Annotated in this window: 54 protein-coding genes (2 of these 54 running past the window's edge); 14 read left to right on the top strand and 40 right to left on the bottom strand. The window is 60.2% G+C overall.

Going from position 1 to position 56,247, the window contains the following annotated elements; translation table 11 throughout:
* The 7 genes in view from ftsY to ABRP64_RS01350 are tightly spaced (at most 57 nt apart) and all read right to left on the bottom strand, a layout consistent with a single transcriptional unit that may run on beyond the window.
* A protein-coding gene (ftsY, locus tag ABRP64_RS01380; protein WP_349865147.1) for a signal recognition particle-docking protein FtsY crosses the window boundary here: on the bottom strand, window positions 1–1,168 show its 5' portion. It extends 800 nt beyond the left edge of the window; only the first 1,168 of its 1,968 coding nucleotides appear in the window; it begins with the start codon at window positions 1,166–1,168; the stop codon falls past the left edge of the window.
* 54 nt (window positions 1,169–1,222) lie between these two features.
* Window positions 1,223–4,735, bottom strand: coding sequence for a chromosome segregation protein SMC (gene smc / locus ABRP64_RS01375; protein ID WP_349865145.1), 3,513 nt, complete (start codon window positions 4,733–4,735; stop codon window positions 1,223–1,225).
* A gap of 57 nt (window positions 4,736–4,792) precedes the next feature.
* Window positions 4,793–5,071, bottom strand: coding sequence for an acylphosphatase (locus tag ABRP64_RS01370; protein ID WP_023022945.1), 279 nt, complete (start codon window positions 5,069–5,071; stop codon window positions 4,793–4,795).
* A gap of 30 nt (window positions 5,072–5,101) precedes the next feature.
* Window positions 5,102–6,604 (bottom strand): alanine/glycine:cation symporter family protein, encoded by a 1,503-nt coding sequence (locus tag ABRP64_RS01365; RefSeq protein WP_284864403.1) that lies wholly within the window; start codon window positions 6,602–6,604, stop codon window positions 5,102–5,104.
* A gap of 53 nt (window positions 6,605–6,657) precedes the next feature.
* Window positions 6,658–7,473: a bifunctional DNA-formamidopyrimidine glycosylase/DNA-(apurinic or apyrimidinic site) lyase gene (gene mutM / locus ABRP64_RS01360; protein WP_284850010.1), complete on the bottom strand. Its 816-nt coding sequence runs from the start codon at window positions 7,471–7,473 to the stop codon at window positions 6,658–6,660.
* Between the two features lie 3 nt (window positions 7,474–7,476).
* Window positions 7,477–8,247: a ribonuclease III gene (rnc, locus tag ABRP64_RS01355; protein WP_284769568.1), complete on the bottom strand. Its 771-nt coding sequence runs from the start codon at window positions 8,245–8,247 to the stop codon at window positions 7,477–7,479.
* Window positions 8,244–8,792 carry a YceD family protein gene (locus ABRP64_RS01350; protein ID WP_349857022.1) on the bottom strand — a complete coding sequence of 183 codons (549 nt, stop codon included), beginning with the start codon at window positions 8,790–8,792 and terminating at the stop codon, window positions 8,244–8,246. Before ABRP64_RS01350 ends, rnc begins: the two co-directional genes overlap by 4 nt.
* A 151-nt stretch (window positions 8,793–8,943) precedes the next feature.
* Here ABRP64_RS01350 and ABRP64_RS01345 point away from each other — a divergent pair, with 151 nt between their 5' ends.
* A complete protein-coding gene (locus tag ABRP64_RS01345; RefSeq protein WP_349865143.1) occupies window positions 8,944–9,558 on the top strand; it encodes a hypothetical protein in 615 nt (204 codons plus the stop codon).
* A 102-nt stretch (window positions 9,559–9,660) separates the two neighbouring features.
* Here ABRP64_RS01345 and ABRP64_RS01340 read toward each other — a convergent pair whose 3' ends face one another.
* A complete protein-coding gene (locus ABRP64_RS01340; RefSeq protein ID WP_349857020.1) occupies window positions 9,661–10,440 on the bottom strand; it encodes an SPFH domain-containing protein in 780 nt (259 codons plus the stop codon).
* Between the two features lie 239 nt (window positions 10,441–10,679).
* The gene (gene gdhA, locus ABRP64_RS01335) at window positions 10,680–12,026 is read right to left on the bottom strand and encodes an NADP-specific glutamate dehydrogenase (protein WP_349865141.1); all 1,347 of its coding nucleotides are present in this window, start codon (window positions 12,024–12,026) and stop codon (window positions 10,680–10,682) included.
* A gap of 201 nt (window positions 12,027–12,227) precedes the next feature.
* Between gdhA and ABRP64_RS01330 the strand changes: the two genes are divergently transcribed.
* A complete protein-coding gene (locus ABRP64_RS01330) occupies window positions 12,228–13,313 on the top strand; it encodes a glycerate kinase (protein ID WP_349865139.1) in 1,086 nt (361 codons plus the stop codon).
* On the opposite strand, the gene ABRP64_RS01325 is transcribed toward ABRP64_RS01330, so the two are convergent.
* Window positions 13,310–13,708 (bottom strand): hypothetical protein, encoded by a 399-nt coding sequence (locus ABRP64_RS01325; RefSeq protein WP_284769562.1) that lies wholly within the window; start codon window positions 13,706–13,708, stop codon window positions 13,310–13,312. The two genes, ABRP64_RS01330 and ABRP64_RS01325, sit on opposite strands and share 4 nt — an antisense overlap.
* A 27-nt stretch (window positions 13,709–13,735) precedes the next feature.
* Between ABRP64_RS01325 and ABRP64_RS01320 the strand changes: the two genes are divergently transcribed.
* Window positions 13,736–14,947 carry an amidohydrolase gene (locus ABRP64_RS01320; RefSeq protein WP_349865137.1) on the top strand — a complete coding sequence of 404 codons (1,212 nt, stop codon included), beginning with the start codon at window positions 13,736–13,738 and terminating at the stop codon, window positions 14,945–14,947.
* Window positions 14,948–15,017: 70 nt separating this feature from the next.
* Here ABRP64_RS01320 and pyk read toward each other — a convergent pair whose 3' ends face one another.
* The 14 genes from pyk to hisD all read right to left on the bottom strand — a co-directional run bounded on the left by pyk (window position 15,018) and on the right by hisD (window position 26,972).
* Window positions 15,018–16,436 carry a pyruvate kinase gene (gene pyk, locus ABRP64_RS01315; RefSeq protein ID WP_284769797.1) on the bottom strand — a complete coding sequence of 473 codons (1,419 nt, stop codon included), beginning with the start codon at window positions 16,434–16,436 and terminating at the stop codon, window positions 15,018–15,020.
* 124 nt (window positions 16,437–16,560) lie between these two features.
* Window positions 16,561–17,541 (bottom strand): prolipoprotein diacylglyceryl transferase, encoded by a 981-nt coding sequence (gene lgt / locus ABRP64_RS01310; RefSeq protein ID WP_284782196.1) that lies wholly within the window; start codon window positions 17,539–17,541, stop codon window positions 16,561–16,563.
* Window positions 17,542–17,594: 53 nt separating this feature from the next.
* Entirely contained in the window at window positions 17,595–18,425 is an 831-nt protein-coding gene (locus tag ABRP64_RS01305) for an indole-3-glycerol phosphate synthase TrpC (protein ID WP_284784483.1), read from the bottom strand.
* Window positions 18,426–18,511: 86 nt separating this feature from the next.
* Entirely contained in the window at window positions 18,512–19,147 is a 636-nt protein-coding gene (locus tag ABRP64_RS01300) for a TIGR02234 family membrane protein (protein WP_349865135.1), read from the bottom strand.
* Window positions 19,147–19,509 carry a phosphoribosyl-AMP cyclohydrolase gene (hisI, locus tag ABRP64_RS01295; protein ID WP_296087522.1) on the bottom strand — a complete coding sequence of 121 codons (363 nt, stop codon included), beginning with the start codon at window positions 19,507–19,509 and terminating at the stop codon, window positions 19,147–19,149. The genes ABRP64_RS01300 and hisI overlap by 1 nt, the downstream gene beginning before the upstream one ends.
* Window positions 19,506–20,276, bottom strand: a complete 771-nt coding sequence (hisF, locus tag ABRP64_RS01290) for an imidazole glycerol phosphate synthase subunit HisF (RefSeq protein WP_349865133.1) — start codon at window positions 20,274–20,276, stop codon at window positions 19,506–19,508. The genes hisI and hisF overlap by 4 nt, the downstream gene beginning before the upstream one ends.
* Window positions 20,277–20,312: 36 nt before the next feature.
* A complete protein-coding gene (locus tag ABRP64_RS01285; protein ID WP_296087518.1) occupies window positions 20,313–21,083 on the bottom strand; it encodes an inositol monophosphatase family protein in 771 nt (256 codons plus the stop codon).
* A 3-nt stretch (window positions 21,084–21,086) separates the two neighbouring features.
* Window positions 21,087–21,875, bottom strand: coding sequence for a bifunctional 1-(5-phosphoribosyl)-5-((5-phosphoribosylamino)methylideneamino)imidazole-4-carboxamide isomerase/phosphoribosylanthranilate isomerase PriA (gene priA / locus ABRP64_RS01280; protein ID WP_284769554.1), 789 nt, complete (start codon window positions 21,873–21,875; stop codon window positions 21,087–21,089).
* Window positions 21,876–21,888: 13 nt separating this feature from the next.
* The gene (gene hisH / locus ABRP64_RS01275) at window positions 21,889–22,521 is read right to left on the bottom strand and encodes an imidazole glycerol phosphate synthase subunit HisH (RefSeq protein WP_284849997.1); all 633 of its coding nucleotides are present in this window, start codon (window positions 22,519–22,521) and stop codon (window positions 21,889–21,891) included.
* Window positions 22,522–22,524: 3 nt separating this feature from the next.
* The gene (locus ABRP64_RS01270; RefSeq protein ID WP_284849996.1) at window positions 22,525–23,775 is read right to left on the bottom strand and encodes an MFS transporter; all 1,251 of its coding nucleotides are present in this window, start codon (window positions 23,773–23,775) and stop codon (window positions 22,525–22,527) included.
* Complete coding sequence (locus ABRP64_RS01265) at window positions 23,772–23,930, bottom strand: CG2302 family histidine operon protein (protein ID WP_034659193.1); 159 nt, start codon at window positions 23,928–23,930, stop codon at window positions 23,772–23,774. Before ABRP64_RS01265 ends, ABRP64_RS01270 begins: the two co-directional genes overlap by 4 nt.
* A 12-nt stretch (window positions 23,931–23,942) precedes the next feature.
* A complete protein-coding gene (gene hisB, locus ABRP64_RS01260) occupies window positions 23,943–24,545 on the bottom strand; it encodes an imidazoleglycerol-phosphate dehydratase HisB (protein WP_284769551.1) in 603 nt (200 codons plus the stop codon).
* Between the two features lie 3 nt (window positions 24,546–24,548).
* On the bottom strand, window positions 24,549–25,661 hold the full coding sequence (locus tag ABRP64_RS01255) for a histidinol-phosphate transaminase (RefSeq protein ID WP_284795999.1): 1,113 nt from the start codon (window positions 25,659–25,661) through the stop codon (window positions 24,549–24,551).
* On the bottom strand, window positions 25,662–26,972 hold the full coding sequence (gene hisD / locus ABRP64_RS01250; RefSeq protein WP_349865130.1) for a histidinol dehydrogenase: 1,311 nt from the start codon (window positions 26,970–26,972) through the stop codon (window positions 25,662–25,664).
* A gap of 137 nt (window positions 26,973–27,109) precedes the next feature.
* Here hisD and ABRP64_RS01245 point away from each other — a divergent pair, with 137 nt between their 5' ends.
* Window positions 27,110–28,009 (top strand): YbjN domain-containing protein, encoded by a 900-nt coding sequence (locus tag ABRP64_RS01245; RefSeq protein WP_349865128.1) that lies wholly within the window; start codon window positions 27,110–27,112, stop codon window positions 28,007–28,009.
* Here the strand turns inward: ABRP64_RS01245 and ABRP64_RS01240 are convergent.
* Complete coding sequence (locus tag ABRP64_RS01240) at window positions 27,996–28,427, bottom strand: hypothetical protein (protein WP_349838330.1); 432 nt, start codon at window positions 28,425–28,427, stop codon at window positions 27,996–27,998. The genes ABRP64_RS01245 and ABRP64_RS01240 overlap by 14 nt on opposite strands.
* Window positions 28,428–28,545: 118 nt before the next feature.
* Complete coding sequence (locus tag ABRP64_RS01235; protein ID WP_284769547.1) at window positions 28,546–29,307, bottom strand: hypothetical protein; 762 nt, start codon at window positions 29,305–29,307, stop codon at window positions 28,546–28,548.
* A gap of 161 nt (window positions 29,308–29,468) precedes the next feature.
* Here ABRP64_RS01235 and ABRP64_RS01230 point away from each other — a divergent pair, with 161 nt between their 5' ends.
* The 4 genes from ABRP64_RS01230 to ABRP64_RS01215 all read left to right on the top strand — a co-directional run bounded on the left by ABRP64_RS01230 (window position 29,469) and on the right by ABRP64_RS01215 (window position 33,182).
* On the top strand, window positions 29,469–30,002 hold the full coding sequence (locus tag ABRP64_RS01230) for a TetR family transcriptional regulator (protein WP_284795996.1): 534 nt from the start codon (window positions 29,469–29,471) through the stop codon (window positions 30,000–30,002).
* 101 nt (window positions 30,003–30,103) lie between these two features.
* On the top strand, window positions 30,104–31,483 hold the full coding sequence (locus ABRP64_RS01225) for an exonuclease domain-containing protein (RefSeq protein WP_349865126.1): 1,380 nt from the start codon (window positions 30,104–30,106) through the stop codon (window positions 31,481–31,483).
* A 72-nt stretch (window positions 31,484–31,555) separates the two neighbouring features.
* Complete coding sequence (locus tag ABRP64_RS01220) at window positions 31,556–32,173, top strand: hypothetical protein (protein WP_284782218.1); 618 nt, start codon at window positions 31,556–31,558, stop codon at window positions 32,171–32,173.
* A gap of 10 nt (window positions 32,174–32,183) precedes the next feature.
* A complete protein-coding gene (locus ABRP64_RS01215; protein ID WP_023017266.1) occupies window positions 32,184–33,182 on the top strand; it encodes a GTP pyrophosphokinase in 999 nt (332 codons plus the stop codon).
* Here the strand turns inward: ABRP64_RS01215 and ABRP64_RS01210 are convergent.
* Genes ABRP64_RS01210 through ilvA form a run of 4 tightly spaced genes read right to left on the bottom strand, consistent with a single transcriptional unit; the run spans window position 33,179 to window position 35,716 of the window.
* On the bottom strand, window positions 33,179–33,568 hold the full coding sequence (locus tag ABRP64_RS01210; RefSeq protein WP_284769542.1) for an RNA-binding S4 domain-containing protein: 390 nt from the start codon (window positions 33,566–33,568) through the stop codon (window positions 33,179–33,181). The two genes, ABRP64_RS01215 and ABRP64_RS01210, sit on opposite strands and share 4 nt — an antisense overlap.
* Window positions 33,568–33,807, bottom strand: coding sequence for a hypothetical protein (locus ABRP64_RS01205; RefSeq protein WP_284769541.1), 240 nt, complete (start codon window positions 33,805–33,807; stop codon window positions 33,568–33,570). Before ABRP64_RS01205 ends, ABRP64_RS01210 begins: the two co-directional genes overlap by 1 nt.
* Entirely contained in the window at window positions 33,804–34,448 is a 645-nt protein-coding gene (locus ABRP64_RS01200; RefSeq protein WP_284769540.1) for a YigZ family protein, read from the bottom strand. The genes ABRP64_RS01205 and ABRP64_RS01200 overlap by 4 nt, the downstream gene beginning before the upstream one ends.
* A complete protein-coding gene (gene ilvA / locus ABRP64_RS01195) occupies window positions 34,448–35,716 on the bottom strand; it encodes a threonine ammonia-lyase IlvA (protein ID WP_349865125.1) in 1,269 nt (422 codons plus the stop codon). Before ilvA ends, ABRP64_RS01200 begins: the two co-directional genes overlap by 1 nt.
* Window positions 35,717–35,838: 122 nt before the next feature.
* Here ilvA and ABRP64_RS01190 point away from each other — a divergent pair, with 122 nt between their 5' ends.
* Window positions 35,839–37,728 carry a choice-of-anchor I family protein gene (locus ABRP64_RS01190; RefSeq protein ID WP_349865123.1) on the top strand — a complete coding sequence of 630 codons (1,890 nt, stop codon included), beginning with the start codon at window positions 35,839–35,841 and terminating at the stop codon, window positions 37,726–37,728.
* 249 nt (window positions 37,729–37,977) lie between these two features.
* Here the strand turns inward: ABRP64_RS01190 and dnaE are convergent, their stop codons facing one another.
* Window positions 37,978–41,550: a DNA polymerase III subunit alpha gene (gene dnaE / locus ABRP64_RS01185; RefSeq protein WP_284771397.1), complete on the bottom strand. Its 3,573-nt coding sequence runs from the start codon at window positions 41,548–41,550 to the stop codon at window positions 37,978–37,980.
* 45 nt (window positions 41,551–41,595) lie between these two features.
* Between dnaE and rarD the strand changes: the two genes are divergently transcribed.
* A complete protein-coding gene (gene rarD, locus ABRP64_RS01180) occupies window positions 41,596–42,471 on the top strand; it encodes an EamA family transporter RarD (protein WP_284769536.1) in 876 nt (291 codons plus the stop codon).
* 258 nt (window positions 42,472–42,729) lie between these two features.
* On the opposite strand, the gene ABRP64_RS01175 is transcribed toward rarD, so the two are convergent.
* From ABRP64_RS01175 to lspA, 4 genes are read right to left on the bottom strand one after another with little or no spacing between them, the layout of a single operon-like run.
* Window positions 42,730–43,752, bottom strand: coding sequence for an HNH endonuclease signature motif containing protein (locus ABRP64_RS01175; RefSeq protein WP_349865120.1), 1,023 nt, complete (start codon window positions 43,750–43,752; stop codon window positions 42,730–42,732).
* A 60-nt stretch (window positions 43,753–43,812) separates the two neighbouring features.
* Entirely contained in the window at window positions 43,813–44,352 is a 540-nt protein-coding gene (locus tag ABRP64_RS01170; RefSeq protein ID WP_284795990.1) for a hypothetical protein, read from the bottom strand.
* Window positions 44,349–45,275, bottom strand: coding sequence for an RluA family pseudouridine synthase (locus ABRP64_RS01165; RefSeq protein ID WP_284769533.1), 927 nt, complete (start codon window positions 45,273–45,275; stop codon window positions 44,349–44,351). The genes ABRP64_RS01170 and ABRP64_RS01165 overlap by 4 nt, the downstream gene beginning before the upstream one ends.
* Window positions 45,268–45,768: a signal peptidase II gene (gene lspA / locus ABRP64_RS01160; RefSeq protein WP_349865119.1), complete on the bottom strand. Its 501-nt coding sequence runs from the start codon at window positions 45,766–45,768 to the stop codon at window positions 45,268–45,270. Before lspA ends, ABRP64_RS01165 begins: the two co-directional genes overlap by 8 nt.
* 32 nt (window positions 45,769–45,800) lie before the next feature.
* On the opposite strand from lspA, the gene ABRP64_RS01155 reads away from it, so the two are divergent.
* Window positions 45,801–46,745: a hypothetical protein gene (locus ABRP64_RS01155; RefSeq protein WP_284849991.1), complete on the top strand. Its 945-nt coding sequence runs from the start codon at window positions 45,801–45,803 to the stop codon at window positions 46,743–46,745.
* A gap of 6 nt (window positions 46,746–46,751) precedes the next feature.
* On the opposite strand, the gene ABRP64_RS01150 is transcribed toward ABRP64_RS01155, so the two are convergent.
* Window positions 46,752–47,387 (bottom strand): WKL family lipoprotein, encoded by a 636-nt coding sequence (locus tag ABRP64_RS01150; RefSeq protein ID WP_284769530.1) that lies wholly within the window; start codon window positions 47,385–47,387, stop codon window positions 46,752–46,754.
* 107 nt (window positions 47,388–47,494) lie between these two features.
* Here ABRP64_RS01150 and ABRP64_RS01145 point away from each other — a divergent pair, with 107 nt between their 5' ends.
* Window positions 47,495–48,409, top strand: a complete 915-nt coding sequence (locus ABRP64_RS01145) for an asparaginase (protein WP_284851959.1) — start codon at window positions 47,495–47,497, stop codon at window positions 48,407–48,409.
* On the opposite strand, the gene ABRP64_RS01140 is transcribed toward ABRP64_RS01145, so the two are convergent.
* Window positions 48,406–49,791: a DNA polymerase IV gene (locus ABRP64_RS01140; protein WP_284769528.1), complete on the bottom strand. Its 1,386-nt coding sequence runs from the start codon at window positions 49,789–49,791 to the stop codon at window positions 48,406–48,408. The genes ABRP64_RS01145 and ABRP64_RS01140 overlap by 4 nt on opposite strands.
* Window positions 49,792–49,870: 79 nt before the next feature.
* On the opposite strand from ABRP64_RS01140, the gene ABRP64_RS01135 reads away from it, so the two are divergent.
* Window positions 49,871–50,515: a GntR family transcriptional regulator gene (locus ABRP64_RS01135; protein WP_349865118.1), complete on the top strand. Its 645-nt coding sequence runs from the start codon at window positions 49,871–49,873 to the stop codon at window positions 50,513–50,515.
* Window positions 50,512–51,744: an MFS transporter gene (locus tag ABRP64_RS01130; RefSeq protein ID WP_284769526.1), complete on the top strand. Its 1,233-nt coding sequence runs from the start codon at window positions 50,512–50,514 to the stop codon at window positions 51,742–51,744. The genes ABRP64_RS01135 and ABRP64_RS01130 overlap by 4 nt, the downstream gene beginning before the upstream one ends.
* A 139-nt stretch (window positions 51,745–51,883) precedes the next feature.
* On the opposite strand, the gene ABRP64_RS01125 is transcribed toward ABRP64_RS01130, so the two are convergent.
* The 3 genes from ABRP64_RS01125 to ileS all read right to left on the bottom strand — a co-directional run.
* Entirely contained in the window at window positions 51,884–53,245 is a 1,362-nt protein-coding gene (locus ABRP64_RS01125; protein ID WP_284769525.1) for a hypothetical protein, read from the bottom strand.
* A gap of 513 nt (window positions 53,246–53,758) precedes the next feature.
* Window positions 53,759–54,664: a hypothetical protein gene (locus ABRP64_RS01120; RefSeq protein WP_284769524.1), complete on the bottom strand. Its 906-nt coding sequence runs from the start codon at window positions 54,662–54,664 to the stop codon at window positions 53,759–53,761.
* 444 nt (window positions 54,665–55,108) lie between these two features.
* On the bottom strand, window positions 55,109–56,247 hold the 3' end of the coding sequence (ileS, locus tag ABRP64_RS01115; RefSeq protein ID WP_349865117.1) for an isoleucine--tRNA ligase. It continues 2,026 nt past the right edge of the window; the window shows 1,139 of its 3,165 coding nt (coding positions 2,027–3,165); its start codon lies off the right edge, out of view; the stop codon is at window positions 55,109–55,111.

The following is a 56,247-nucleotide window of genomic DNA, read 5'->3' as shown; positions in this document are numbered from 1 at the left end:
CGATTTCCTCCCAGGCGTCTTCATCCAGATCACCGGCGGAAAGGATCCCCATCAGTCCTTGGCCGATGGCGTTCTGGGAACGAGAGAGGCGGCCGCGCAGTCGGCCGAGGCGGCCTCCCGCCGGAGCAATGTCCTCGGTGGGCTGGCCCGTCGCGGCAGGCTCGCCATCTGGTACAGGCGTTTGTTCCTTGGCCGCTTCCGCCGCATCCGTTTGTGCATCGGCTGCAGCTGCGGCTTCTTCGGCTTCCTCGTGGCTATCGACGCGTTCTTCGATGTGGTCTGCGTCTTTATCATCTACCACCGCGTCAAAGACTGGCGATTCATCTTCTACCTCGGCGGCCTCGACGGATACAACGTCTTCTGGGGCTTTTTCTTCATGGTCCGGCTCGCCGCGTTCGCCTGCGCTCGCTGCCGCAGGTTTCTCGGCAGCAGCTGGGGCGGATTGCTCGCTGCCCTTTGCTTCTTTTTCTTCTGCTTCCTTCTCACCAGAAGCAGGTGTGGAAGCCTGCGCGGAAGCCGGTTTATCAGATTGATCCTCTGCCTGATCTGCAGGTTCCTTATCTGCATCATCTGAGGCGGATTCCTGGCGGTCACCAGAGGCTGCAGCAGCAGCGGCGCCGACTCCCCCAGCTGCGGCCGTACCGGCAGCACCCTTACCTTCGGTCTTATCGGCGGCAGGCTTGGACTTGGCTTCCGGAGTGGAAGCAGACTCGGAATCGGCCTTAGCTTCATCGCCAGCGCCGTTGTCTTTTCCTGTGTCCTTATCCTGCTTGGCTGCCTTTTCGGGTGCAGTGCTTTTATCCTTAGCCGGTGCAGATCGCTTGGCCGTCGGCGGCTCTTCATCGTTGAGCTGGGCGTTTGCGATATCGGTGGCGGTGGGCTCCGACTGCTCCGAAGTTTCCGGCTGCTGCTCCTGCTTAGCCTGCTGTGGCTTCTCCTGCGCTACCTTCTCGGGTTCTTTCGCGCCCGCTGGGGCAAAGTTGAAGCCAGACTTCGCCTGGTAATTGCCGGACTTTTGCTCTTGGGTTAACTGCTTGGGCTCTTCTTCCTTGGGTTTCTCGAAAGAAACCTTCTTGGATTCACCGCGCTTTTTGCCAATTGCAATAAAGACGACAATCAGCACAATGACAACGATTGCTATGCCGATCCATAACCATAAAGAATTCATGCCTCTATAGTGCCAGCCTTTCGGGCTTGCGGCACATAAGGGAGGCGAAATCTTTTATTCCGTTGATTGCGGCGCATCAACTCCAAGCCGCGTTGCATCCTGGCTTGCTTGCTCGGCTCCCGGCGCGAGTCCGGCTGGATTCATGCGCTGGGAAATGACCCGGGTGATGCCATCACCGCGCATGGTCACGCCATAAAGGACGTTGGCCACATCCATGGTGGGTTTTTGGTGCGTGATGACAATAAGCTGGGAATCCTTCCGCAACTCCTCGAATAAGGCGATGAGCCGGCGCAGATTGACATCATCAAGCGCTGCCTCGACCTCATCCATGACGTAGAACGGGCTGGGGCGTGCGCGGAAGATAGCCACGAGCATGGCCAGTGCGGTAAGGGATTTCTCACCGCCGGAAAGCAGCGACAGGCGCTTGACCTTCTTACCGGGCGGGCGGGCTTCTACCTCGATGCCGGTGGTGAGCATGTCTTCTGGCTCGGTAAGGATCAACCGGCCCTCTCCACCTGGAAAGAGGGTATTGAATACCTTGGGAAACTCTGCTTCCACATCCCGCCAGGCATCGGTAAATAGCTGCAGGATCTGCTTATCCACGTCCGAAATCACCCCGGCGAGATCCTTCCGGGCTTGGATGACGTCATCGAGCTGCGTAGACAGGTAGCTGTATCGCTCTTCCAGCGCCTTAAATTCTTCCAAGGCCAAGGGATTAACCTTGCCCAGCGAATTCAGATCCTTTTCCGCCTGCTGCAGCCGCGACTTTTCCGCGCTGCGGTCAAAGTCTTCGCCCGGGGTGAAATCGCGCAGCAGGTCAGCGATGGCGATGCCCAGCTGTTCGCCAATCTTTTTCTCCGCTTCATCCAGACGCACCTGCGCCTGCGAGCGCGCCAGTTCTGCTTCATGCGCCCGCGCGGTTAGCCGGTCGCTATTTTGGCGTGCAGCCGAGACCGCCTGCTTGGCCTGCTGCAATTGGGAATTTAAGGAGTTGCGCTCGTGCAAAAACTCATCGCGCTCAGAGGTGGCGCGGGTTAAGAGTTGGTTCGCCCGCGCAGCCAAGTCCTGTGCGTGTCGTGCCACTGTAGCGGCCAATTGGCCCTGTGCCTTGCGGCGGGCCATGGCTTGTTCATGGCGAGCCTTCGCTTGGCGTTCGTGCTGGGCCTGGCGCCGCAGATTATCGGCCTTGCCGGCAACTTGGCCCACGCGCTCTTGCGCCGAGCGGGCGGCAACTTGGGCCTCCATTTCCATGGACTTTACTTCTTCCAGCGCGGCCGAGGCGGCATCCCTATCTGCGGACGAGGGCTCGTCTGGTTGATCCTCGGCGTCGACGCGGGCGAGCCTATCGCGGGCATCGGCAAGCTCTTTATTGGCTTTCTGCAGCCGCACCTCAATCTCGGTGGCGCGCTGGGCGGACTTTTCCAGCTCCGCTTTATTGGCCTCGTACTGCTTTTCCAAGCGGTGGTGATCGCGCTTCCAAGCATCAACCTCGGTATCGTGCTCCCGCAAAGCTGCCTTCGCGGACGCGGCCGTCACGCGGGCATCTTCGGCAGCAATCCTTGCTCCCTCCAGGGTGCCGGAGAGCTCGTCCAGGGCCTGATTGGCTTGCTCTAGCTCCTCTTCGGCCTCCGCGATGCGAGCGGAAACCTCCACGGTAGACGAGGATCCGGTACCGACCTCGACCCACCCTTCGCCAATGACGACGCCCGAAGCGGTCACGGCGCGCAGGCGCGGATCATCGGAGACGAGGCGCCGGCCGTGGGCAATATCGGGGACGAGGACGACATCGGCAAGCAGCCGGTGCAATGCCGTCGAAACCGCAGGTTGGACCGTTATGTGATCCAGCAGCCAGGAGGTCTGCGGCGGAAGATCGGCATCGACGCGCCACGAGCTTGCAGGCGCGGTCGCTGCCGCATCCAGCAGCGCCGAGCGCGGGCCCTTCTCCAAATCCGCAATCAACCCTTCGGTCAGCTGACCCGCCTGTGCTTCAGCGAAGGTGCCCAAGGCGGCCGCAACCGCTGACTCGTAGGTCGTAGAAATGTATGCGGCCAATGGCTGGAATTCCTCACCTACCTCGACCGGCTCAGGGATAGTCTGGGATAGCGTATCGATGCGGGACCGCAGCGTATAGACACTGCGCTCGCGCTCGCGCTGGGCATCGCGGAGCTGGTCCAAGCGCTTATCGGCAGCGCCCGACTCGCTGGCAGCCCGCGTATGCGCTTCCTCCAAAGGCTGGCGCTCCGCAGCATAATTATCCAGCTTCTGCGCTACCTCAGCGGCTTCTGCCTGCGCGTTCTGAGTGCGTTGCTGCAGCGAGGCCACGGCCTCTTCTTGCCGCGCCAATTCCTCTTCCGCGCTGGCCACCTGCCCCGCGGCCTTTTCCTCGGCGGCAAAAAGGCGCACGACGCCCTCGCGGCGGTCCGCAATAGCGCGCACCTGCGCCATATGTTCGTGCTCTGCGGCCTCGAATGCTTGCCGACGCTCCGCTACTTCCTCCCGGATGCTTTCCAACCGCTCCGCAGCTTCTTCTGCCGCTTCCAAGAGCTCCTCGTGCTCCTCGTCCGCACGCGTCGCCTTGGCCTCAAGATCATCCGGATCCTGGCCGGCATAGGCGACCTGGGACCCGGCATTATCCGCCCTCTCCTCTGCGATGCGCTGGGTCGCCGCAATGCGCTCGGACAGGGTGGAGAGATCAAACCACAGTTTTTGGGCGGCTTCTGCCTGCGGGTTGACCTCCTCTAGTTGGGTTTCCAGCTCCATTTGGTGCTCGGTCGCCTCTTCGAGCTGTGCCGTGGTCTCTTCTACCTGGGTGGATAGGGCCGTCGCGGTGCGTTCGGCATCGGAAAGCTTTTGCCGCAAGCCGACGATGCGGTCTCCGGCCAAGCGCAGGCGCGCATCGCGTACATCTGCCTGCACCGTCGCCGCGCGCTGGGCGGCTTCTGCCTGCCGCGCCAACGGCTTGAGCTGTTTTCCCAGCTCATCGGTCAAATCTTGCAGGCGATCCAAATTGGCCTGCATGCCCGTAAGTTTGCGCTGGGCTTTTTCTTTGCGGCGGCGGTGTTTGAGGACGCCGGCGGCTTCCTCGATATAGGAGCGGCGATCCTCGGGGCGCGATTCCAGGATTTCAGAAAGCTTGCCCTGCCCCACGATGATGTGCATTTCCCGGCCAATGCCGGAATCAGAAAGCAGTTCCTGGATATCCATCAACCGGGCCTTTGCCCCGTTGATTTCGTATTCGCTCGCGCCGTCGCGGAACATGCGGCGGGTTACAGAGACCTCGGAGTACTCGATGGGCAGTGCACCATCGGCATTATCGATGGTGAGCGTGACCTCGGCCCGGCCCAATTGCTTGCGGTCGCCTGCCCCGGCAAAAATGACGTCTTGCATCTTGCCGCCGCGTAGGGTCTTTGCGCTGGCTTCTCCCATGACCCACGCAAGGGCATCGACCACGTTGGACTTTCCGGAACCATTCGGGCCGACGACGGCGCAGATGCCCGGCTCAAATTTGAGAGACGTCGCCGACGCGAATGACTTAAAGCCTTTGAGCGTCAGCGATTTCAGGTGCATTTGGGATAGTCTAGCAAGCCGTTAAGACACGAGTTATAGCAAGCATTGGGTTGGCTATTAGCGCTCGACAAAGCCGCTTTCACCCTTCGCAGCCGCCCACTGCTCAACCACGAGATCGACGCTTCCCGGACGGCGGGTGGTGCTCGGTTCCTCTTGCAACAGTTCCAAGAGCTTCTCACACTCGGTGCGCGGGCCCTCAGCAACAACCTGCACGCGGCCATCTGCCAGGTTGGTCGCATGCCCAGCAAGGCCTAGTTCCAGGGCGCGCGAGCGCGTCCACCAACGAAAGCCCACTCCTTGCACGTTGCCGTGCACAAAGGCGGTCATTCTTTCCATGTCACTGCACCTTCCTCATTAATAGCGATATTAATAGCGATCGGTCTCGCCGCGATCGCGCAAGATTTTGCGATCAGCATCGCTGCGGCGGGTCACGGGATCAGAGCCGTCCCAGCACTCCACGCCGGGCACATCCGGAAGCATATCGCGGTGGAAGACCGGATCGATTCCCTTACTGCGCTGCTCGTTGAAGTTCTTTAGCAATTGAATGGCCACGCCGGATAGCGGGACAATGGCGATGATATTCAGGATCACCATCGTCGCCGCACCGGTATCCGCCAAGGCGAAGACCAAGGGCAAAGAACCGACGGCGCCGAACCAAACGAAGAACAGCACCACGAGGCGGAAGATTTGCAGCACCGTTTTATTGGTGGTGAGGTATTCCAGGTTGGCTTCAGCCAAGTAGTAGTTGCCCAAGATGGAAGAAAAGGCCAAGAAGAACAAGATGAAGCTGACGAAGTGAATTCCCCAGTGGCCAACCTCGGCGGACAAAGCCGCCTGCGTCAGCGATACGCCCTCTGCCTCTTCGCCGTAGGCAACTTCCGGGCCAAGCAGGATCAGGAAGGCGGTAATGGTACAGACCACGATGGTGTCGAAGTACACGCCCAGGGTCTGCACCAAGCCCTGCTTTACCGGGTGGGAGACGGTGGCGGTAGCCGCCGCGTTAGGGGCAGAACCCTCGCCGGCCTCATTAGAAAACAGGCCGCGCTGGATACCCTTCATCATCGCGATACCGATACCCGCGCCGGCGATTTCTTTAAAGCCGAGCGCATGGCCGATGATATCTCCCAGCATGCCCGGGACCTTGTCAAAGTTCGTAATGACCACAAAGCCACCGATGAGCAGGTACGCCAGGGCCATAAACGGAACGACTACCTGAGTAATGTTCGCAATGCGCTTCACGCCGCCGAAAATGATGAGGCCCGCGGCAATCGCGATGATGATGCCAACGATAGATCCAAAGGTGGCATCGTCTTCGCGGCCGAAGGAAAAGGCCACGGCCTCAGCGATCGCGTTGGTCTGGAAAGAGTTATAGACCAAGCCAAAGGTAAAGACGATGGCAATAGAGAAAAGAACGCCGAGCGGGCCCCAGCCCAGGCCGCGCTTCATGTAGTAGGCCGGCCCGCCGCGGTACGTATCGCCATTGCGGACCTTCCACAGCTGCGCCAGGGTGGATTCCACAAAGGCGGTCGCGCCACCGAGCAGGGCGATGATCCACATCCAAAAGACGGCGCCAGGCCCACCTACGGAGATGGCCACCGCGACGCCGGCCACATTGCCGGTACCCACCCGCGATGCCGCAGAAATGGTAAATGCCTTAAACGCGGAGATTCCCCCACTTCCTGCGCCCTCATCCTCATCGTCGCCTTTGGGGCGCTCGACGACGGCGCGCAGCATATCGGGTACCTTGCGAATCTGCACCACCGCGGTGCGAGCGCCAAATAACAGGCCTGCGCCGATGAGCAGCCAGGGCAGGATGTATGTCCACACGCCATCGTTAAATGTCGTGACGACATTTTCGAGAAATTCCATGCGAATTAATTTACTGCCTAAAGGTGCACAACGTGAATCTCACGGGTGCAGGCTTATTGACAGTGGGGGCAATAATGGCTCGAGCGTCCCCCGATTACACACCGCTCAATAGGTGTGCCGCAGCGGGAACATGGCTGGCCAGCGCGGCCATAGGCGGCAAGCGAGCGCGCGAAATAGCCAGATTCACCATTGACGTTAACGTACAAAGAATCAAAGCTGGTTCCCCCCGCTTTGAGGGCGGCCGACATCACGGTCTGCGCCGCGCTTAATAGCGCCACCGCGTCTTTCTGACGCAGCACAGAAGCCTTCTTGCGCGGTGAAATACGTGCTGCCCACAGCGCTTCATCTGCGTAGATATTGCCAATGCCAGATACCAGCGTTTGATCCAATAGCGCCGTTTTTGCCGCGGTTTTCTTCTGCCGCAGGCGGCGCGCGGCGCTGGCGATATCAAAATCGGGTTCCAATGGATCCAAGCCGATATGCGAAATCTTGGACCACGGCGCATACAGCCAGTATCCAAAGGTGCGCTGATCCACGAAGTGCAGCTCGGTGCCATCGCTGAGCTCTACCGTGATGCGGCGATGCGGGGAGTCGGTGTGGCCGATGCGCAGCTGCCCCGACATGCCTAGGTGAATAAAAAGCACGTCGCGGTGGCTATCCATCGGGTCCTCCCCCACGAATTCCAGCCACATGAATTTGCCACGGCGGGCGACCGCGGCGATTTCCTTGCCCACTATAAGGCCCGCGAGCGGCTCATCTTGGCCGCGGTTCGCCCGCGGGTGCGCAATGTCTACCGCCGTAATCTCTTGGCCCACGACGTAGGTTTCCACCCCGCGGCGCACCGATTCTACTTCGGGCAACTCTGGCATTATTTAGCCTTCTTTATGAGCGGTCCCTTGCACCAGCAACGGGGTTTCGCGCAGGGTTTGGCATGCCTCTTGCGCGGCCTGCTGTTCCGCTAATTTCTTATTGTGGCCCTGCCCGTGCCCCACGGTCAGCCCGGCGACGGTGGCAACCGCGCTGAAGGTTTGATCGTGTTCTGGGCCGGTAGCGGTTGCCGAATACACCGGCATGGGTGCCTTCAGCTCGGCACACAGCTCCTGCAAGGTGGTCTTCCAGTCCAAGTGGCGGCCACTGACGGAGGCATTATCGATCTTTTCCGCGAAGAGGCGCAGGATCACATCGCGGGCGGTTTCAAAGCCGTGCTCGCGATAAATGGCGCCGAAAATCGCCTCGGTGGTATCCGCAAGGATGGAATCCTTATCGCGCCCACCGGTGGACTGTTCACCCTTGCCCAGTAGGATATGCGGGCCTAGGTTGATTTCACGCGCGACATCGGAAAGACCATAGCGCGAGACGATGGACGCGCGCATCTTAGAGATATCGGATTCGGGGCGCGATGGATACGTCACGTATAGTTTCGCGGCCACCGATAGCCCTAAGACGGCATCGCCCAAAAACTCAAGGCGCTCGTTATTAGGCAGGTGCCCGTTTTCATTGGCAAAAGAACGGTGCGTGAGCGCCAAGCGCAGATTGTCCGGTTCCAGGGCAACGTCGAGCGATTCCAAGAGCGGGGTGTGATCGACCGCCGCAAAGGTAGCTTCCCACGCCTCTTGCCCCGTTAGCTTCTTCTTGCGGCTCATAGGAATTTCTCCAGACCTGCCCAGCGCGGGTCTATCTTCTCCTCTTCCTCTTCTTCCCCGGAGATTCCGGTGGTCACACCCTCTGGGGTCTGGATATCGCAGCCGTCTTCGCAGACGGGGGCGAAGGGAAGATTCAGGCCTGCTTCATCAATAACCGCCTGGAGTAGATCCAGCTCATCGTCTTGTATTTCGGGGATTTCATCGCCCGATCCGGCATCGTCAGAATCGGCGTCATCGCCGCTGACAAAGGACTCATCGGCGGCAAAGACCTGGGTCACATGCAAATCCAGCTGCGGGTGGAGCTCTTTTAAGCAGCGCGCACACTCGCCCGTGAGAACGCCCGAGATATCCGCATCAACCAGAACGCCTGAACCCAGCGGGGTCAGGGTCGCGGCAACGGTGAGATCTTCGCCCTTAGGAATGGCGATCATTTCCACGCCAATCCTTTCCGGTGCAGGCCCCGTCTGGGTGCGTTGTTCCGGCATTGCGTCAGCGCCTTGGGCGTTTAATAATTCGCCCACATCGAACTTCAATGGAGATGTCATAACAGTTGGTAGTCTACCCTGCCTCGCAAACTCCGCGTAGTTGCTGGCACCGCCGCATTTTCTGGCAAGAAACTGAAGGTTTGGGCATAAAGCGCTATGGCTTGCCGGTTTTCCCTTATCCTGCAGGCCGCAGCCGCCTTAGCCTGAAAGCATGACTTACAACTTGGCCGCGGCCTCAGGAGATTTGAGCGCCATCGCTCCTAGATTCGGAGTGTTGTGCTGCCTTCCCGCCACCTTCTTGGTCATCTCTGGGGCAGTCCTCCATCGCCTGCCCAAGGCCGACCACTCTGGCATCTACGGCGACAGGGGCCTGCGCCTTTCCTCCGCCCTCATCCTCAGCATGTGCGCGGGACTGATTGCCGGCGCGATTTTGGTCATCCCTTCCGGACTCGACCTCACGGTGCTTACCGGTGCCCTAGTGTTTTCGGCCAGCGCCGCCGCCATCACGTGGCTTTCGCGCGAAGCCCTTGCCTGCGCACTGGTTAGCGTCGGCGCCATGTTCCTGACCGCGGGCGCGGTCATTAGCCTCAGCGCGATGTTTTTCCCCCAAGACTTTATGAGCGGCTCGATGACCTCGCTCACCTCCTACTTCACCACGGCCTTGGTCACCTTCCTCTTCCCCGGCCTGGTCAGCGCGGGAATCGTGGCCTTCGTGGCGGTCCAGAGCCAGCGCCCTCACCCCACTACACATGCTGTTGATGCCTCGCTTGCCGATGCCCCCTCCTCCCCCACGCCGCACCACTCCAACTCGCGCAGCTCGGTCTAGACTCCCACAGGCACAATAAGTCCTGCTACACGGTGACGCGATTTGAACAAATCACCCGTGCAGCAGGACTTTCTTAAGCGTCGTGCCTTGTAATTTAAGCCTTTAGCGCTCGGTATAACGGCGCTCGTAACCGTCGTCGCCGCCATAGCGTGCAGCACCGGTACCACCGGTAGCACCACCGCGGGGTGCGCCAGCGTTTGTGGACGGCAGGTAGTCGCCGCCGCGAGAGCGCACGCCGGCCCCACCGCGCAGCGCGGAACGATCAGAGTTTACGGTGCGCAGGAGGCCGCTGAGGGAGCTTTCAAATTCGCTGAGCTTGCTATCTACAAAGTCATCGCACTCCGTGCGCAGCCGGTTGGATTCGGTGTATGCGGTTTCCACGATCCGGTTGGCTTCTTCGTTGGCGCGGCGAACGACTTCAGATTCGGAAACCAAACGCTCTTGTTCTTGGCGGCCCTCCGCCACCGAGCGCTCGTATTCCTCGTTTGCCTGCGCAATGGTGCGGTCTGCATCTGCGCGGGCTTGCTCAACCGTGGCCTGGGCGCGCGCCTCGGCATCGGCCACCAGCCGTTGGGCATGTTCTTCTGCCTGCGCGACCGTGGTATCTGCCTCTTGGCGCGCCTGGTTCACCATGTCAGTGGCCTCCGCAGACGCCTCATTAATGGTGTTATCTGCGCGCTCTTCGGCGCCGCGGATAATCTCGTCTTGCTTGTCTAAAACGTCCTGCGCGTCGTCGATTTCTACGGGCAGCGCGTTGCGCAGGTCATCGAGAAGCGCCAGCATCTCATGGCGGGGGACCAAGCAATTGGAGGTCATGGGAAAGCCAGAAGCCTGCTCCAAATGCTGAACTAATTCATCAAGGGATTCAAAGACACGGTACATGCTGGGAATTCTACAACGCAGCACCCTGCATTGTGTGGAGGGCGCGCCTTGGATCCTCAGGCCGGTGCAACGAAGGCCAAAGCCCTCTGAGTTCGATCCGTTTCCCGTGGGCGATTAACCCATTTTCCCTCCACATACCCGCGGCACAGGCGCATACGGCCGCCGAGTCCTCGCAGCAATGCAGAAACTCCCCACCTCCTCGCGGATGCGGAGAAATGGGGAGCGTGGGTTAAGGGAGTTTAGATAACGCCCTGTGCCAGCATGGCGTCAGCCACCTTCTTGAAGCCGGCGATATTGGAGCCAGCCACGTAGTCGCCTTCACGGTCGTATTCCTTGGCCGTGTTGTCGATGTTTTTGAAGATGTTGCTCATGATGCCGCGCAGGCGGTCATCGGTGTACTCGAAGGACCAAGAGTCGCGGGATGCGTTCTGCTGCATCTCCAGTGCGGAGGTTGCCACACCACCGGCGTTGGCAGCCTTGCCGGGTGCGAAGTTGATCTTGGAGTCCTGGAATACGTGTACTGCATCCGGCGTAGACGGCATGTTAGCGCCCTCTGCAACGTAGCGGACGCCGCCCTCGACGAGCTTCTTAGCGGATTCGCCGTCGAGCTCGTTCTGGGTTGCACACGGAAGTGCAACGCCTGCCTGGACATCCCAGATGTTGCCACCTTCGTGGAACTCCACGCCGTTGCCAGCTTCCTTGGCGTAGGTGGAGATGCGCTCGCGGCGAACTTCCTTGACATCACGAAGCAGTTCAACGTCCACGCCATTCGGGGTGGAGATGTAGCCGGAGGAGTCAGACATCGCTACGACGGTAGCGCCCAATTCCTGCGCCTTTGCGGCGGCGTAGATGGCAACGTTACCGGAGCCAGACACGATGACCTTGGCGCCGTCGAAGGACTCGCCGTGGGTCTTCATCATTTCTTCGGTGATGTAGACGGCACCGAAACCGGTCGCCTCGGTACGTACCAAGGAACCGCCCCAGGTCAGGCCCTTGCCGGTCAGGACGCCGGACTCGTGCTGCGTGGTCAGGCGGCGAAATTGGCCGAAGAGGAAGCCGATTTCGCGGCCGCCGACGCCGATGTCTCCGGCAGGAACGTCGCGGTACTCGCCGATGTGACGGTGCAGCTCGGTCATAAAGGACTGGCAAAAGCGCATAACTTCCTGCTCAGACTTGCCCTTCGGGTCAAAGTCGGAGCCACCCTTGCCGCCACCGATGGGCAGGCCGGTCAGGGAGTTCTTAAAGATCTGCTCAAAGCCCAAGAACTTAATAATGCCCAGGTTTACCGAGGGGTGGAAACGCAGGCCACCCTTGTACGGGCCGAGCGCGGAGTTGAACTGCACACGGAAACCGCGGTTGACCTGCACCTCGCCGTTGTCATCAACCCATGGGACGCGGAAGATGAGCTGGCGCTCCGGCTCGCACAGACGCTCAACCAGACCGTAGTCTGCGTAGTGTGGGTCCTTATCCAGGACGATCTTGAGCGAATCCAGCACCTCGGACACCGCCTGGTGGAATTCCGGTTCACCGGCGTTGCGCTTGAGTAGCTTGTCGTAGTACTCAGAAATCTGGCTATCAACAGACATAGTGTATAAATCCCATTCTCGTGGAGTTTGACTAGCAGGAACTAGTTTCCTATCAATCTACCGATAATGCAAGTACAATTATTTCTCACTCCCCCACTTACCCGCTTTTACCTGCGACAATAAAGTTAAATATTTTCTGTAGAACGTTCGGATTCCTAGCAAAAAGCCGCCGCGCGGGTCGCGGGCTTTATAATCGCGGGCATGCATATTGTTGTCGCGCCTGACTCTTTTAAAGGTACCGCTTCTGCCACGGAAGCCGCAGCCGGAATCGCCAATGGAATCCGCCAGCACTACCCCAACGCCACTGTCACCACCTTGCCGATGGCCGATGGCGGGGAAGGCACCGCCCAAGTGCTGGCCCAGGCCGCCGCGGCGGGCGGGCAGGAAACCCAGACCATTACCCTGCCCACAACGGATGCGGTGGGGCGCTTGACCGAGGCGCAGTATTTCCTCGCTGGGCACACGGCTTTCATCGATGTCGCCGCAGCCACTGGGCTGCCCGCGGTCCGCGACGCGCTCGATCCCCTCCACGCGGATTCTTATGGCACGGGCGTGCTGCTTGCCGATGCCCAATCCCGCGGCGCCACCTCCATCGTGCTCGGCCTTGGCGGCACGGCCAGCATTGACGGCGGTATGGGCATCCTTGCAGCCCTTGGCGCCGCCGCCCACGACGCACGCGGCTATGCCCTACCCAAGGGCGGTGCCCCGCTGGTGCAGCTCGATTCCATCGATACCGCGCAATTAAATATCAAAGCGGGCATGGTTGATTTCACGCTCTTGGCCGATACCCGGGCTAAGGCCATGCAGGCTGCCACCATGTACGGGCCACAAAAAGGCGCAGAGGGCGAACAAATAGCTCTGCTTGCCGGGGCACTGCTCCAATTGTGCAAGGTCACCGGCACAGATCCAGAGACGGAATTTACCGGTGCGGCAGGCGGCATTCCCATCGGGCTTACCTGGCTTTCTCGCACCCTATGGGGCACCGATGAGCACGCCCACGTCGTTTCTGGCGGGGCCCACGTGGCGAAGGCCCTCGGCCTCGCGGATGCCATTTCTCAAGCAGACCTCGTCATCACCGGGGAAGGCGCCTTTGATGAGCAATCCTTAACTGGCAAGGTCGTCGGCACCGTCGCGGACTTGGCGGCGGAGTCCTCTACCCCGGTCGGCATCATTGCCGGGGCCATCAATCAGGACACCGAGCACTTCACCGCGGAGCTAGACCAAGAAGGTGGGATGCCGGAGCAGCTGGCTAGGGCTGCCCGGGACATCGTCAAGCAGCTGGGCTAAGGGCGAATCTCGACCGTCCACGGAAAGATGGCCGGGCGCTCATGTGCCAATTCATCTTCCAGCAGCACGTGGTCCTTGGGCAATACAGCGTGCGGCGTGAGCAAGCGCGACAGCACCATAGCCAGCTGGTTCACAGATCCGGTCGCCCCCTCCACCGCAATGTTGTAACGGTGGGCGTGCGCGCCTTCTAAATCGCGCTCTTCATGTTCATCGCGATAATTTTGCTGCAGCTGTTCCTCCAAGCCCTCAGGGAATTGGGGATCTGCTGGGCGAGTAACCTCGGCGGAGGCAAGCGATCCGCCCGCTACCAGCTTATCGGTGGCAGTGGTAAAAATTTCCTCCACGCGGTCCGCTTGCTCATCTGGAACCAATACATCGAATTGAATAGTCGGCATATAGCTGACCCTACCCTAACCAAAGGGATGAAAACTATGTCTTATTGCACAAACATCGCTTCCGTGGTCCACTCTGCGGATACTGACCTGGCGTGGCAACGGGATTTTTACGAAGATCTGCACCGCCACCCCGAGCTCTCCCACGAGGAGGAACGCACCGCGGCGCGCATCCGCGCAAAGTTGGCGGCGTTTGATTGCGAAGTAGAAGAAAACATCGGCGGGCACGGCATGGTTGCCATTTTCCGCAACGACGATGGCCCCACCGCGCTTATGCGCGCCGATTTCGATGCCTTGCCGGTCAAGGAAGCCACCGGCGTGGAGTATTCCTCGACTAATGACTACATGCACGCCTGCGGGCACGACATGCACACCACCGCCCTGCTCGGTGCCTGCGCGCTTCTCGATGCCTCCCGCGACACTTGGGCCGGCACCTTCCTTGCCCTGTTCCAGCCGGCGGAGGAATCATCCATGGGCGCGAAATACATGATCGCCGATAACCTCACCGAGCGCGTGCCACGCCCCGATATTTGCTTAGGCCAGCACATCATGCCTGGCCGCGCCGGCACCGTCCGCCACACCGCCGGCCCCATCATGGCCGGCTGCGATTCCCTGCGCATCCGCATCTTTGGCAAATCCGCCCACGCCTCCATGCCGCATAATTCCATCGACCCGACCTATACCGCGGCGATGATCGTCACTCGGCTCCAGGCCATCGTCGGCCGCGAGGTAGCCCCGCACGAGTTCTTCGTCATTTCTGTAGGCGAGCTGCATTCCGGCGATAAAAATAACATCATCCCGGATTCCGCCGAGCTCGTGCTCAATACCCGCTTCTATGATCCAGCCCTGGCAGAAAAGGTCTATGCCTCCTTAGAGCGCATGGTAAAAGCCGAGTGCATGGCCTCCGGCTGCGAAAAAGACCCCACCTTCGAGTACTACGCGCACGGCGAGGTCACCGATAATGATGCCGCCGCATATTCGCCCATCGACGAGGCCTTTACGGCCACCTTCGGAGAATCATCCGCTACCGCCTCGCCCTCGACCGCTTCTGAAGACTTCTGTTACCTCCCGCAGGCATGGGGCGTGCCGTACGTCTTTTGGCACGTAGGGTGCACCCCAGATGCCGAATTGGCCGATCCCCCGGTCAACCACCAGGCCAACTTCCTGCCGGATTACGAGCCCACGGTCAAGGCCTCCACCCAGGCCGCCCATGCAGCGGTGCTGGCGTACCTGGGCGCTTAACTCAACATAAAAAATCCGCCGCGTCCCCCTTTTCACTGGAGTGTGGGGGCGCGGCGGATTTTTCAGTGCGCTAGTCCTTGATAGTTTCTCCCAAAATGTGGCACTGAATCATGTTGGTATTGCCGGAGATTCCCGGAGGGGTACCTGCAACGACGACAACCAAGTCATTCTCGTCGTACTCGTCCAAGTCCAGCAAGTACTTATCGATGGCCTCCATCATCTCATCCGTGGACTTGACGTCAGGGCTCAAGAAGGTCTCTGCACCCCAAGTCAGCGCCAGCTGGGAGCGCACATCTTCATTCGGGGTAAATACCAGCAGTGGCAGGTCAGAGTGCAGGCGGGCAACACGCTTTGCGGTATCGCCGGAAGAGGTAAAGGCAACGATGGCCTTGGCGTTCAGGCGCTCTGCAATATCGCGGGCGGAATAGGACATCACGCCGCGCTTGGTGCGCGGGACGTGCGCCAGCGGCGGGACCTGGCCATCGGTCTCGGAGCGCTTGACGATGCGCGACATGGTCCGCACGACGTTGTGCGGATCCGCGCCCACGGAGGTCTCGCCGGACAGCATTACCGCATCGGCGCCGTCGAGCACAGCGTTGGCCACGTCGGAAGCCTCCGCGCGGGTCGGGCGGGAGTTCTCAATCATGGAATCCAGCATCTGGGTGGCCACGATGACCGGCTTCGCGTTCTCGCGGGAAATCTGGATAGCTCGCTTCTGGAAGAGTGGCACCTCTTCCAGCGGAACCTCGACGCCCAAGTCACCACGGGCAATCATCACGGCGTCGAAGGCCAAGATGATGGATTCGAGGGCATCGACGGCCTCCGGCTTTTCCAGCTTGGCGATGACCGGCACGCGGCGGCCTTCCTCGTCCATGATCTCGTGGACCTTGTCGACATCGGCAGGCGAACGCACGAAAGACAGCGCAATGTAGTCCACACCGAGTTGCAGGGCAAAGCGCAGGTCCTCAATGTCCTTCTCAGACAGCGCCGGCACCGAAATGCTCATGCCGGGCAGGGACACGCCCTTGTTATTGGATACGGGGCCACCCTCGGTGACCTCGCACACCACGTCATTGCCGTCTACTTCCTTGCAGACGACAGCGACCTTGCCGTCATCAATAAGCAAGCGATCGCCAGGCTTTGCGTCTTCTGCCAAGCCCTTGTAGGTGGTGGATACGCGGTCGTGGGTGCCTTCTACATCGTCTACAGTGATGCGGACGATTTCACCGTTATCCCATTGCTCTTCGCCGTTCTTAAAGCGGCCGAGGCGAATCTTAGGGCCCTGGAGATCGGCCAAGATACCTACGTTCCGGCCGGTCTTTTCGGTGGCTTCGCGGACCCACTTGTAATTGGCTTCGTGGTCCGCATGCTCGCCGTGCGACATGTTAAGGCGCGCGACGTTCATGCCGTCTTCTACAAGGCGCAAAATTCCGTCCCCGCTAGCTACCGCGGGGCCGAGAGTACAGACAATTTTGGTTCTTCTATCCAACATTATTGGCCTATTCCATCGGGGAAATTGAACAACCCCCAACCTACTCCCTCGCGCGCCGACAGGCCACAATTTTTTGGCGCCTTAACTAGGGCAATCGGACACGATCACACATAACCGGTCATTAGCGGCCGCTTGCTGTACCCGAGGTGCCTTGAGCACGCGCTGTTCCCACGCGTTTCTCGTCTTCCTCGACGCCGTTTTCCGCAGCACTCTCGGCCTGCTCGCGGTAGTAACGCGGGTCGACTTCTGCTGGGGTTTCGGGGCCCTTGCGCTGCCTGTCCAGCAAGAAGAAGACGATGAGACCGGCGATAAAGACAACGGCGGAGACGATGAGGTTCACACGGACGCCAAAAATTTCGGTGGCTTCGTCAGATCGCATGCCTTCGATGAAAAAGCGGCCCAGCGTGTAGCCCACGACGTAGAGGGCGAATACCCGTCCGCGGCCCAGCTTCCATGCTTTGTGCGCCCACAACAGGAACAGGCACACCAGCACGTTCCAGATGAGCTCATACAAAAACGTTGGGTGCACTGAAGCGATCACCTCACCGGTAGAGTGCCCGGAAACCGGTGCGTATTCCCCCGCTTCATCGACGCGGTAGTAAATATCCAGCGCCCACGGAACGTCGGTCGGCCGGCCGTAGAGTTCCTGATTAAACCAGTTACCCAGCCGGCCAATGCCCTGGGCAAGGATGAGGCCAGGCGCCACCGCGTCCGCAAACGGTGCCAGGGGGATCTTCTTAATCCGAAACATTACCCACAGCGCTACGGCGCTTAAGGCGACCGCGCCCCAGATGCCGAGACCACCATTGGTGACCTTGAGGGCATCGACGGGATTGCAGGTATCGCAGAAGTACTTCTGGTTATCCGTGATGACGTGATAGATCCGCCCGCCCACGATGCCCGCGGGGATAACGACGATGGTTGCATCCCACACGGTATCGGGATTGCCGCCCCGGGCTGTGTACCTCTTCAACGTCATCCACATACCCACGAGGATGCCGGCGATGATGCACAGCGCATACGCATGGATTGGAATGGAGCCAAGATGCCACACCACGCCCTGCGGCGGAGAGGGAATATTTGCAAGATTCTGAGTATGCACGTAGATAGTGTGCCTTATCAGCGTGCCCTTGAGCTAGTTTGGGGTGATTTTTCCTAGGGACTTTTACGCGAGGGGCAGGCTGGGTGTTGGCCCGCAGCCACCAAAGAGCGTGCCAAGGCGGTGGGATCCTGGGCCGCCATGACGGATTCGCCGACCAGTACCGCATCCGCTCCGCGGGAGGCATAGTGGAAAAGGTTGCGGGCATTATTCACCCCGCCCACGGCGATGCGCAGGAGCGATTCCGGCAGCCCCGGGGCAATATCATTGAAGGCCTCCCGGTTGATCTCATCCGAGGCAAGGGACCACGCATTGATCGCGATGACACTGCTGCCGGCCTTGATGGCGCGGTTGACCTCCCCGCAGGTTCGCACCTCCACGATGGCGGTCATCCCCAGCGATTCCGCGCGGTCCAAGAGGGCTTCCAATCGAGCTTGTTCTAAAAGCTCGACCTGCAGCGGGATCGCATCGGCACCAAAGCAGCGGGCCTCGTGAATCTGGTACGGATCCACGATGAGATCGCGCGCCATCATCGGGATATCGATAGCAGCGCGCGCGGCCGCCATATCCTCAAGCGATCCGTTAAACCGCCGCGTATCCGTCTGGCAGGCCATCAAATGCACGCCGCAGTCCTCAAAGGTGCGAGCCCATTCGGCCATCTGCTCGGCCGAGCCCACGTGGGCGATTTCTCCGGTATAAGGAACGGCACGTTTAAGCTCAGTAATGACTGAACAACCGGGTTTTAAAAGGGCCGCGCGGGCATCGCGGGGAGGCTCCATGTCCCGTGAGCGCGCCTTAATATCTTGGAAAGAAACGCGGGCTTCGCGCGCGGCGACATCCTCTAACACCCCAGCGACCAGGTGATCGACGGCAATGGGTGTGGGCATGAGCACCTCCCTCCAAGCGCGATTAAAATCACACTTAGATTAACGCTATTCGGGGCGTTTCCGGAAATTGTGCTGCGCGAACGGGGCTATTTACGGCTCACATCAGTCGGGTCGATATCGCTATCGAGCGCGTCCCACATCACACGGCCGGAATCGGATGAGGTCTCCAAATCTTCCGCCAGTTTTTCTTGGCGGGCGGCAGGGGTTTCGTATTTGCTCGACGCCTTGACCTTGTCCTTGCCTGGGTTCTGGGCCAAGAGTACGGCGCCGAAAAATGCCAGTGCGGCCCCGATAATGGCGACGATGGGGCCGAGCTTGGTGATCTCCGTGGAAATGACGGTCGCCCAATCAGAAATTGCGGCAGAATCCACCGCGTTTTCATTTGCAGACGCGCCTTGCAATATTTTTTGCGCGCGCTCGGCATCGGCGCCGCTGGTCAGCAGGCTAATAGGACTCCACGCGGCGCCTGCGGCGGCGAGGGCGCACACGATGGCCACGATGCGGCGCCCCGTTCGGCGCAACGCTAGGCCCGCGAGTACACCGGCGAGGAGGACCAGCGTCAAGGCCATAAGCTCTAGGGACCAGGCGGACCCTACGATCTCATTGGTTGCTGAGCCTGATTTATCGTCCTCGCTTACCGCTTTTACCCAGGTGCTGTGGGAAGAAAACCACAGCACTGCCGTGCCCACCGCGATAAGGAGTGGGCCAAGTCGCCTCGTCATTAGGAATCATCCCCTAAAAGAACTGTCGCATCGAAGCAGGTCCGGTCGCCGGTGTGGCACGCGGCACCGCGCTGACGCACGGTCAGCAAGATGGTATCGCCATCGCAATCAAGGCGCACACCAAGCACCTCCTGCGTATGTCCTGAGGTCTCGCCCTTAATCCAATACTCGCCGCGCGAGCGCGAGAAGTACGTGCCCTTGCGTGTGGCCAGCGTGTGGGCCAGCGCGTGGTCATCCATCCAGGCAAGCATCAGCACTTCGCCGGAATCGGCCTGGGCAATGGCTGGCACGAGCCCTTGCTCATTGCGCTTGAGCAGCGCAGCTATCTGTGGGTCTAGTTCAAAGTCTGCGGGATTGCTCATCGGCGCACCTCGTAGCCAGACTCCGCCAGGGCCTTTTTGACCTCGCCAATTTCTACCTCCCCAAAGTGGAAAATGCTGGCGGCCAGGACGGCATCGGCACCGGCTTCAACGGCGGGTGGAAAGTCCGCTGCCGCGCCCGCTCCACCGGAGGCAATGACGGGAATATTCACCGTTTCCCGCACCACGCGCAAGAGTTCGAGGTCGAATCCGGCCTTCGTGCCATCTGCATCCATGGAGTTTAAAAGGATCTCCCCTACGCCCAGCTCGGCGCCGGTCCGGGCCCATTCCACTGCATCGATGCCAGCCGATGTCGTCCCGCCGTGCGTCGTGACTTCAAACCCCGACGGTGCATGCGGCGCGTCGGTGCGCCGTGCGTCCACGGATAAAACGATGCACTGCGAGCCAAAGACTTCTGCCAATTCGCGCAGCAGGTCGGGATTGCCTATCGCGGCGGTATTGACCGATACCTTATCCGCGCCAGTGCGCAAGAGCTCGCGGACATCGTCAACGCTGCGCACTCCCCCACCCACGGTGAGGGGGATAAAGACTTGATCGGCGGTGCGGCGTACCACATCGAGCATGGTGGACCGGCCGTGCTTGGATGCGGAGACATCAAGAAAAGTCAGTTCGTCTGCGCCCAATTCTTCATAGCGTGCGGCTAATTCCACGGGGTCTCCTGCATCGCGCAGGTGAGCAAAAATCACGCCCTTGACTACGCGGCCTTGATCCACATCAAGGCACGGGATTATGCGAACGGCTACAGCCATGCGGGGCTTACTCCTTCACAGGTCGGTGGGGTGGGATTAATTTGTGTGGTGAGATAGGATTTCCAGGATTGTCTCGTGCACCTGCGGGGTACCAGAGACCATACCCCGCGACTTCACGGTCCACGGATTGCCCTCCGGATCCGTGACGATGCCTCCGGCTACCTTGATAAGGAGCGCTCCCGCCGCGTTATCCCACGGGTGTGGCGAGAAATTGACGGCACCGTCAAAAACTCCCTGGGCAACGAAGGCATTATCTAGCCCCACTGAGCCCGTGATGCGTGGGCGCAAGCCGGTTTCGCGCAGCTCGTGGAATGCCGCGGTGGGCAGGTTGGAAAAACACCCCACGTGCCCACGGGCATCATCGAATTCTGGGGACTCCTCCCCTCCACCGAATCCGCCGGATGGTCCACCCGCAGAGCGCAGCGGCGATCCATCGCTGGCAACCAAGCGCCTGCCTAAAAGAGGAAAATCTGAGATGGCCGCAACCGGCTGGCCTTCGTGAACTAAGGCAACCAAGATACCGGCCATGGGATTGCCCGCGGAATAATTTGCGGTGCCATCGATTGGATCGACCACCCACACGGTGTCATGGATGCTTCCGCCGGATTCCTCCCCATAGACCGGGATACCGGTCATCTGCTGCAAGATTTCGCGCAGCTGCTTTTCGATGGCCAAGTCCACCTCTGTGGCGAAATCGCCCCGGCTCTTAAAGTGAGCCGGTGGCGCCCCGATGCCGGATCGAAAGATGGGTTCGACTTGGTCAACGGCCGCCTCCGCGAAGGCCACCAACTCGCGCGGATCCATCATCGTTTACTCTTCCTCGGGGTCATAAGGATCGATGGGCACCTCTGCGGGAAGCGGCTCTACCTCTGCCACCGCCGCTAGCGCCTCATTCAGGCTGAAGTTTCCCTCATATAACGCCTTGCCAATGATGGCCGAATCGATGCCCTCATTTTCATACCGGGCCAGCTCGCTAAGATCTGCCAGGGAGGAAATGCCGCCGGAGGCGGTCACCTTGGCATCGGTTGCCATAGCTACCTCGCGCAGTAATTCCACATTGGGCCCAGTCAGCGTCCCGTCCTTGGACACGTCCGTAACCACAAAGCGTTGACACCCAGCGGCATCGAGGCGCTCGAGTACCTCCCAAAGATCCCCGCCATCGGAGACCCAGCCATTGCCCTTTGTGCGCCACTCGCCATCTTCTAAGCGCACCGCCAAGTCCACGGCAACTTTCTCGCCATACTTACCAAGGATCTTTTCTATCCACTCTGGGTTTTCTAAGGCGGCGGTGCCAATATTGATGCGGTTCGCGCCAGTGGCCAGCGCGCGCTCTACCCCGGCATCATCGCGGATGCCGCCGGTTAGCTCGACATTAATGCCGAGTTCTTGGGTAATCCCCGCCATCTGCTCGTGGTTGGAACCGCGATTAAAGGCAGCATCGAGGTCAACAAAGTGCAGCCACTGGGCGCCTTGGCGCTGCCACTCGAGTGCGGCGTCCCGCGGGGCGCCGTAGACCTTTTCGGTGCCGGCTTCTCCCTGATCCAAGCGCACGGCTTTTCCGCCGGCGACATCGACTGCGGGCAAAAGCGTAAAAGTCATGGTTTCATCCTACCTAGAGAGTCTGCATCCAGTTTTCCAATAGCTGCGCGCCCGCATCTCCGGATTTTTCGGGGTGGAATTGCGTAGCCCAGAGAGCGCCATTTTCCACCGCCGCCACGAAAGAATCCCCGGCGTGCGTGGACCAGCTCACCAGCGGCGGGCGGGTAATGACGGTTTCTAATTCCCAGCGGCGAACGCCGTAGGTATGCACGAAATAAAATCGCTCGTCGGCATTAAGTCCAGCAAACATAGCGCTGTCATCCGGCATCTCGACGGTATTCCAGCCCATATGCGGCAAAACGTCGGACTGCAGGCGCTCGACCGTCCCTGGCCATTCGCCGCAGCCTGTGGAGTGGATGCCGTGCTCGACGCCGGCATCGAAAAGCACCTGCATGCCCACACAAATGCCCATGACCGGCCGCTCCCCTGCTAGGCGCTGGCCGATGACCCTTGGCCCATTCACTGCCCTAAGCCCTTTCATGCAGGCATCGAACGCGCCCACGCCGGGAACCAGCAGACCATCCGCCTCGAGGGCCTGATAAGGATCCGCCGTGACGGTTACCTCCGCCCCGACACGCTCGAGGGCACGCTGGGCGGAGCGAATATTGCCCGCGCCGTAGTCCAATAACACCACTGATTTTGTCATGGGCTATACCTTACGCATTCGACGCAATCGGGTGCGGATATCGTTGGTCTCGCTGATGCGAGTCCGGCCCAGGATGAAGTCCACCGTGGTCAAGAGCAACCCGGCGATAAGGATCGCAACCCCCGCTCCGAAAGCACCGTCGTATCCGTAGCCTGCCACCATGGCACCGAGCAGGGTCGAGCCCAAGCCGGTGCCACTATCGTAGAAAATATTCCAAATGGCCGAAGCCTCTGAAACCCGCTCGCGGGGCAGCCGGTCAAACATGGATAGCAAGGCCTCGTTTTGCGCGATACCGAATGCGCCACCAAAAAGAACGGCGCCGAGCACCAGCCACCAGATGGAGCTTTCCATAAATAGGGTCAGGGAAATCGTCCCGACGCCGATGATCGCCATGATCTGGCTTGGAATGTACAAGCTACCTGGGGCCCCCGTGCGGTCTGCGACCACGCCGGCGAAATACCGAAAGATCATGGCCGCGCCGCCCACGATGGAAAGCATGACACCGGCTAGGCTGGCGCCCTTTGCGGCATCGAGCTCCTGCATTGCGGGGGACAAGAAAGAGGAAATGGCGCCGTAGCTCATGGAGAAAGTGGTCAAGGCCAGGGCCGGGACCAATACCAGCTTCCAGGTGGGAACGCGGATGATATTGACTTCCTCGTCATTATCCTCGGCCAAGGTGACCTTGATCTTGGGAATGCGCAGGCACATAGCAAAGCCCAAGAAGCCGATGAGACCGGCGGTGATATAGGTAGAGGCGTACCCTAGCGAATCCGCCATGAACAAGCCGAGCGGCAAGAAGATCATCTGCCCCAAGCCTGTAAATACACCAATCATGCCGGTGGCCTTGCCCAGCAGACGCACCGGGGAGAGCTCTGCAATCAGCGCGGATTCGGACACGGTGAGGGCACCGAAGCCCACCCCGCGCATGGCGGAAAATAGCAAAACGATCCAGGCGTCGGTGCCCAGCAGGTGGCCAAAGGCCGGGACGCCTAGGGTAAAAGCGGATAGCGCCATCACGCGCCGGTAACCCCAGCGGCGCAAAAGCCACGGGGACATGATCTGCGTGGCTACGGTAAAAGCCATGAAGATACCGGTGGATCCACCCGCCAAGGTCGCGGAACCGCCAGAATCAATGACGGCCAGCGGCACCACGGGAAGCAGGATGGACCAGGCGCCAAAGGCGGCTGCGATGGCTACCATCGTCGGCGTATAGCCGGGCACCTTCCAAATATTGGTCTCTTGGGACTCGCTCATTTACTAAAGCCTCCAACCATCCAGGCGATGGCCGCGGCCACGGTAATAACGGCTAAAAGCGCGGCGACGACCGTAAAAAACTTCGAGTCCTGCTGATACGCGGACCAAGCCCCTCCTACCAAGAGGCCTGCCACCAAAAACAGGATGAGGATCATAAACTGCACGGGCTACAGGGCTCCCTTCGTCGAAGGGATGCCAGTCTGGCGCGGATCTTGGTCCACGGCAGCGCGCAGCGCGCGGGCTACAGCCTTGTATTCCGCCTCGGTCACGTGGTGCGGATCGCGGCCGTAGCGCACGTTGACGTGCAGGGTAATGGCTGCGTGCGTGGCCAGGGATTCGAAGAAGTGGCGGTTAATCACCGTGGCATAGTGCCCGCCGATGATCTGCCACTGCAGGTGTTCCGGCTCGCCATTCATCACGAAGTATGCACGGCCCGAAAAGTCCACTACCGCCTCTACCAGCGCTTCATCCATGGGTAGTAATTGGGAGCCGAAGCGGCGAATCCCGGCCTTGTCCCCCACGGCTTCCCGCAGGGCCTGGCCTAGCACGATGGCGGTATCTTCCACGGTGTGGTGGGCGTCAACCTCCACATCACCGGTGGCCTTTACCTGCAGGTCAAATAGACCGTGTGTGGCAAATGCGGTAAGCATATGGTCAAAGAACGGCAGCCCAGTGGAAATATCGCTTTTCCCGGTGCCGTCTAGGTCGATGGAAACGGTGATATCCGATTCCGATGTTGCTCTTTGGGCACGCCCCACACGGTTTGTCATATCTCACTCCTTTGAAGTATCCGCTCCCACTGTAGTCGCTAGCTTTTCCGCCGCAGCCAGAAAGGCCGCATTTTCTTCTGGCAGGCCGATGGTCACACGCAAGTACCCGTCGATCCCTACATCGCGGATGAGCACCTCTTCGTCCAAGAACTGTTCCCACACGCGGTGTTGGTCTGCAAAATTGCCAAAGAAAAGGAAATTCGATTCGCTCGGCATGACGGTATAGCCCATCTCGTGCAGGCGCCCTGCCACCGTGTCGCGTTCGGCGGCGATGGTCGCCACGGTGGCGAGGGTATCTGCGCTGTGACGCAGGGCCACAGTGGCCGCTGCCTGGGATAAGACGGACAGGTGATACGGCAGGCGCACCAGCATGATGGCCTCCACAAAGGCCGGGTCCGCCACGAAGTACCCCAAGCGACCGCCGGCAAAGTCGAAGGCCTTCGACATCGTGCGCGAGACCACGAGCTTGGTGGGGTATTTTTCTAACAGGCTCGTCGCGGACGGCGAGGAAGAAAACTCGGCGTAGGCTTCGTCGACGATGACGATGCCGGGGGCGGCATCGATAAGCGCGGCAATATCCTCCAGGCTGGTTACCCCGCCGGTGGGGTTATTTGGGGTAGTAACAAAGATGACGTCGGGCTGGTGCTCGGCCACCGCCGCCAAGGCACGGTCCATGTCGATGGTGAAGTTCTCATCGCGCGGGCACTCGATAAAACGCGTGTGGGTACCAGCAGAAAGGATCGGGTGCATGGAATATGACGGCGTAAATCCCAGCACGCTGCGCCCGGGCCCGCCGAAGGCCTGCAAAAGCTGTTGCAGGATCTCATTGGAACCGTTGGCTGCCCAGACCTGCTCGTAGGTGACATCCACTCCGGTTTGCTGCGAAACATAGCGGGCTAACTCGGTGCGCAGTTCGACCGCATCGCGCTCTGGGTAGCGGTTGAGCGAGCTGGCGCAGCGGCGGACCTCGTCCACGAGGGCATCGACAAGCGCGGGCGAAGGCGGGAAAGGATTCTCGTTAGTATTGAGTTGGTAGGCCACCCGCAGCTGCGGGGCACCGTAAGCGGTCTCGCCGCGCAATTCCTCACGCAGCGGTAGGTCATGTAGCTGGGCCATTTATTTCTCCTCGAATCGGGCTCGAATGGCCTCCCCGTGGGCGGGAAGGCGCTCGGCATTAGCAAAGGCAATGACGTTGGGGGCGATTTCTTCCAGGGCGCCGCGGTCATAATCGATGAGATTGACCGGCCGGAGGAAGGTGTGGGTAGAAAGCCCAGCCGAAAACCGCGCCGTGCCCGAGGTAGGCAGCACGTGGTTGGAACCGGCCGAATAGTCCCCTAAAGGCACCGGGGAATACGCCCCGACGAAAATGGCGCCGGCGTGGTTGATGCGCTCTGCCACCGCGTGCGGCTCCGCGGTGTGGATTTCTAGGTGTTCGGCGGCATAAGCATTCGCCACGGCGATGCCCGCGTCCACGGAATCCACCAGCACGATGCCGGATTGCTCGCCGGTTAAAGCCTCGGCGGCGCGGGCGGAGTTCTCCGTTGCCGTATAGCGGCGCTCAACCTCCTGATTTACCTGCTGGGCCACGCTTTCCGATGCCGTAATTAACACGCTTGCCGCCATCGGATCATGCTCCGCCTGAGAGATGAGGTCATAGGCAACGTAGACGGGATTTGCGGTCTCATCCGCCAAAATGGCGATTTCGGTCGGGCCAGCCTCCGCATCGGTGCCGACCACCCCGCGCACCGCCCTTTTCGCCGCCGCGACAAAGATATTGCCCGGCCCGGTAATCATGTCCACGGGCTCTACGTCTTCTTCCGCATCGCCGTAGGCCAAAAGCGCTATCGCCTGGCCGCCACCAACGGCCCAAACTTCCTCCACGCCCAGCATGTGGCACGTGGCCAAGACCGTAGGGTGTGGCAATCCTCCGTGATCTTTTTGCGGCGGGGAGGCGACCACCAAGCTGGAGGCACCGGCCTCTTGCGCTGGCACGGTATTCATGATGACTGAAGACGGGTAGACCGCCTTGCCGCCGGGAACATAGAGGCCAACGCGCTCGATGGGGCGGAAAACCTCGGTCACGGTGGCGCCGGGTGCCAGCTGCGTCGTGTGCGGATCCGGCTTTTGGTCAGCATGCACGCGGCGCACTCGCGCAATGGAGGCCTCGATGGCCGAGCGCACCTGGGGATCAAGTTCTTCGGCGGCCCGCTCCAGTTCCGCCTGGGGCACGCGCAGGGACGACGGGCGCACCCCATCGAATTGCTCCCCATAATCCAACGCCGCTTGAACGCCTTCGTCGCGCACCTTATTCACCATCGGCACGACGGTGCCCATAACGGAATTGACATCGGTGCCACCGCGCGGAAGGACGCGGCGCAGCGTGGCGGGGCGGAGCTGTTGACCGCGGAGATCGATGGTTCGAAGCATTCCTGGCTCACTTTCTGGTTGATCACCGTGGGCTATATCTGTAGACAAACCAATATACTATCGCCCAAAGCGCCGCGGGGACACCCTCTTGAGCGATAGACTCAAATCAACTTCCAGCGAAGGCGAGTGTGCGGTGCATGATGATCGAATTTGAATCCACCAGTCTTGAGCGGCACCTGCGCGCCATCGTCCGCGAGCTTGATTATTCCTATTGGGCGCTACCTACTGGGGAACTCGTCATTTCCCATGGGCAGGAGGGGTCCACTCTGGTATTTGTATCGCAGGCCGACGATGTGGTTGTCCACCTGCACACCACTCTGCGCGGCGCGGTTGACTTGGGCGAGGCCGCCGCGCTGTCCCGATTTATCACCGCGTGGAATGCCGATTGCCTCTACCCCACCGCCGTGCTGGACTATGACGAGGCAGGTTTGCTAGTGCTGAGTGGGCAGAGCCACTTCAGTACTGGAACTGCACCAATGCACGATCAATTGGCCGCTTTTGTGCCCGCCGCACTCAACGGCGCAGAGGTACTCATCAGCGTGGCGACGCGCGAGTTTCCCACCCTGGCCCAAGAACCAGAACTTGTGCTCGCTCCAGACGATGCCGCTACACCGCCCGCGTTCACCCTGGATCTCCTCGCCGCCGCTCTGCCGCAAATAGGCATCGACCGCTTCCATAGCGATGGGGAAATCTGCCTATTTGCCCTAGTCAATTCCATCGCTTGCACCTTTACCCTCGACTCTGGGCCAAGCCTTATCATCACGGGCCGGTGGGATCTGAATGCGGATGAGGACGATTTCACCCGTTTGTTTTTGATCTGCAATGACTGGAACCGAGCGGACCACAGCGCCACGGCCTACTGCCGCTCCACCGACGACGGCCTCCATATCCATGTCGATGTGCCGACCCTGACCGGGGCGGGCCTTAACCAAGGCCAACTGCTGCGGGTTTTAAGCCACAGCCTCGATGCGATCCTGCACGCAATCGATGACATCGCGCGAGAATTCTGTGGCAGCTCCCCGGTTAAGTGGGCGTAACTACTTCACGTTGCGCACTGGCCTCTTGAGCGGACTCATTGCCGGCAGCTTCCCAGTCCGCGTCGGAGCTAATAAACGCGGTACACCAGTAGGAAAACATGGCCAAAAATGGGGCTACCGCCCAGGCCACGGCCGGCGAAAAATTCGGCGCAAATTCCACGACGTCCCCTGGGTTCTCCGGCGGGTGCGTTGCGGTGATGCCACCAAAGACGTAGAAGGAAGCCGCACCGGTAAGCGCGCATAGCCCTACCCACAGCAGCATCGTGAGACCGCGCCCGCGGCGCTGGGAAAATGCAGCCAGTCCGAGGCACAGCCCCAAGAAACCCGTGACGAGTGCAAAGGTCATAAACGCGACGAATTGTGCGTTGCCCACCGCTTCAATGGCGTAGCCGCCACCGTCAACAGCATGCCCGGTCATCGTAGGTCGCAAAACCCCCCAAAGCGCGCCACAGATGCCGAAAACGAACAGGGAACACGCCAGGAGCCCCGCACCGAAACCGAGAGTGCGGGGCAAGCGAGCTTGGCGGAAAGACAATTTAGTTACAGAAGGTCCAGTTACCGTCCTCGCGGCGGAAACGAACGGTGGAGGTATCGGTACCTTCCGGGTTCGACACGCTCACGGTAGCGGAGGCATCATCGCCATTGACCACAACGTCATTGATCGATTCCAGCTTGGTGGAGGTAGGGATGGCCTCTAGCTGGTTGGCAAACTCGTTAATCTTGGCATTGCCCTGGCTTTGCTGGCGCATGGAGTTTGCGTATTCCGCAAAGGACTGGTTGGGCAGGCTATCGACGTAGTTGAGGTACTGCTGAAAATCCCCGGACTCGCCTTCGCGCACGGCCTTGCAGGCATGTGCTGGCATGTAGCCAAAGTAGTCCTTGACATTGTCAATCTCATGCTGTCCGCGCACCAACTGCTCAATGGCCTGCTTATCGCCATCGCTTGCTTCGTGCCCACCTTCAATGGGCTTGATGTCCTGGGCGTTGGCGAAGGGATCGTCCCCATTCTCAATGGGGTTTGCGTTGGCGCCCGCATTGCCGCCTTCTTCACCCTTCTCCTTAGGGTCCTCGGCGGCCTTTTTCTTGTCCTTTTCTTCCTTCTTGTCCTTATCGGCGTCTTTGTCCTCAGACTTTTTCGCCGATTCCTTCGCGGAGGTCTCAGAGGACGTGGTAGCAGGCGAAGACGACGTGGTCTTCGTCGAATCGTCCTCATCGTCCGAGCTACATGCAGCTAAGGCAAGCGGGGCAACCATAGCGACCGCGAAAAGGGACTTCTTTGCAGGGGTCAAAAAGGACAAGGGAGAGCTCCTGAATCAATCTTTCGAATGCGAAGCCGCCTCACGACGGGTTCTGTTGTCCCCGCAATCCTAACAATGCAAGTTTGCAAGAGACATTATTGCAGTCTTAAAAGTACCTGTGAGCTATTCCTTGCCGCGCTGAAACACGTACAATTTCCACTGTGCAACTACATCGCGAGAGCATCATCGAGGCCGCCACGACCCTATTGAATACTTATGGGCTTGCCGATGTCACCATGCGCCGCGTCGCTTCCTCCCTCGGCGTTGCTCCAGGCGCATTGTATTGGCACATCGCCAATAAGCAGGCGCTCATTGCCGCTCTTGCCGAAGATACTATCGCCCCCGTCGCCGGCTCCACGCTGGAAGAGATTAGCCTGCACCTGCGCGAATTGCTCCTGGCCCGCCGCGATGGAGCGGAGGTTGCCATAGCTGGGCTCTCCCAGCCTGATTCCCCGGCATGGGATCACCTCGTCGCGCAGTTTAGCTCCGCCACCTGCCCTGATTTCGATGATACTGCTCGCAAGGCCGCTGCCCTTTCTGCAGTTCACCTCGTCCTAGGCGCCACGCTGCTCGAGCAATCTCAGCGCCAACTGCTAGAAACCACCGGCGGGACCACCGCGGCCGACTATCGCGCCGATTTGGTGCATGGCGTGCAGATTATCAATGCCGGTTTGCAGCACAGCGGGGCGGATTAAAACTCTTCACCCCCGCGGCGGATTTCCCATCAGCACAAGCGAGTACGATCTCTGTGCAGCAGCCCTCTTTAGATTGTCACCTCAGAAGAAAGGCCATTTTCGTGTCGTATCCCGCGCATGGCGTATTCATCGATGTCACTGCGGAAAAAATCGTGCTTCACCGCAGCCTGCTCTCCCGCAGCTTGGGCGCGCCTGTCACCGCAGAAATCGCGCTCGATGCCATCGATGACCTGCGCGTCCACGAACCCACCGCCACCGGTTTTGGTTCGCTGTCCCTAGGCAGTGCCGGCAGCATTGCCTTCGCGCCGCACCAGGATCCCCACCGCGTGGCGCGCGCCATTGAGGCGGCACAAAAGGGCTACGCACCGCCGGAAGCAGCAGCCGCTCCCGAACCCGCAGCAGCTACAACCCCAACCGCTAGCGAAGAAAACCCAGGGCTTGATTTCGTTGCGGTAGATGTAGAAACCGCCAATGATAATTGGGGATCCATCTGCCAGATCGGCGCCGTGCGTTACCGCGATGGCCAAGAAACCGCGTCCCAGTCGTGGCTGTGCACCCCTCCCCCAGGTTTGGAGCACTTTGCCGAAATCAATATCTCCATCCACGGGATTACTGCCGCCGATGTCGAAGGTGCCATGCCCTTTGCCACAGCGGCCGCAGAGCTCTTTGACTTCATCGGCAGCGATGTCATCGTCGCGCACAATGTCCAATTCGACTCATCCGCGCTGCGCTCCGGGTTGCTGGCAGCCGGCGCCGATGTCCCCACCATCCCGCTGGCCTGTTCGCTCGCTTTGTCCCGCGACGCTTCCACGCAAGGTGTTATCTCGGTGGCCAACCACAAGCTTCCCACCGTGGTGAAACACCTAGGCGGTGCCTCTTTTACCCACCACGATGCCACCGAGGACGCCCGCGCAGCCGGCACCATCATCACGGCGCTGGCCCAACGCTTCGGGCATACCGGAAGCATCACCGATCTCTTTACCAGCCGCGAGTTTCGCCTCGGCTGCCTCGGATCCTCGGCCATCCTGCCGGTCCTGCGCGCGCATACTGCGCCCACCTCCGGCGACGATCTGGGCGCCGGCACCGATTTCCGCGATTCCACCCGGTCCGCGGGAACCAGCAAGAAGTCGGCTTCCTCCAGCCGGGCACCGTGGCAGGCCGTTGCCACCCCGGATACCATCCCGGATCCCAATCCCGACGCCGATCCTCAAGGCGCACTCTACGGCCAGCACGTCACCCTGACCGGCGATTTCGATCCATACGATAAGGGGCTGCTGTGGCAGGGCATCGCCAAGCGCGGTGGGCAAGTGGGCAAAAACGTCACCAAGAAGACTACGCTGCTCGTCGTCGGCGAATGGGCGAAGAAGACCTCCAAGGAAAAGCGCGCCGAAGAGCTGCAAGAAAAGGGCCAGGACATCACCATGTGGACCGGCGCCCAGCTCTTTTCCGAGCTGGAGCTCGACGCCGAGCCGCCTTTTTAAACCCGCAGGGAACCACCCGGCCATTTCTCCAGTCCTATAAGGGCGGATACGCACTACCTTGGAGAAATCGCCATGACCCTTACGCTCGACGCACCCCGCCCCACCACCACTAATTTGCTGCCGGCGCTATTCGCGCGGTCGTGGATTAAGCACCAGCGGCTTTCCGATGACGGCTTTTGCGACTCCCTCGCCACCATCCAGCTCTCCCCCAACCTGTCGATGGCGCTGGTCTTTCCCGGGCAGCGCACTTTTCGCCGGCTCAGCCACCGCGGCCTCGCGGACCTGGATGTCTCGACCCGCCAGGCGTGGAATTGTGCCTCGCTGAATCTGCAGCGCGCCGCGCTCGACTCGCAGGGCCTGCGCTTTTGGACTCGCCCTGCCCACTGCGCCCTGCCTGCCGCAGCGCCCTATGGCGGCCTGCAAGTCCGCTCCCACGGCGCCCCGATTTCTTCGTGGTTAGCGCACCCAGAAACCTTCACCGTGCTGGATAAACACATGCGTCGCCTCATGCGTTCGCATTCTTTGACCTACCTGGTGCCGGATTCCGCGACGGTTTTTGTCTTCGCCCACCTACCCGATGAATATGCCCGCGACCTCGCCCACACCGCCGCCGAACAACTTCCCCGCCATCGCACCGTTTTACATTCGCGCCCGCTAGTATGGTCTAACGGATTTCCCCGCGAATTATGAGAGGAGCACCATGGCGGAAAGCAGGATGTCGCGGCTGAGCAATCAGTACCATGCCTGGACCCGCAGCCACCCCACGGCGGCGGAGGATTTTCGCACCGCCATCGAGGATCTGCTCAATGACGCCGGCATCATCTTTGACCGGGTATCCACCCGCGTCAAGGCGTGGTCCTCACTCAAGCGCAAGGCCAAGAAGCGGGGCGAGGGCGGCGATTTTATCTACCCCACCCCGTGGGATGATATCCACGATGTCATGGGCGTGCGCGTCACCTTGTACCACTCCACCACCATTCCCAATGCGCTAGACGTGCTGGGCGAGTCCTTCAAGGTCGTGCGCTCTGTGGATAAGGCGGCCGAGACCCGCATTTCCGGCGGCTTTGGGTACGGCTCCCACCACCTGGTGCTCACCGTGACCGACGATAGTGCGGCGGCCATGGAGGAGCTCGCCGATTTCGTGGGCTGGACCTTTGAGGTACAAATTCGCACCGTGCTGCAGCACGCATGGGCGGAATTCGAGCACGATATCCGCTATAAGCAAGGCCCTACCCCGCCCTCGCCTGAGGTGGACCGCCTATTTACACTGGCCGCCGGCCTCATCGAATTAGCCGATCAGCAATTCGATGAGATCGCCGCGCTCAAAGCCCCGCGCACGGAGGCGGATACGGACGTGGAGCTTACCCCGGAAACCTTACCTGGCGTCCTGGCCATCATTTTGGGCAATCGCTTCCCGCTTTCACGCTCGGAGCACTACCGCTTCCTCGCGGAAATCTTGGAGGAAAACGATATCCGATCCTTAGACCAGCTCGAGCAGCTGCTTGACGATGACGCCATTGCCCACGTCCACGACACCATGCGCTATCGCTTTCGGCCCGGCCAAGTGCGCCTTATCGATGATCTGCTGCTCAATAAGTTTGGCAAGCAGCACATCGAAGCCACCGCTGAATCTGGCGACCGCGCCGGCCGGCGGCGCCGCCTGAACGCGCGCCTTAAGGCGCTGCGCGCAAACTCTTAGCGGAATCCGCCGCGGAATTTTTCCATATCGCGGCGTTCCTTCTTCGTCGGCCTACCCGCGCCGCGGGGGCGAACCGGCACCGCGGGCTGGAATTCCTTGGGCGGTGGTGGCGGCGCGTGATCGGTATAGCAGGTGCGCGCCACCGGCGCGCCCACGCGCTTAGCGACGGTAGCCAGCACCTCCAAATCGTGCTCGTGGTGGTTGCGCCACACGCGCACCCTATCGCCCGGCACGACTTGTTGGGCGGGTTTTACCGCTTCACCGTTTATTTTCACGTGCCCGGCGCGCACCGCGGTGGCTGCGGCGGATCGGGTTTTGAACATGCGCACCGCCCATACCCAAGCATCAATGCGGACGGGGCGGCCGCTTGGCTGCGGGGTAGGCATTAATAATTATTGTGGTTCTCGTTGACGATTTTGCGGATCTTCAACCAGTTATATCCGCCGCCCACCACGGCGATGATAAGGCCCAAAATCATCCAAGCGGCAAAATTAGCAGAAAGCACACCTAAAACGACTCCTGCGCCGACACCACCGGCAACGGAAATAACGGCGTTGCGGGAGTGCTTGCGCACCTGCTGTTTACGCTGCGCAATGGGGTTATTCGGTCGCTGCTGCATAGTCATGACCCAGATCCTACCTCAACCCAGGCAGAACCTGCTTCGCGCGCGCTGATTTCACCTTGGGAAAGCGCGGCGAGCATCGCCTGGAGCTCATCGAGCCCACCCGGGCGCACGGCGACCGTAAAAGTCACGGCTGCGCCGTATTCGGTGTCGGTAATATCGATGCCGCGCCCGCGCAAATCCGCCTCGAGACGCCCAGCCGTGGCGTGCGGGCATTCCACCGTATAAAGCTCCCGGCGCGCCCGGGTGACCGCCTCGACCTTCTCCATGGCCTCGCTAACCGCCCCGCCATAGGCATGCACGAGGCCGCCCGCGCCCAGCTTGATACCGCCGAAGTAGCGCACGACCACCGCACAAATATCAAGCATTCCAGAGCCCTTTACCACATCCAGCATGGGCTTTCCGGCCGTCCCGGAAGGCTCGCCATCATCGGAGGAACGCTCCACGGGGTTCGCATCGTCGACGTGGTAGACATATGCGGAGCAGTGGTGGCGGGCATCGGGAAAGCGCTGTCGGGCGGCATCGATAAACGCCCGTGCTTCTTCCTCATTCGTCACTCGGCCGATCAAGGTGATAAATCGCGAGCGTTTGATCTCAATTTCGTGCTCCACCTGGCCGGTGGGACGCCGATACGAATCGCGCATTAGGCAACCAAGAAATCGTACTCGGGGGTATTCGGCTGCAGGTGCTGCACCGAAATCTTGGACTCGGCCATCCGCTCCTTCAGCCCTGCTAAGTTTTCGGCGCGGCTAAGCTGAATGCCCACCAGCGCGGCACCGGTCTCGCGGTTATTGCGCTTGAGGTACTCGAAGAGCGTGATGTCATCGCTGGGCCCCAGGATTTCAGACAAGAAGTGGCGCAGCTGGCCCGGTTCCTGCGGGAAATTGACCAAGAAGTAGTGCTTTAGGCCGCGGTGCACCAGCGAGCGCTCCATGATTTCGGCGTAGCGCAACACGTCATTATTGCCTCCAGAAATCACGCAGACCACCGTCGAACCTGGCTCCAGCGGCACCCGCTGCAGCCCAGCCACGGACAGTGCACCCGCGGGCTCGGCGATAATCCCCTCATTTTGGTACAGGTTGAGCAGGTCCGTGCACACCGCCCCCTCAGAGACCGTGTCCCAGTGCAGGCGCTCTTGGTTGGCCTCCAAAATCTCATAAGGCAGCGAGCCCAGGCGCTTGACTGCCGCGCCATCGACAAACGGATCCACGCTGTCTAGTGCCACCGGCCCGCCGTTGCGGAAGGCTGCTCTTAGCGATGCCGCCCCTTCCGGCTCCACTCCTACCACCTTGGCGTGCGGTGCCATATCCGCCATATAGGAGGTGATGCCAGAAATCAGCCCGCCGCCGCCGACGGGCACGACGATGGTGTCGACCGAGGCGCCCTTTGCCGAAAGCTGCGCCAAGACTTCCGCCGCGACAGTGCCTTGGCCGATGATGGTATCGCGGGCATCGAAGGGCTCGATGAAGGTGGCGTGGCGCTCGGCGGCATCGGCATGCGCGGCGGCCGCGGCCTCGTCAAAGTTGGCACCCACGACTACGAGTTCCACCTGGTCTCCGCCGTGCACGTGGATGCGGTCGCGCTTTTGCATGGGTGTGGGCTCTGGGACGAAAATCTTACCCGGAATCCCCATGGTGCGGCAGGCATAGGCCACGCCTTGTGCATGGTTGCCAGCCGATGCCGTCACGATGCCCCGCTCCCGCTCCTGCTGCGACAGACTGGAGATGCTATTGAGCGCACCGCGAATCTTATACGAGCGCACGTCCTGGAGATCTTCGCGCTTTAAATAGACCTCACAGCCCGTTTCCGCAGAAAGCCGGGGGCAATAATGCAACGGCGTCGGCGCGATTTCGGAGCTGATGCGTGCCTGCGCCTGCTGGATATCGGATGCGTGGATGGTCGATTCAGTCATGATTGCAGAGTCTACCCGCCCTACCTAGTGCTCGACCGATTCACCTATATTTCATTCCGGTTTAGCGCAACGGTTACGTGGGATCGAGATAATGGAGTGCTCCACAAGAAAGGACTCTCTCTATGTTTAAGCGCACCTCCATCGGCATGGCCGCCTGCCTTGCGCTCAGCTGCGCCCCTGCTGCCAACGCGCATATCGTCGATAATGTTGTAGAACACTCCGCCGACAATGCTGCGGTAAAGCTAAGCCCCATCGGCTCCTATGAGGCCGGGGTGATCGGCAAATCAGCAGCGGAAATCGTGGCCTACCACGCCGCCTCCCAGCGTATTCTCACGGTGAATGCGCAATCGGGCAAGGTGGATATACTGGACGCCTCCGACCCCACCAATCCTAATAAGGTTGCTGAGGTCTCCGCCGGCGGCGATAAGGAGATCAACTCCGTGGCGGTGCGTCCCGATGGCCTCGCCGTCGCCGCCGTGCAGCAGGCAGACAAGACCGAAAACGGCGAAGCCTTGATTTTCGATGTTACTTCCGCCGAAGAGCTTGGCCGCGCGCCGCTCGGCGCGCTGCCAGATAACGTGCACATCACCAAAGACGGTGCCTATGCCTTGACCGCGAATGAGGGTGAGCCCTCCGATGAGCTCAACTCCGACGGTACCGAATACGCAAAAGACCCAGAAGGAACCGTGTCCGTCATTTCCCTGCCAGACGGCGTCCAAGCCCCCTCCGCTGCGGATGTTCGCACCGCCGACTTCCGCGCCTTCGATGGCGCAGATGCAGAACTTGACCCGTCCATTCGCGTCTTCGGCCCAGAAAACCACCACAACAAGCCTTCGCTTGACTTTGAGCCTGAGTATATTTCCTCCGCCGATGGCAAGGCGTATGTTACCTTGCAAGAAAATAACGCTATCGCAGTGGTCGATATTGCCTCCGCCACCGTAGACAAGGTGTTGCCCGCCCACATCGCGGACCACTCAGATGTCCCCATTGATCCCTCCAATAAGGACGGCGCGGCAAAGCTGCGTACGATCCCTGTGCATGGCCTGTCCATGCCGGATTCGATTGGCGCCTTCCAGACCAACGGCGAGACCTACTTCGCCACCGCTAATGAGGGCGATGCCCGCGAATGGGGCGGCTATACCGATGAGGTCAAGCTGAAAGATCTTGTTGAAGAGGGCCAGATCTGTGATTCTGTCGACCTGCCAGAAGGCATCGAGGACAAGAAATACGCCGGCAACCTAAAGTTGAGTAATGCCTCTGGATGGAACGAGGAAAAGGGCTGCTTCGATGGCCTGTATTCCTACGGGTCCCGCTCCTTTAGCATTTACGATGCCGAGGGCAACGTCGTCTTCGATTCCGGCTCCGACTTCGAGGAAATCACCAAGGACATCGAGGGACTTAACTTCAATGCCGATAATGAGGATCCCGACTTTGACGATCGCTCCAATAATAAAGGCCCCGAACCGGAAGCTCTGACGATTGGAACAGTTGGTGACCGAACCTATGCCTTCATCGGTATGGAGCGCGTGGGCGGCATCTTTGTCTATGACGTCACCGACCCCGCTCATGCCGAGTTCGTCACCTATAGCAATAACCGCGATTTCGCCGTGGACTATAACGAGGACAATGCCGTCGCCACCAGGTCGGCCGGCGACTTGGGCCCCGAGGGGCTAGCATTCGTTAGCAAGGAAGACTCTCCTACCGACGATGCCCTCCTTATCGCCGGCAACGAGGTGTCCGGGACCACCACGGTCTTCTCTGTCGCCGATCTCGTAGGCGGCTCCGAGGACGAAGGCGACAACGCCTCCGATGAAGACGGCGACGTTCCTGACGATGCCCCCTGGGCATGGCTGCCGGGAGACGGCTCCAGCAGCATCGCGAAGGGCGTTGGAATCATCGCTGGCGTCATTGCCCTCGGCGCCATGTTGAGCGGTGTTCTACACTTCATGCCGCAGGTAGCCGATCAATTCTATAAGATGCTTCCAGAACCGGTCCGTCAGCTACTTCCGTAGATTTCGGTATTAAAGCGGTGGCATTTGGGGCGCGCGATCAGCTCCCCAGCCACCGCCTGCCTGCTCTTCTTGTACTACATTGCCAGCGGTGACCGCGCGGGAACTTGTGCGCTTTCACAAATCCGACCCATGGACGGCACGCCAACTTCTGAAACAGAAGCGGGCGTTTTCTGCTGTCACCGCAGGTGCAGCGATATTGCTTTCCCTGGACTGCGGTAACAGTGTATGTAAAAGGTGCAGGAGGAGTTTCTATCCCAAAATACCTGCGCCCATCGTGGCCTTCAGGTCTCCCATGAGGTTGCCGGATCGTTCCACGCGGAGGTGCTCACCGAGGACCATGGTGGTGGATTGGTCGCCCTCGACAAGCTCAAGGTAGACATCGGACTCACCGTGATTTTTAACCAAGACCTGCTTGAGTCGGGCGATATTTTCCATCGTGCACTGGTCTGTACGCATGGTCAGGCGCAGTGGCAGGCTCGCGCCACCGCCTGGCCCCAGCTCGGGAACGCGAATATCGGAACAAAACAGCGACCGGCGCTCATCGCGCACCTTCACGTTGACGCGCGCTAAGATGATGTTGTCTTCCACAATATGCGGCGCTGCCAGCGAGTAGACCTTGTTAAAGACCAAGATCTCTACCTGCGCGCCGTTGTGGTCTTCTACCGTGACAATCGCCCACGGGGAACCATCGCGCTTAGAAAAGCGGCGGTCCACACCGGAAATGATGCCGCCGATGATGAGTTCCTGCCCATTGTGCACCTCATCGTTGAGGATCTTGGTCAACGGCGTATTGGTCTGTGCAGCCAGGGCCTCTTCGAACCCGTCGAGTGGGTGGCCAGAGACGTAGAGCCCCAGCATCTCTCGTTCTAGCGCCAACTCGTGCTTGCGATCCCATGAATCGTCCGGCACATCAATGGCAAAGGCGCCCTCCGAGGAGGCATCGTCGCCACCGCCAAAGCCGGCAAAGAGGTCGAATTGCCCCTTATCCGCCGCCTTCTTGGTGGTCTGCACGGCATCGACGGCGTCCTCGTGAATCAGCATGAGGCCCTTGCGCGGCTGCTGGAAATCATCAAAGGCACCGGCCTTAATCAGCGCCTCGGTCACGCGTTTGGAACACGCTGCCAAATCGATCTTGTCAAGGTAATCACTAAAGGACGTAAACGCCCCCTTTGCCTTGCGCGAAGCAATGATGGATTCGACGACTTCCGAGCCCACATTGCGGATAGCGCCCATGCCGAAGCGAATATCCTCGCCCACAGCCTGGAAGTCCTCTTCGGATTCATTGACCGAGGGCGGCAAAACGTTAATGCCCAAGTGGCGGCAATCCGACAGGTAGATGGCGGACTTATCCTTCTTATCGCCCACAGAGGTCAACAGCGCTGCCATGTATTCCGGTGCGTAATAGGCCTTGAGGTAGGCCGTCCAGAACGAGACCAACCCGTAGCCCGCGGCGTGGGACTTGTTAAACGCGTACGACGCGAAGGGCTCGATGGTCCCCCACAGGGCATCCATGGCGGATTTAGAGTAGCCATTTTCTTGCATGCCACCCCAAAATTTATCGTATTGCTGGGCTAGGACCTCGGGCTTTTTCTTACCCATCGCCTTACGGAAGCCGTCTGCCTCACCGGCGGTGTAGTTCGCCACCTTCTGCGAGATACGCATGATCTGCTCCTGGTAAACGATGAGACCATACGTCTCATCCAGGATTTCCTTCAGCGGCTCTTCGAGCTCAGGGTGAATCGGGGTGATTTCCTTACGCCCGTTCTTGCGGTCGGCGTAGTCCCAGTGAGCATTCACGCCCATCGGGCCGGGGCGGTACAGGGCCAAGGAGGCCACGATGTCTTTGAAGCCGGTAGGCTTCATGCGCTTGAGCAGCTCCTGCATACCGCCGGAGTCCAGCTGGAACACGCCCAAGGTATCCCCGCGCGAGAGCAGGTCATAGACCTTGGAGACCTTGGGGTCATCGGCATGCAGCTGCTCGAGCTGCACTTCTTCGCCGCGGTTGCGCTTAATGTTTTCGATGGCATCGCCAATAACGGTGAGGTTGCGCAGGCCCAAAAAGTCCATCTTCAGCAGGCCAATGGCCTCGCAGGCGGGGTAATCCCAGCCGGTGATATAGGCGCCATCGGCAGGCCGCTTCCACATCGGGATGTGGTCCATCAACCGCACGGAAGCCATAATCACCGCGCAGGCGTGCACGCCGGCCTGGCGGACGACGCCTTCCAAACCGCGCGCGGTGTCATAAATCTTTTTCACATCCGGGTCGGTTTCCACCATCTGGCGGACCTCGGCGGCCTCGGAATAGCGCTCGTGGTCGGGGTCAGTAATGCCCCGCAGCGGGATATCCTTCGCCATAATCGCCGGCGGCAGCGCACCATTGATGCGGTCAGCCATCTGGAAGCCGGGCTGGCCAAAGTGCACCTTGGCGGAGTCCTTAATGGCCTGCTTGGTTTTCACCGTGCCGAAGGTAATGACCTGGGCTACCTTATCCTCTCCCCAGCGCTCGGCGGCGTAGGTAATCATCTCGCCGCGGCGGCGATCGTCGAAGTCGATATCGATATCGGGGGCGGACGGGCGCTCGGGGTTCAAAAAGCGCTCGAAGAGCAGGTCGTGTTCCAGCGGATCAATATTGGTAATGGTCAGCGCGTAGGCCACGAGCGCGCCCGCCGCAGAACCACGGCCGGGCCCTACACGGATGCCTACAGAACGCGCGTACTTAATTAGCTCCGCCACGATGAGGAAGTAGGAGGGGTAGCCCTTCATCTCAATCACGGAGATCTCGTACTTGGCGCGCTCAATGTAGTCCTCCGGCACCTCGCGCCCGGGGAACCGCCGCTGCAGCCCCTCCATCACCTCGTGGGTCAGCCAGGAGGTGGGCGTGTGGCCCTCGGGGACATCGGCAATGGGCATGCGGTCGTGGGTGTGTTCCTCCCACACCTCGCTGTAGTCCTGCACGCGCTCGGCAATCCACAGGGTGTTATCGCAGCCATCCGGAATCAGGTCGTCCCAGGTATCGCGCATCTGCGCGGCGGACTTGATGTAGTAGCCGGTACCGCCGAACTTGAAGCGGTCTGGGTCCATAAACGTCTTACCGGTCTGCACGCACAGCATGGCCTCGTGCGCCGGCGCCTGGGATTCCAGCACGTAGTGGCAGTCGTTGGTTACCAGCGGCGGCAGGTCGAGCTTGCGGCCGATTTCGAGCAGCCCATCGCGCGTGCGCTTTTCGATGTCCAGCCCATGGTCCATCAACTCCAAGAAGAAGTTGTCCTTGCCATAGATGTCTTGCCACATGGCCGCGGCCTCGAGGGCCTCGTTGAATTGACCGAGGCGCAGGCGGGTCTGTACATCGCCGGATGGGCAGCCGGTGGTGGCGATGATGCCATCAGCATGCTCAGCGATGAGCTCCGCATCCATGCGCGGCCACTTGCCCAGCTGGCCTTCGTAGGAGGCGAGCGAGGACAACGTGAACAGGTTGCGCAGCCCGGTGGCGTTTTCCGCGATCATCGTCTGGTGCAAATACGCACCCGAGGCGGAGACATCGTCGCGCTTTTGATCCGGAGTGCCCCACAACACGCGTTTTTTATTAAAGCGCGATTCCGGGGCCATGTAGGCCTCGATGCCGATGATGGGTTTCACCCCGGCGCTGGTCATGCGCTTGTAAAAGGCATCGGATCCATACATATTGCCGTGGTCTGTCATGCCCACGGCGGGCATGTTTTGCTTGACCACCTCATCAGCCAACATATCGACCTTGGCCATGCCGTCCAGCATGGAGAACTCGGTATGGTTATGCAGGTGGACGAAGGAGGAATTTTTGGCCATGCGGTCATCTTAGCGGGGCGGTCAAGATGACGATATTATGCGGGGATGATCTACACGCTTGCCGCATACATCATGTGGGGATTTTTCCCCGCGTTCTTCCCGCTCCTGCTGCCGGCCACGCCGCTGGAAATCCTCGCCCACCGCGTGTTGTGGACCGCGGTTATCGTCACGGCATTTTTAATCTGCAACGGCGGCTGGCGCGAAATGGTGCGCTTGTCCAAGCGCACATGGGGCTGGCTTGCCGCCGGGGGCGTATTCATCACGGTCAATTGGGGGACCTATGTGCTGGCGATTAATACCGATCACGTAGCCGATGCCGCTTTAGGATATTTCATCAATCCCCTGGTATCGGTGGCGCTCGGCATGATCTTCTTAAAGGAGCAGCTGCGCCCATGGCAGGCGACCGCAGTCGCCGTGGCGGCAATCGCGGTGCTGTATCTGACCTTCTTTACCGGACAGGCGCCGTATATCTCGCTGTTGTTGGCGGCATCGTTTGGCATTTACGGCCTCATCAAGAAACAGGTGCGGGTATCGGCGGCGGTCTCGGTCGCGGCAGAGTCTTTGGTGGTCTCCCCCGTTGCCATTGCCTATATCGTGTGGATTGAACAGGCAGGCCACGGCACCTTCGTCACGGAAGGCACGCCACACATGCTGCTCTTAATCAGTGCCGGCCTTATTACCGCGCTGCCGCTATTGTGCTTTGCCCAGGGCGCGCAGACGCTGCGCTTGTCGACGATCGGCATGCTCCAATACCTCACCCCCATCATGCAGATGCTGTGGGCACTCTTTGTCACCCAAGAGCACTTCTCCACACACCGGTGGATTGGCTTCGGCATCATCGGCGTAGCAGTCAGCATCTACATTGCAGATCTCATCCGCGTTCGCCACAACGCGCCGCGCAAGAGTGCGCGGCGCAGGTAAACCTGCGCGCAGAAATTCGCAGCGCGAAAGACGGTGCGTGAGCCGCGCGCAGTAGTGCACGGCGCGAGAAAACGGCACGCAAAAGTTAGCGGTGTGGAAGAGGGGTGTGCAAAAGCGCGCGGCAACGGGGCGCTGCGCACAGGAGTGCGCAGCGCGAAAAACGGCACGCAGAAATGCGCTGTGGATGAGCTCGGCGCTTAGGAATTCGCGGGCGGGAAAGTCGCCGCTGAGGGTTGGGGCCCGGCTCAACGTTGTGAGCTAACTGGGTCCGGTATCGACGAGGTCCGGCGGTGGCGGTTGCCAGGGTTTAATCCACCGCACGCCGCCGTGCACGCGTTCGAAGCGGCCATTGCGGGGGCGGGCGGCGCGGTCGTCGTCATTGCGGCCGTTGTGATGCGGGCACGCGACGGTGAGGTTCTTGGCATTGGTCCACCCGCCGCCGGCCCAGCTATAAATGTGGTGGACTTGGCACTCATCGGCTGGGCGGTGGCACCCGCGCGCCGGGCAGACGGGGTTTTCGGCGGCGGCCATCATAAATTGCTTCCACGTTGCCCCGCGCTGCATGCGGTACAGGTTCACCGGCCCCTCCACGGGGTGGAGAAGAGTGATAAAGCCTTCCTCCGCCATTGCGCGCTGGGCCAGCTCGGCGCCGCTAATTTGCGCTCCGTTGGTCATGGTGACCGTGACGTCTTTATCGCCCTGCGCGATGGCGCTCAACTTATCCAGCGGGATTACCACGTTGGTGCGCACGGTGGAGGTGGAGGCGCCGGAGTGGAAGAGGGCGGCGACATCGGCAAGCGTGCCTGCTTGGTTATGCAGCTCCGCGACGAGGCTGGAGCTACCTGTAATCGTTAGCGTCCATGGTTTGCCCGCGGCGCGGCGGCGCAGCCTCACCCCTGGTTTAGGCTCGCGCGGCGGGCGCAGCGCGCGCACCTTCTTGCGGGCGAGCTTGTCCATCGCCTGGGTATCGGCGGATACCTGGGTAAGCTCCGCGCGCAGGGCCCAGGCGCGGGCTTGGGTGGGCGCGCGGCGGGCGTGCTTTTCGATGACCTCCAACGTCGGCAGCGAATGCCCATTGCGCCGCGCTCCCTCGACCGCCCGACGCTGGCGGCGCGTGAAACTGGTCGGCCCGAAATAGATCTGAGAGAGGTGGGCTATCGACGCGGCGGCGGCATCCGGCATGCCGGCGGCGGTCAGCTCGGAGGCGGGCATATCAGCGGCCTCGGCGAGGATATCCATCGCCGAGTTTAAAGCCGCAATATATGCCCGAATGTGTTCCATGCCCCCGATGCTAAGCCTGCACCCCGCACCCCGCGCGGCGAAGCGTTCAGGATGGCAAATTTAGCTGGGTGGGCGCACGGCGAAACTACCCCAGGCGGCATCGGCAGGCGCGGGCTCGACGGCGGCGACGGCGGGGAGGGAGGCGACATCGGCAAGCTGGGCGCCCGTCCCCCACACCACGGCGGCGCTGACGGCGCTGGGGCGCTGGCCGTAGGAGGCACCGATGCGGTCGAAGGTGCGGTTAATCACCGCGGCGCGGTCCTCGCCGGCAACAGGCTCCGGCACCGCGATAGGCGCGGTCGAGCCCATCAGGATGGCGTCCATGCGCGGAATATCAGTCAGCGCGGCGGCGACGGCGACAGGGGGCAGCTCGGTATCGAAGGTGACCAGTGCATACGTGGCGGCATCCGGATCGATGTCCATGGAATTAACGCGCTCAATATACTCCGCGCGCGATTCCCCGTCCGGGCCCAGCTGGTCGCCTTGCACACGCGTGGATGCCTGCGTGCCCAGCGTGCCAAAAAGCACCAGAGCCACCACGCCCGCCACCAGCACCAGCACCAGTGCCGCTAGGCGGCGCCGCCAATAAAACTTCCTCATCCCTGCAGTCGCTCCAGGGCATGCTGCAGGTCATCGGGGTAGGGCGCGCGGGCCTCGAACCACTTCCCGGTGCCGGGGTGGGTAAAGCCTAGCTGCACCGCATGCAGCCACTGGCGCTCCAGGCCCAGGCGGGCGGAAAGCTGCGGGTTCGAGCCGTACATGGGATCGCCGACGCAGGGATGCCCGGTGGCGGACATGTGGACGCGGATCTGGTGGGTGCGGCCGGTTTCCAAGTGCACCTCGATGAGGCTGGCCTCGCGAAAGGCCTCGATGAGGCGGTAGTGGGTTACCGCGGCTTTGCCATCATCCAGCACGGCGAATTTCCAGCCCGATTTCGGGTGCCTGCCGATGGGAGCATCGATGGTGCCTTCGATCGGATCGGGCAGGCCCTGGACCACCGCGTGATAGGTCTTTTTCACGGTGCGGGACTTAAATGCCTGCTTGAGCGCCGAGTAGGCGCGCCCTGAGGAAGCCACCACCATGACCCCGGATGTGCCCACGTCCAGGCGGTGGACGATGCCCTGCCGCTCGGTGGGGCCAAGCGAGGCCACGTTGTACCCTGCCGCGCGCAGCCCGCCGATGACCGTCGGCCCATCCCAGCCCACGCTCGGGTGCGCAGCGACGCCCACGGGTTTGTGCACGCAGATGATATCGGCATCGCTATATAAAACGTCCATGCCCTCCACCAGCTCCTCGCGCGGCAGCAGGGGCTTTTCCGGCTCCGGAAGCAGCACCGAGACCACCTGGCCGGATGCCAGGCGCTCGGATTTACCCAGCTCCTGCGAATCCACGGTGACCCCGCCCTCGGCGCACAGCTGGGCAGTAGCCGAGCGGGAGAGGCCGAGGAGCTTGGCAAGCGCGGCATCGGCACGCATGCCCTCCAAGCCTTCTGGAATGGGGAAACTGCGCAATTGCCTATTCATTTTCCGCCCTCCGTTCCGCAATTAGCATGGCGCCGATGAAGATGACGACGCCGCAGGTAATCGCCGCATCTGCGATATTAAAGACCGCGAACGAGCCGACCGAGATATAGTCCACGACGTGACCGAACCAAAAGCCTGGGTCGCGGAAGATGCGGTCTGCAAAATTGCCCAATGCCCCACCGGCAATGAGCGCCAGCCCCAGCGCTTGGCCCGTATTGTGGATGCGCGGGGCGACGATGGCAACGCCTAAGACGAACGCCAATTGAATGGTGGTAAACAGCCAGGTCGATCCCTCGCCACCGATGGAAAACGCCGCGCCGGGGTTAAAGAGCAGGTTAAACCTGAACCAGTCCCCGATGACATAATGCGGCTCGCCCTCCGTCAGGACGGTAAGCATGAGTTGTTTTACGGCTTGATCCACAACCGCCACGGCGATGACCACCGCGGCGATAAGACCTGTCTTACTCCTTCGTTTTTGGCTCACCCACATCATTCTAATCTGGAGTGTCCGGTATTTTGGTAAGCGTGTTTCGAGTCAAAGTTTTTACAGCCCTTTCCGCCGTCGCCGTAGCGCTAAGCGCCTGTTCTTATGAGACCCCCGGCCCTGCAGTGGAGCAGCCGGTCGGCCTGACTATCGATGCCCCTCGCCTGACCGTCGAAGATGCCGGAACTGGTGAGAAGAAACTGCTGGAATATCACGACATCGACTCCTCGCAGGAGGTAACGTACCGCGCCACGGAGGGATTTTCGCAGGACTTGCTGAATAAATCCGCCGCCGCCGATTTCCAGGCCGCCGATGTGGATAAGGAGACCACTACCCTGCCGCTTTCGGCGTCCGTAGATAAAGCCACCGAGGACGTCGAGGATCAATTGCCGGCCTCGCGCAACGCGTTTGTCACCGCAGGGGATCCGGAATACTCCGGCGATACTGATATCTCTTCTGCGTCTGGGTTCCAATTCGGCTGGCGCGGTCAAGATAATGGCCAGATGAATTCCCTGCGCTTGGCCGCCCCGCAGGACGCGAGCGATGAGGCGCGCGGCACCGTCGAACAAGCGATCATGAAGCTGACCGCGCTGCCCATCGTCTTCCCAGAGGAAGAGGTGGGCACCGGCGCGACGTGGACGGTGGATTCGCGCGTCACGGGGGAATCCACGCTCTTGCAAACGACACGCTATACGGTCAAGTCCATCGATGGTGACCGCGTCACGCTATCCGTCGAGGTGGAACAACGCCCCACCCTGGGCGCTTTATCCTTCGAAGGTCAGGCCGCGGGTACGGAGTTGGAGGATAAGGAACTCGACGTGCTGGATTCTTCCACCAATTCCTCGGGCAACGTCACGGTGGATCTGACCAAACCGCTCCCTGTGGGCGGTGACGTGTCCTTCGATACGAAGGTAACCTACGGCACCGCCGATTCAGACCTGCGCGTCGTGCAATCAAGCCTGACGGAGCTGGCGTTTTCTGAGTAACAGGATTTATTCGGCGGGGGCCTCTACGGGGGCCTCGGCAGGCGCCTGCTCTGCGCCGGCTGCGGGGGCATCGCCCTGGGCAGGGGCAGCGTCGCCTTCATCGGCAGGCAGCGCGCCCGCACCGGTATCGGCACACATCTCCGGAACCTGCTCAGGCGGCACCGTGTTTTGAATCAGCGTGCAGGCCCAGGTCTTCGACAGCTTCCAGGTGCCATCCTGATAAATGAATTCCACCTGGTCCGCGGTCTGCTCCTGGCCATCGGCGGTGGTGAAATTCACCGTGGTCAGCACGGATTGCGGGTCATAGCCGGGCAGGACGGGATCCACGACCGCAAATTCCGCGCCGGATTCTTCCTTGGAGCGCGCCATGGTGTCAAAGATCTCTGGGGCGGATTCGCCGCCTTCTACCGTGGCGGTCTTTTCTTCCTGCGATGCCGCCGGGTCCGTGGCCTTTGCCAGGATGGCGTTCAAGTCAGCGGCGGACGGCAGCGCGGGGGCCGCGGAATCGCCGTCAGCGGACGCGGATTCGCTGGATTCACTGTTCTTGGTGGTATCTTCTTGCTCGTCATCAGAAGAGCAGGCGGACAAGGCGGCCGCCGCGCTCAATGCGAGGCACGCGGCACCAAATTTGCGGAATTTCACTTCTCACTCCTCACGTCTGGGATATAAACTCCCATCAGTTTACATTTGCCCCAGCTGTTCTGGTTCGCGCCTGCCGCCTCGGCGCGTCTTCTTTTATTATGGAATGCATGACTCATCTCGCCCTCATCGCCACCGGCGGCACAATTGCCTGCACCACGATGCAGGATGGTTCCCTCGTTCCCACCGTCACCGGCGCGCAGCTCGCGGCCGATATCGACGCCGAAGTGGTGGAATTTCGCCAGCTCGATTCCTCTTCTATTACGCTCGCAGACCTCGATGAGCTCATTGCGGTGGTCAACGAGCAGACCGCCCGCGCAGACATTGACGGCGTCATCATTACCCATGGCACTGATTCGATGGAAGAGACGGCGATGGCGCTAGAAATTTTTTGCGCAAGCAATACGCCCATCGTGCTCACCGGCGCGCAGCGCTCCTACGATCACCCGCACCCGGATGGCCCGCGCAATCTCCGCGATGCGCGCGAGCTCGCCCTTAGCGGGCGGCCCGGCGTCTTCATCTGTTTTGGCGGCATGACCATCCCGGCGCGCGGGGCCCGCAAGCAGCACACCTCTGACCTACGCGCTTTTGAGTCCCTTCGGGTACCGGATACCACCCCGCGGCTGCAGCCGCGCCCCTTAGCGCCGCACCCAGTAGAAATCATCCCTGCCTACCCGGGTGCGGGGCGCGTGCTTGTCGATGCCGCCCGCACTTCCGCCGTCGGCCTCGTCATTGAGGCCATGGGCGCGGGCAATATGAGTGGGGACATGGGCCGCGCGGTTGCCGATGCCCTCTGCGACGGCCTCCCCGTCGTCATTTCCACCCGCACCCCGTATGGGGAAACCGCGTTATCCTATGGCGGCGACGGCGGCGGGGCGAACCTGCATAGCCTGGGCGCGATCAACGCGTGGGCCTTCCGCCCCAGCCAGGCGCGCATCTTATTGGCCGCGGCGCTGGCCACCGGCACGGACCCCGCCGAGGTATTCCGGCAAAACCCTGACCCCAAGCGCTATGTTGCTATCTAATCTTGGGTTTCCAGCCAGTCGTGCCAGTCTAAGGAATCGAGCGGATCGGCTGGCACCAAATCGGGGTCGCTGGCGGCAAAGGATTTCGTGCGGCCGGGTCCGGTGGCACGTGTTTCAAAACGCACGCTGACCACCCCGTGCCCGGTGCCTTGGATCCAACCGTGGCCAAATTCCGGGTGGTAGACGTCCTGGGTGGCGTGCCACTGATCCTCCACATCGTCTTCGACCACCACGGTGGTCGGCGCCGGTGGCGGGGAGTCATCGCTCACGCCCGTTTCATAGTCACTATCCGGCAGCACGGGCCGCACGATTTCGCGGTCGAGCTCCGGAAATAGCACGTCTTGGCGCGCGGCTTCCAGGCCGGAATAGCTCACCCCCACCAAGCGGATGGGGCCCAATTCATCCGGGTAGCGCGCCAGCTTGAAGGCGGCTGCGGTCAATACCTCCAGGTCATCGGTGGCATAGGCCAGGGTGGTCGAGCGCGATTCGATATGGAAGTCTGCCATCCGCAGCTTTACCGTCACCGTGCGCGCCCCGCGGCCATCCTTGAGCAGGCGGCGGTGTGCGCCCTCGGCCGCGCGGGTAATTGCCGCATCGACATCGGCAACCGTGAGCAGGTCCTTGGGATAGGTGTGCTCCGTGGAAATCTGTTTGGATATCGCACGCGGTGCCACTTCCCTATCGTCGATGCCTTGCGCGAGCTGCCACAGCTGCACGCCGGCGACGCTGCCGATGGAGATTTCCACCTCCTTTTGGGTCATGGCGGCCAGCGCGCCGATGGTCTCCACCCCGATGCCTTTGAGCTTGGCCTCCGTGACCGGCCCCACACCCCACAGCTTTCCCACCGCGAGCGGATGCAGCATCTCCAGCTGCTTTTCCGCTGGGATGACATAGGTGCCATCGGGCTTGGCTTCACCGGAGCCGATCTTGGCAAATTGCTTGCCGGAGCCCGCGCCGATGGAACACGGCAGGCCTGTTTCCTCCCGGATGAGCGCGCGCAGGCCATCCGCCCACTGTTGCACCTCGTCCGCCGTCGCACCCACCAATGCCTCTGGCTCCATAAAGGCTTCATCGATGGATAGCTGCTCGATCACCTCCACGTGCTGGGAGATGATCTCAAATACCCGGCGCGAGGCCGCCGAATACACCGCCCGGCGCGGGCTTACCACCACCGCGCGCAGGCCCACCAATTGTTGGGCGCGATACATCGGCATCGCCGAGTGCGCACCGTATTCGCGCGCCTCATAGGATGCCCCGGCGACGACCCCGCGGCCACCGACCCCACCGACGAGCACCGGCCGGCCCTGCAAAGTCGGTCGGGTCATTTGCTCGACGGAGGCAAAAAACGCATCCATATCGATGTGTAAGACCCAACGCTGCATGCCTTCCAGTCTAAGACACTCCAGCCCCAGAATTGGGAATAGGTTGACGCTTAAACTATCTTGTATGCAAGATGTATGCATGAGCGATACAAGCATGCAGCCTGCCGCGGAGCGGGTTTATGAATTAGTCAAAGAAAGGATCATCGACGGCACCATCGATTCCTCGCAGATGCTGTCAGAGGCCGCACTCGCAGCCGAGGTAGGAGTCAGCCGCACCCCAGCCCACGAGGCTTTCCTGCGCCTGGAGCTCGAGGGCTTTTTGCAGCTTTATCCCAAGCGCGGCGCGTTGGTCGTGCCGATTAGCCCCCAAGAAATCCGGGAGGTCTACGAGGCCCGCCTGCTTGTCGATGCCCACAGTGCCGAGAAGATCTGCCAGCTGGGCGAGGAAGAACGCGGGGGCATCGCCAAGCGCCTGCACGAAAACATCGCGGCCCAAGACGCCGCACTGGATGCCGAGGACCTCCGCGAATACAAGCGCCTAGATGCCCAATTCCACCAAATCATCATGGACAGCGCCGGCAATAGCCTGCTGGCCAACGTGGGCCACCAGCTGCGCGAGCGCCAGCAGCGCTTTACCGCCACCGCCATCGGGCGCAATGTGGCACGGGCCCGCGCGTTCGTCGACCAGCACCGCACGCTTGCCGATGCCCTCCTCACCGCCAACCTGCCCGACTACCTCTCCGCACTCCGCTCGCACCTGAAGAATTCGAAGGATCAACTATGAGTCAAGACACCGCCAATCGCGATTGGTTACCCGTCGCCGGCAGCATGGTCGCCGTTGCCTGGGGCGGCAATGAATTTACTCCTCTGCTCGTGATGTACCGCGAGCAATCCCACTTCTCACAGGTCACCGTCAACGGCCTTCTAGCGGCCTACGTCATCGGTATCGTGCCCGCACTGCTCATCTCCGGACCACTCTCGGACTACATCGGCCGCCGGCCCACGATGCTGCCCGCGGCACCGCTCTCCCTGGCCGGGTCGTTCCTGCTATCCATCGCTCCCGAAGAACCCCTCATCATTGCCGCCGGCCGCGTACTGTGCGGCCTCGCCCTGGGCATCGTCATGGTGGTCGGTTCCACCTGGATTTCCGAGCTCATCACCCGGTCCGGCGGTGACCCCGCCGCAGGACCGCGCCGGGCATCAATGTGCCTTACCGTCGGATTCCTCATTGGCGCCGCCTTGGCCTCGGTACTAGCCCAATGGGGACCGTGGCCCACGCACCTTGCCTATGTCCTGCACATCCTGCTCACCGTCATCACCGCGGTCTGGCTATTGAGAACCCCCGAAACCCGTCCACCCCGCGGCGAGACGGTCAAAGACACATTCTTGGAATTAAGCATCCGCGATATGCTGCACATGCTGCACATTCCATCCGCTGCGCACCGCCGCTTTTCCCGCATCGTCCTTCCCGTCGCCCCTTGGGTATTCGGCTGCGCGGGTGCGGCCTATGCCCTGTTGCCGCAGCTGCTTTCCGATTCCGCCGGCGATGCCCCCATCGCCTTTTCCGGCCTCATGACCGTCATTACGCTGGGCTGCGGGGTTGGCATCCAAATGTTTGGCAAGGTCATTGACACCCACCGCTCCGCCCGGGCCTCCGCCGTTGCCATGGCCGTCATTACCGTCGGTACCATTTTCGGCGCCATCGCCGCACGCACGCTTTCCCTCCCGCTCGGCATCACCAGCGCCGCCGTCATGGGCGCTGGCTATGGCCTAGCACTTGTCGCCGGTCTTTCCGAGGTCCAGCGTATCGCCGGAAAAGATGACCTCGCCGGCCTTACCGCCGTGTTCTATTCCGTGTCCTATACCGGCTTCTTTATCCCCATGGCCTTTAGCGCGCTCGCGCCCTACATAGGCTTCACTGCACTATTCCTCATCGGCTCCCTGCTGGCCATGTGCTGCCTCATCAATGTGATTCACGGCTGGCGCGCCCACCTTCCCGGCCCAGTGCGCTAAGCCAAGACCCGCAACATTCGGCCAGAAAACGCAGAAACCGGAGCACCTCCTCATGGAGGGCTCCGGTTTAGTCACTGCCAGTAGCCGAGTCTGAGCATCAAGCTCACACTAATCCGCCCATCTGCTTATTCAAACAAGATTAGAACTTGAACAGTGAAAAGAAGTTACGCAGTGGTTGCAAGAGACGAGCGAGGCCCGAGTTCTTGTTGAAGAACTTGGCAACACCTTCAACCAAAGCAGCCAAACCAGGAATCACTTCAAAGACCTTGCCGAACTTAGAGCTACCCTCTCCAGCACCAGGGGTGCCTTCAGCGCCCGGAACCGATGGCTGTGCCGGCTTTGTGGAACCGCTGCCTCCCTCCTTGCCCTTGCCATTACCGTTACCAGGGGCCTGCTCGGGTTGCGACTCGCTGCCCTTATCAGCAGCCTTCACGATGAGCTCTACGCTGTTGCTTTCACCGGTTTTCGGATCCGTGACGTGAGGAACTGGGGAAACAGTTACCTTATCACCTGCCATTAGCTTGACGTCCGCAGGTACATCGATTTCGAACGAGACAAACTCACCTTCAGGAACTTGGCCCTTCTGTGCAGACTTTTTCTCTAGCTTGACGACAGTCGTCTGAATCTTTCCGCTGGGGAAAGAAGCCTCAATTTCCACCTCTTGGCCTGGGTACAAACGAACCTTACCGGTAACCTTTTTGTCTCCTTCCTTGATGTCATTTACTTCCGCGGTAACAGCAAACGGGAATTCGCCTTCAGAGTCCCCAGAATCTGGACGCTCTTCCTCAGCCACATCCGCAGGCTTAACAACTACTGGTATGGATTTGCTCTTACGATCGTCCGGAGCGAAGGAATCATATAGCGAACTAAAGAATAGTGTTTCACCTGCCTTTAAGGTAATTCCTTCAGGGACGTCGAATTTAAAGGTGACAGCCTTACCATTAGAGGCTCCACCCTCTTCAACAGAGTTTTCCTCAAGCTGTACGTCCGTAGTTAAAGTCCTGAAGCTTGGGAAAACAGCTTCAACTGTCTTCTGTTGACCTGGGAGCAAAAACACCGAGCCAGTGATTTCCCTGTCCCCTGCCTTGACATCATTCACCATTAGAGGAGCCTCAGACTGCTGTCCGCCTTCAGTAGGCCCTTTGCCATCATCGTCGGAAGCGCCATTGATCCGCGCTTCCCTGACAACCTCAGAATGTGACAAACGCTTCAACTCTTCTTCAGAATAAAGAGGAGTGTTGTCCTTCCCCAGGAGCTCCTTAGCTGTCTGTGTCATTTCGCCAACACTTAGCTCAGTTATCTGACCCACACTCAACTTGCAGTTACGCTGCAGATGCTCCGCAACGTTGGCATTGATGCGAGCATCAAAATCGACGCCGGCTCGGAAGTTCTGTGCGCAGTTAAGATGCTCACCAGCAGCCCAAGCAACTGGGGTAACAGCGGTAGCCATGAGAGATGCAGAGATAGCTGCAGAAGCGAGAACACGCTTATTGAGTTTCATACGAACCTTCCAAGGGGTACTTCGAACTACGGGTCCTGTATGCCTCGTTACGCTTTCAAAGAAGGTAAAGCATGGGGCGAACACCGCAGAAAGTGGGATAACACGATCTTTATCGTGCTATTTACGTTTTTAAACGCAGGATTAGTAAACCATATTGGTTTTTCATCCAAAAGTGGCCAATCGGAAAAGTGTGCGAGATCACTTTATGACCACGCCTTTAGTGCAACAAAACAATCGCAGGAGATGGGCACTACTCAACAGAGGCCGACACCTTTTACTTCGACTCCTACGACACATGCAGGATCAAACTCAGCTTGGGTCGCATAATCGCTGCAAAACATAAGGCCGTTCAGGTAGCACGAGATTTAAATTAAACAATCAAAACCCGCTTTCCTGACCCTATTCGTCAAATAGAAACCGGAGCACCCTGCAAAGAGGTGCTCCGGTTTTATTTAATGCCTGAAGCATTAGTCAGGGCATCGAGCATCCGTATATCCGCTAATCCAGACGGGATTAGAACTTGATATTAAACTGCGACAAAAGGTCACGGAGTGGCTGCAAGAGACGACCGAGACTTGAGTTCTGGTTGAAAATTTTAGCAACCCCTGCCATCACAGCAGCCAAACTAGCAAAGCCACCAATTCCGCCAAAGATATTGCCAAAATTAGAACTGCCCCCTCCAGAGCCAGGGACACCATCGCCCGGAGACTTACCACTTTCTGCAGGCTTAACAATAACTTTAACGGGTAAGTCCTTGTTAGTGGCCTCTTCTGCGGCAGCAAGGAACCGAGTAACCATTATTTCATCTCCGGCGTTTAATTGAATTTCTTCAGGAACACCGAATTTAAAGGTGACAACTTTACCTTCAGCGGTTTTGCCCCCTTCACCAGGCTTTTCGTCAGATTTTAGCACTTTAGTCGAAACGATCCGGCTTGGAAAATGTGCCTGAATTGTCTTCTGCTGACCTGGGAGCAAATACACCGAGCCAGTAACTTCCCTGTCCCCTGCTTTGACTTCGTTCACCGAAAGAGGAGGCCCGGACTGCTGCTCGCCATCAGCGGGCCCCTTGCCGGTATCACCGGAAGAAACGTCGATATCCTTTGCTAAAGCGACGACGTAAGAAGGCGACAGACGGTTCAACTCTTCTTCGGAATAAAGAGGAGCACCGTCCTTCTTAAACTCCCTAACGACCTGTTTCATATCTTCAACATTCAGCCGAACGATCTGGTCCACGCTCAAATTACAGCTACGCCGCAAATGTTGCGCAACGTTGGCATTGATATCAGCATCAACGCCGGCCCGAAAGTTCTGTACGCAGTTAAGATGCTCACCAGCAGCCCAGGCGACTGGAGTAACAGCGGTAGCCATGAGAGATGCAGAGATAGCTGCAGAAGCGAGAACACGCTTATTGAGTTTCATACGAGCCCTCCAAGGGGTACAACAAGCTACGGGTCCTATACACACCACGATTTACTTTCAAAGAATGCAAAGCATGGGAGGCGGACACCGCAGAAAGCGGGATAACACGACCTCTATCGTGTTATTTACGTTTTTAAACGCAGGATTAGTAAACCATATTGATTTTTCACTCAAAAGTGGCAAACCGAAAAAGTGTGCGAGATCACTTAATGAACACGGCTTTCATGCATGCTGTCAAGGTTGGCAATGGCGTCCTCGCTAAACTAAGACCACGATTACTTCAGCTTCTCCAGCCCCCTAAAAACAAAGTGCACAGCCCCATCTCTTGTTTTATTTTCATTCTTGCGCATATTGGACGCACTGATTGATAAGCGCAAAGCGGCCCGGCCGGACGCTGTAGATAGCATCAGGCAGGGCCGCTTAACGTTTAAGCTTTGTGCGCTCTTAGTTCTTGGCTACGGTGGCGGTGACTCCGGTGAGGATATCGTGGGCATCGGCAAGCGGCTCGGTGACCACGGAGAACTCCGTAGCCAGCACTTCGCCTGCGATGGTGTCAGCATGACGCTGCGCCCACTCCTTCTTATCTTCGGCAACGCAAAGGACCACGGAGATGCGGTCAGATACATCGAAGCCGGAGTTCTTGCGGGCATCCTGCAGGCCGCGGATGACATCGGCGGCCCAGCCTTCTGCCTCGAGCTCTTCGGTGACCTCGGTATCCAGAACGACGAGGCCATCCAAGCCCTCGATGCGGGCCGTGGAGTCTGGGTTCGCAGCCTGCAAACGCTCGGTATATTCCTCAGGGCTCAAGACGATGTCGCCATCTACCACGACCTCATCGCCGCGGCGCTCGTAGTTGCTCGCCTTGAGATTCTTGATGGCGCGCTGGACATCCTTACCCAAGCGCGGGCCGGCAACCTTGGCGTTGCAGACCACATGGAAGGTGCCGACGGAATCGACATCATCAGTAAGCTCAACCTCTTTGACGTTGACCTCGTCGCGGATGATGTCCGCGAAGTCCGCCAGGCTCTGCGAGCCCGCGAAGGCCACGGTGAGCTTTGGCAGTGGCAGACGGTTGCGCAGCTTATTGGCCTTGCGCACCGAAGATGCAGCCGATGCCACCGCGCGAGTGGCGTCCATGGCAGACACCAGGTCCGCATCCGCGGGGTAGTCCTCGGCCTTCGGGAAGTCCGCCAAGTGCACAGAGCGCTCACCGGTCAGGCCGCGGTAGATGACCTCGGCGACGTGCGGCAACAGCGGGGCAACCACGCGCGTAGTGGTCTCCAAAACGGTGTAGAGGGTGTTGAAGGCCTCTGGGTTGGCGTCCTCGCCGCCCCAGAAGCGGTCGCGGGAGCGGCGGACGTACCAGTTGGTCAGCACATCGGCGAAAAGGCGAACCTCTTCGGTGGCGGTAGCGATATCGGTCCCCGCCAGCGCAGCATCGACATTGGCCACAAGATCGTGGGTCTTAGCCAGGATGTAGCGGTCAAGCACGTGCGTGGAGCTCGTATCGAACTTAGCTTCCTGCTCGGCGTAGAGCTGCAAGAAGGTGTACGCATTCCAGATGGGAAGCAGCGCCTGGCGCA

It is taken from the genome of Corynebacterium sp. KPL4015 (assembly GCF_040225725.1).
Taxonomy (GTDB): Bacteria; Actinomycetota; Actinomycetes; order Mycobacteriales; family Mycobacteriaceae; genus Corynebacterium; species Corynebacterium rhinophilum.
The sequence above is the reverse complement of the archived record's forward strand: the minus strand, read 5'-3'. Positions and strand labels throughout refer to the sequence as shown.

Excerpts from the sequence above, each read along its gene's own strand:
- smc (WP_349865145.1), bottom strand. The coding sequence starts at position 4,735 with ATGCACCTGAAATCGCTGACGCTCAAAGGCTTTAAGTCATTCGCGTCG.
- ABRP64_RS01370 (WP_023022945.1), bottom strand. The coding sequence starts at position 5,071 with ATGGAAAGAATGACCGCCTTTGTGCACGGCAACGTGCAAGGAGTGGGC.
- ABRP64_RS01365 (WP_284864403.1), bottom strand. The coding sequence starts at position 6,604 with ATGGAATTTCTCGAAAATGTCGTCACGACATTTAACGATGGCGTGTGG.
- mutM (WP_284850010.1), bottom strand. The coding sequence starts at position 7,473 with ATGCCAGAGTTGCCCGAAGTAGAATCGGTGCGCCGCGGGGTGGAAACC.
- rnc (WP_284769568.1), bottom strand. The coding sequence starts at position 8,247 with ATGAGCCGCAAGAAGAAGCTAACGGGGCAAGAGGCGTGGGAAGCTACC.
- ABRP64_RS01350 (WP_349857022.1), bottom strand. The coding sequence starts at position 8,792 with ATGACATCTCCATTGAAGTTCGATGTGGGCGAATTATTAAACGCCCAA.
- ABRP64_RS01345 (WP_349865143.1), top strand. The coding sequence starts at position 8,944 with ATGACTTACAACTTGGCCGCGGCCTCAGGAGATTTGAGCGCCATCGCT.
- ABRP64_RS01340 (WP_349857020.1), bottom strand. The coding sequence starts at position 10,440 with ATGTACCGTGTCTTTGAATCCCTTGATGAATTAGTTCAGCATTTGGAG.
- gdhA (WP_349865141.1), bottom strand. The coding sequence starts at position 12,026 with ATGTCTGTTGATAGCCAGATTTCTGAGTACTACGACAAGCTACTCAAG.
- ABRP64_RS01330 (WP_349865139.1), top strand. The coding sequence starts at position 12,228 with ATGCATATTGTTGTCGCGCCTGACTCTTTTAAAGGTACCGCTTCTGCC.
- ABRP64_RS01325 (WP_284769562.1), bottom strand. The coding sequence starts at position 13,708 with ATGCCGACTATTCAATTCGATGTATTGGTTCCAGATGAGCAAGCGGAC.
- ABRP64_RS01320 (WP_349865137.1), top strand. The coding sequence starts at position 13,736 with ATGAAAACTATGTCTTATTGCACAAACATCGCTTCCGTGGTCCACTCT.
- ABRP64_RS01305 (WP_284784483.1), bottom strand. The coding sequence starts at position 18,425 with ATGCCCACACCCATTGCCGTCGATCACCTGGTCGCTGGGGTGTTAGAG.
- ABRP64_RS01300 (WP_349865135.1), bottom strand. The coding sequence starts at position 19,147 with ATGACGAGGCGACTTGGCCCACTCCTTATCGCGGTGGGCACGGCAGTG.
- hisI (WP_296087522.1), bottom strand. The coding sequence starts at position 19,509 with ATGAGCAATCCCGCAGACTTTGAACTAGACCCACAGATAGCTGCGCTG.
- hisF (WP_349865133.1), bottom strand. The coding sequence starts at position 20,276 with ATGGCTGTAGCCGTTCGCATAATCCCGTGCCTTGATGTGGATCAAGGC.
- ABRP64_RS01285 (WP_296087518.1), bottom strand. The coding sequence starts at position 21,083 with ATGATGGATCCGCGCGAGTTGGTGGCCTTCGCGGAGGCGGCCGTTGAC.
- priA (WP_284769554.1), bottom strand. The coding sequence starts at position 21,875 with ATGACTTTTACGCTTTTGCCCGCAGTCGATGTCGCCGGCGGAAAAGCC.
- hisH (WP_284849997.1), bottom strand. The coding sequence starts at position 22,521 with ATGACAAAATCAGTGGTGTTATTGGACTACGGCGCGGGCAATATTCGC.
- ABRP64_RS01270 (WP_284849996.1), bottom strand. The coding sequence starts at position 23,775 with ATGAGCGAGTCCCAAGAGACCAATATTTGGAAGGTGCCCGGCTATACG.
- ABRP64_RS01265 (WP_034659193.1), bottom strand. The coding sequence starts at position 23,930 with ATGATCCTCATCCTGTTTTTGGTGGCAGGCCTCTTGGTAGGAGGGGCT.
- hisB (WP_284769551.1), bottom strand. The coding sequence starts at position 24,545 with ATGACAAACCGTGTGGGGCGTGCCCAAAGAGCAACATCGGAATCGGAT.
- ABRP64_RS01255 (WP_284795999.1), bottom strand. The coding sequence starts at position 25,661 with ATGGCCCAGCTACATGACCTACCGCTGCGTGAGGAATTGCGCGGCGAG.
- hisD (WP_349865130.1), bottom strand. The coding sequence starts at position 26,972 with ATGCTTCGAACCATCGATCTCCGCGGTCAACAGCTCCGCCCCGCCACG.
- ABRP64_RS01245 (WP_349865128.1), top strand. The coding sequence starts at position 27,110 with ATGATGATCGAATTTGAATCCACCAGTCTTGAGCGGCACCTGCGCGCC.
- ABRP64_RS01240 (WP_349838330.1), bottom strand. The coding sequence starts at position 28,427 with ATGACCGGGCATGCTGTTGACGGTGGCGGCTACGCCATTGAAGCGGTG.
- ABRP64_RS01220 (WP_284782218.1), top strand. The coding sequence starts at position 31,556 with ATGACCCTTACGCTCGACGCACCCCGCCCCACCACCACTAATTTGCTG.
- ABRP64_RS01215 (WP_023017266.1), top strand. The coding sequence starts at position 32,184 with ATGGCGGAAAGCAGGATGTCGCGGCTGAGCAATCAGTACCATGCCTGG.
- ABRP64_RS01210 (WP_284769542.1), bottom strand. The coding sequence starts at position 33,568 with ATGCCTACCCCGCAGCCAAGCGGCCGCCCCGTCCGCATTGATGCTTGG.
- ABRP64_RS01205 (WP_284769541.1), bottom strand. The coding sequence starts at position 33,807 with ATGACTATGCAGCAGCGACCGAATAACCCCATTGCGCAGCGTAAACAG.
- ABRP64_RS01200 (WP_284769540.1), bottom strand. The coding sequence starts at position 34,448 with ATGCGCGATTCGTATCGGCGTCCCACCGGCCAGGTGGAGCACGAAATT.
- ilvA (WP_349865125.1), bottom strand. The coding sequence starts at position 35,716 with ATGACTGAATCGACCATCCACGCATCCGATATCCAGCAGGCGCAGGCA.
- ABRP64_RS01190 (WP_349865123.1), top strand. The coding sequence starts at position 35,839 with ATGTTTAAGCGCACCTCCATCGGCATGGCCGCCTGCCTTGCGCTCAGC.
- dnaE (WP_284771397.1), bottom strand. The coding sequence starts at position 41,550 with ATGGCCAAAAATTCCTCCTTCGTCCACCTGCATAACCATACCGAGTTC.
- rarD (WP_284769536.1), top strand. The coding sequence starts at position 41,596 with ATGATCTACACGCTTGCCGCATACATCATGTGGGGATTTTTCCCCGCG.
- ABRP64_RS01175 (WP_349865120.1), bottom strand. The coding sequence starts at position 43,752 with ATGGAACACATTCGGGCATATATTGCGGCTTTAAACTCGGCGATGGAT.
- ABRP64_RS01170 (WP_284795990.1), bottom strand. The coding sequence starts at position 44,352 with ATGAGGAAGTTTTATTGGCGGCGCCGCCTAGCGGCACTGGTGCTGGTG.
- ABRP64_RS01165 (WP_284769533.1), bottom strand. The coding sequence starts at position 45,275 with ATGAATAGGCAATTGCGCAGTTTCCCCATTCCAGAAGGCTTGGAGGGC.
- lspA (WP_349865119.1), bottom strand. The coding sequence starts at position 45,768 with ATGATGTGGGTGAGCCAAAAACGAAGGAGTAAGACAGGTCTTATCGCC.
- ABRP64_RS01145 (WP_284851959.1), top strand. The coding sequence starts at position 47,495 with ATGACTCATCTCGCCCTCATCGCCACCGGCGGCACAATTGCCTGCACC.
- ABRP64_RS01140 (WP_284769528.1), bottom strand. The coding sequence starts at position 49,791 with ATGCAGCGTTGGGTCTTACACATCGATATGGATGCGTTTTTTGCCTCC.
- ABRP64_RS01135 (WP_349865118.1), top strand. The coding sequence starts at position 49,871 with ATGAGCGATACAAGCATGCAGCCTGCCGCGGAGCGGGTTTATGAATTA.
- ABRP64_RS01130 (WP_284769526.1), top strand. The coding sequence starts at position 50,512 with ATGAGTCAAGACACCGCCAATCGCGATTGGTTACCCGTCGCCGGCAGC.
- ABRP64_RS01125 (WP_284769525.1), bottom strand. The coding sequence starts at position 53,245 with ATGAAACTCAATAAGCGTGTTCTCGCTTCTGCAGCTATCTCTGCATCT.
- ABRP64_RS01120 (WP_284769524.1), bottom strand. The coding sequence starts at position 54,664 with ATGAAACTCAATAAGCGTGTTCTCGCTTCTGCAGCTATCTCTGCATCT.